At 70.2% G+C, this 57,006-nt stretch carries 53 protein-coding genes and 1 pseudogene (2 of these 54 only partly in view); 32 read left to right on the top strand and 22 right to left on the bottom strand.

Annotation, left to right across the window (positions count from 1 at the left end; all coding sequences use genetic code 11):
* From FHR82_RS43620 to FHR82_RS43590, 7 genes are all read left to right on the top strand, one after another.
* Window positions 1-1,296, top strand: the 3' portion of a protein-coding gene (locus FHR82_RS43620; RefSeq protein WP_184816584.1) for an ABC transporter substrate-binding protein. It extends 33 nt beyond the left edge of the window; 1,296 of the gene's 1,329 nt are visible here — the last part of the coding sequence; the start codon falls outside the window, past its left edge; its stop codon occupies window positions 1,294-1,296.
* Window position 1,297: 1 nt separating this feature from the next.
* The gene (locus FHR82_RS43615; protein WP_311771579.1) at window positions 1,298-2,281 is read left to right on the top strand and encodes a carbohydrate ABC transporter permease; all 984 of its coding nucleotides are present in this window, start codon (window positions 1,298-1,300) and stop codon (window positions 2,279-2,281) included.
* A complete protein-coding gene (locus FHR82_RS43610; protein ID WP_184816583.1) occupies window positions 2,278-3,135 on the top strand; it encodes a carbohydrate ABC transporter permease in 858 nt (285 codons plus the stop codon). The genes FHR82_RS43615 and FHR82_RS43610 overlap by 4 nt, the downstream gene beginning before the upstream one ends.
* A 7-nt stretch (window positions 3,136-3,142) precedes the next feature.
* Window positions 3,143-4,381 carry a 6-phospho-beta-glucosidase gene (locus FHR82_RS43605; RefSeq protein WP_184816582.1) on the top strand — a complete coding sequence of 413 codons (1,239 nt, stop codon included), beginning with the start codon at window positions 3,143-3,145 and terminating at the stop codon, window positions 4,379-4,381.
* Between the two features lie 82 nt (window positions 4,382-4,463).
* Window positions 4,464-5,438 (top strand): N-acetylglucosamine kinase, encoded by a 975-nt coding sequence (locus tag FHR82_RS43600; RefSeq protein WP_184816581.1) that lies wholly within the window; start codon window positions 4,464-4,466, stop codon window positions 5,436-5,438.
* Between the two features lie 23 nt (window positions 5,439-5,461).
* Window positions 5,462-6,490 (top strand): glycoside hydrolase family 5 protein, encoded by a 1,029-nt coding sequence (locus tag FHR82_RS43595; protein ID WP_311771578.1) that lies wholly within the window; start codon window positions 5,462-5,464, stop codon window positions 6,488-6,490.
* 39 nt (window positions 6,491-6,529) lie between these two features.
* Window positions 6,530-6,967 carry a nitroreductase family deazaflavin-dependent oxidoreductase gene (locus FHR82_RS43590; RefSeq protein WP_184816579.1) on the top strand — a complete coding sequence of 146 codons (438 nt, stop codon included), beginning with the start codon at window positions 6,530-6,532 and terminating at the stop codon, window positions 6,965-6,967.
* On the opposite strand, the gene FHR82_RS43585 is transcribed toward FHR82_RS43590, so the two are convergent.
* Together FHR82_RS43585 and FHR82_RS43580 are read right to left on the bottom strand one after the other, a co-directional pair.
* Window positions 6,951-9,425, bottom strand: coding sequence for a fibronectin type III domain-containing protein (locus FHR82_RS43585; protein ID WP_184816578.1), 2,475 nt, complete (start codon window positions 9,423-9,425; stop codon window positions 6,951-6,953). The two genes, FHR82_RS43590 and FHR82_RS43585, sit on opposite strands and share 17 nt — an antisense overlap.
* 309 nt (window positions 9,426-9,734) lie before the next feature.
* Entirely contained in the window at window positions 9,735-11,015 is a 1,281-nt protein-coding gene (locus FHR82_RS43580) for an MFS transporter (protein ID WP_184816577.1), read from the bottom strand.
* Between the two features lie 62 nt (window positions 11,016-11,077).
* Here FHR82_RS43580 and FHR82_RS43575 point away from each other — a divergent pair, with 62 nt between their 5' ends.
* Together FHR82_RS43575 and FHR82_RS43570 are read left to right on the top strand one after the other, a co-directional pair.
* Window positions 11,078-11,527, top strand: coding sequence for a MarR family winged helix-turn-helix transcriptional regulator (locus FHR82_RS43575; protein ID WP_184816576.1), 450 nt, complete (start codon window positions 11,078-11,080; stop codon window positions 11,525-11,527).
* A gap of 7 nt (window positions 11,528-11,534) precedes the next feature.
* Window positions 11,535-12,197: an O-methyltransferase gene (locus FHR82_RS43570; protein ID WP_184816575.1), complete on the top strand. Its 663-nt coding sequence runs from the start codon at window positions 11,535-11,537 to the stop codon at window positions 12,195-12,197.
* Window positions 12,198-12,270: 73 nt separating this feature from the next.
* Here FHR82_RS43570 and FHR82_RS43565 read toward each other — a convergent pair whose 3' ends face one another.
* Together FHR82_RS43565 and FHR82_RS43560 are read right to left on the bottom strand one after the other, a co-directional pair.
* On the bottom strand, window positions 12,271-12,906 hold the full coding sequence (locus tag FHR82_RS43565) for a ScbR family autoregulator-binding transcription factor (RefSeq protein WP_184816574.1): 636 nt from the start codon (window positions 12,904-12,906) through the stop codon (window positions 12,271-12,273).
* Between the two features lie 196 nt (window positions 12,907-13,102).
* Window positions 13,103-13,768, bottom strand: a complete 666-nt coding sequence (locus tag FHR82_RS43560) for a ScbR family autoregulator-binding transcription factor (RefSeq protein ID WP_184816573.1) — start codon at window positions 13,766-13,768, stop codon at window positions 13,103-13,105.
* A gap of 362 nt (window positions 13,769-14,130) precedes the next feature.
* On the opposite strand from FHR82_RS43560, the gene FHR82_RS43555 reads away from it, so the two are divergent.
* From FHR82_RS43555 to FHR82_RS43515, 10 genes and pseudogenes are all read left to right on the top strand, one after another.
* The gene (locus FHR82_RS43555) at window positions 14,131-14,619 is read left to right on the top strand and encodes a MaoC family dehydratase (protein ID WP_184816572.1); all 489 of its coding nucleotides are present in this window, start codon (window positions 14,131-14,133) and stop codon (window positions 14,617-14,619) included.
* A gap of 92 nt (window positions 14,620-14,711) precedes the next feature.
* Entirely contained in the window at window positions 14,712-14,870 is a 159-nt protein-coding gene (locus tag FHR82_RS43550; protein WP_184816571.1) for a hypothetical protein, read from the top strand.
* 155 nt (window positions 14,871-15,025) lie between these two features.
* A complete protein-coding gene (locus FHR82_RS43545; protein ID WP_184816570.1) occupies window positions 15,026-15,892 on the top strand; it encodes an SDR family oxidoreductase in 867 nt (288 codons plus the stop codon).
* Window positions 15,889-17,442 carry a succinic semialdehyde dehydrogenase gene (locus tag FHR82_RS43540; RefSeq protein WP_184816569.1) on the top strand — a complete coding sequence of 518 codons (1,554 nt, stop codon included), beginning with the start codon at window positions 15,889-15,891 and terminating at the stop codon, window positions 17,440-17,442. Before FHR82_RS43545 ends, FHR82_RS43540 begins: the two co-directional genes overlap by 4 nt.
* 604 nt (window positions 17,443-18,046) lie before the next feature.
* Entirely contained in the window at window positions 18,047-19,702 is a 1,656-nt protein-coding gene (locus FHR82_RS43535) for a M14 family metallopeptidase (protein WP_311771577.1), read from the top strand.
* Between the two features lie 16 nt (window positions 19,703-19,718).
* Window positions 19,719-20,501: pseudogene (locus tag FHR82_RS43530) on the top strand (S1 family peptidase); the annotation flags it as partial.
* A 48-nt stretch (window positions 20,502-20,549) separates the two neighbouring features.
* Complete coding sequence (locus FHR82_RS48220; RefSeq protein ID WP_376706500.1) at window positions 20,550-20,870, top strand: proprotein convertase P-domain-containing protein; 321 nt, start codon at window positions 20,550-20,552, stop codon at window positions 20,868-20,870.
* 138 nt (window positions 20,871-21,008) lie between these two features.
* Window positions 21,009-22,808: an AMP-dependent synthetase/ligase gene (locus FHR82_RS43525; RefSeq protein ID WP_184816567.1), complete on the top strand. Its 1,800-nt coding sequence runs from the start codon at window positions 21,009-21,011 to the stop codon at window positions 22,806-22,808.
* Between the two features lie 138 nt (window positions 22,809-22,946).
* Entirely contained in the window at window positions 22,947-24,587 is a 1,641-nt protein-coding gene (locus FHR82_RS43520) for a substrate-binding and VWA domain-containing protein (RefSeq protein ID WP_311771576.1), read from the top strand.
* A gap of 53 nt (window positions 24,588-24,640) precedes the next feature.
* On the top strand, window positions 24,641-25,348 hold the full coding sequence (locus FHR82_RS43515) for a 4'-phosphopantetheinyl transferase family protein (RefSeq protein ID WP_184816565.1): 708 nt from the start codon (window positions 24,641-24,643) through the stop codon (window positions 25,346-25,348).
* On the opposite strand, the gene FHR82_RS43510 is transcribed toward FHR82_RS43515, so the two are convergent.
* Window positions 25,331-26,458, bottom strand: a complete 1,128-nt coding sequence (locus FHR82_RS43510; RefSeq protein ID WP_311771575.1) for an isochorismate synthase — start codon at window positions 26,456-26,458, stop codon at window positions 25,331-25,333. The two genes, FHR82_RS43515 and FHR82_RS43510, sit on opposite strands and share 18 nt — an antisense overlap.
* Before the next feature lie 108 nt (window positions 26,459-26,566).
* Window positions 26,567-26,878: an integration host factor, actinobacterial type gene (gene mihF, locus FHR82_RS43505; protein WP_184816564.1), complete on the bottom strand. Its 312-nt coding sequence runs from the start codon at window positions 26,876-26,878 to the stop codon at window positions 26,567-26,569.
* A 268-nt stretch (window positions 26,879-27,146) separates the two neighbouring features.
* Between mihF and FHR82_RS43500 the strand changes: the two genes are divergently transcribed.
* The 7 genes from FHR82_RS43500 (at window position 27,147) to FHR82_RS43470 (ending at window position 33,484) form a co-directional block, all read left to right on the top strand.
* A complete protein-coding gene (locus tag FHR82_RS43500) occupies window positions 27,147-28,784 on the top strand; it encodes a long-chain fatty acid--CoA ligase (RefSeq protein WP_184816563.1) in 1,638 nt (545 codons plus the stop codon).
* Window positions 28,781-29,170 (top strand): PaaI family thioesterase, encoded by a 390-nt coding sequence (locus FHR82_RS43495; protein WP_184816562.1) that lies wholly within the window; start codon window positions 28,781-28,783, stop codon window positions 29,168-29,170. Before FHR82_RS43500 ends, FHR82_RS43495 begins: the two co-directional genes overlap by 4 nt.
* 63 nt (window positions 29,171-29,233) lie before the next feature.
* Window positions 29,234-29,785 (top strand): PadR family transcriptional regulator, encoded by a 552-nt coding sequence (locus FHR82_RS43490; protein WP_184816561.1) that lies wholly within the window; start codon window positions 29,234-29,236, stop codon window positions 29,783-29,785.
* Between the two features lie 245 nt (window positions 29,786-30,030).
* Window positions 30,031-31,257: a C39 family peptidase gene (locus FHR82_RS43485; RefSeq protein WP_184816560.1), complete on the top strand. Its 1,227-nt coding sequence runs from the start codon at window positions 30,031-30,033 to the stop codon at window positions 31,255-31,257.
* A gap of 12 nt (window positions 31,258-31,269) precedes the next feature.
* Window positions 31,270-32,337, top strand: a complete 1,068-nt coding sequence (locus tag FHR82_RS47870) for a gamma-glutamylcyclotransferase family protein (RefSeq protein WP_184816559.1) — start codon at window positions 31,270-31,272, stop codon at window positions 32,335-32,337.
* A gap of 4 nt (window positions 32,338-32,341) precedes the next feature.
* Complete coding sequence (locus FHR82_RS47865; protein ID WP_184816558.1) at window positions 32,342-32,986, top strand: DUF4232 domain-containing protein; 645 nt, start codon at window positions 32,342-32,344, stop codon at window positions 32,984-32,986.
* A gap of 54 nt (window positions 32,987-33,040) precedes the next feature.
* Complete coding sequence (locus FHR82_RS43470; RefSeq protein ID WP_184816557.1) at window positions 33,041-33,484, top strand: hypothetical protein; 444 nt, start codon at window positions 33,041-33,043, stop codon at window positions 33,482-33,484.
* Here FHR82_RS43470 and FHR82_RS43465 read toward each other — a convergent pair.
* The gene (locus FHR82_RS43465) at window positions 33,459-35,099 is read right to left on the bottom strand and encodes an FAD-binding oxidoreductase (protein WP_311771574.1); all 1,641 of its coding nucleotides are present in this window, start codon (window positions 35,097-35,099) and stop codon (window positions 33,459-33,461) included. The genes FHR82_RS43470 and FHR82_RS43465 overlap by 26 nt on opposite strands.
* Before the next feature lie 16 nt (window positions 35,100-35,115).
* Here FHR82_RS43465 and FHR82_RS43460 point away from each other — a divergent pair, with 16 nt between their 5' ends.
* Window positions 35,116-35,715 carry a TetR/AcrR family transcriptional regulator gene (locus FHR82_RS43460; RefSeq protein ID WP_184816555.1) on the top strand — a complete coding sequence of 200 codons (600 nt, stop codon included), beginning with the start codon at window positions 35,116-35,118 and terminating at the stop codon, window positions 35,713-35,715.
* Window positions 35,712-37,289 carry a glycerol-3-phosphate dehydrogenase/oxidase gene (locus FHR82_RS43455; protein ID WP_225944051.1) on the top strand — a complete coding sequence of 526 codons (1,578 nt, stop codon included), beginning with the start codon at window positions 35,712-35,714 and terminating at the stop codon, window positions 37,287-37,289. The genes FHR82_RS43460 and FHR82_RS43455 overlap by 4 nt, the downstream gene beginning before the upstream one ends.
* Window positions 37,290-37,296: 7 nt before the next feature.
* Here the strand turns inward: FHR82_RS43455 and FHR82_RS47860 are convergent, their stop codons facing one another.
* Genes FHR82_RS47860 through FHR82_RS43440 form a run of 3 tightly spaced genes read right to left on the bottom strand, consistent with a single transcriptional unit; the run spans window position 37,297 to window position 39,504 of the window.
* The gene (locus FHR82_RS47860) at window positions 37,297-38,721 is read right to left on the bottom strand and encodes a M15 family metallopeptidase (RefSeq protein WP_184816554.1); all 1,425 of its coding nucleotides are present in this window, start codon (window positions 38,719-38,721) and stop codon (window positions 37,297-37,299) included.
* A complete protein-coding gene (locus FHR82_RS43445) occupies window positions 38,718-39,038 on the bottom strand; it encodes a type VII secretion target (protein ID WP_225944050.1) in 321 nt (106 codons plus the stop codon). Before FHR82_RS43445 ends, FHR82_RS47860 begins: the two co-directional genes overlap by 4 nt.
* Window positions 39,039-39,066: 28 nt before the next feature.
* Complete coding sequence (locus FHR82_RS43440) at window positions 39,067-39,504, bottom strand: YbaB/EbfC family nucleoid-associated protein (protein ID WP_184816552.1); 438 nt, start codon at window positions 39,502-39,504, stop codon at window positions 39,067-39,069.
* Between the two features lie 187 nt (window positions 39,505-39,691).
* Here FHR82_RS43440 and FHR82_RS43435 point away from each other — a divergent pair, with 187 nt between their 5' ends.
* Together FHR82_RS43435 and FHR82_RS43430 are read left to right on the top strand one after the other, a co-directional pair.
* A complete protein-coding gene (locus FHR82_RS43435; protein WP_311771573.1) occupies window positions 39,692-40,549 on the top strand; it encodes an ABC transporter ATP-binding protein in 858 nt (285 codons plus the stop codon).
* The gene (locus FHR82_RS43430) at window positions 40,546-41,745 is read left to right on the top strand and encodes an ABC transporter permease (protein ID WP_184816551.1); all 1,200 of its coding nucleotides are present in this window, start codon (window positions 40,546-40,548) and stop codon (window positions 41,743-41,745) included. Before FHR82_RS43435 ends, FHR82_RS43430 begins: the two co-directional genes overlap by 4 nt.
* A gap of 54 nt (window positions 41,746-41,799) precedes the next feature.
* Here the strand turns inward: FHR82_RS43430 and FHR82_RS43425 are convergent, their stop codons facing one another.
* Window positions 41,800-43,113: a citrate synthase gene (locus FHR82_RS43425; protein ID WP_184816550.1), complete on the bottom strand. Its 1,314-nt coding sequence runs from the start codon at window positions 43,111-43,113 to the stop codon at window positions 41,800-41,802.
* A 91-nt stretch (window positions 43,114-43,204) separates the two neighbouring features.
* Window positions 43,205-44,155 (bottom strand): carbohydrate kinase family protein, encoded by a 951-nt coding sequence (locus tag FHR82_RS43420; protein WP_184816607.1) that lies wholly within the window; start codon window positions 44,153-44,155, stop codon window positions 43,205-43,207.
* 83 nt (window positions 44,156-44,238) lie between these two features.
* Between FHR82_RS43420 and FHR82_RS43415 the strand changes: the two genes are divergently transcribed.
* The gene (locus tag FHR82_RS43415) at window positions 44,239-45,384 is read left to right on the top strand and encodes an acyl-CoA dehydrogenase family protein (RefSeq protein WP_184816549.1); all 1,146 of its coding nucleotides are present in this window, start codon (window positions 44,239-44,241) and stop codon (window positions 45,382-45,384) included.
* A gap of 110 nt (window positions 45,385-45,494) precedes the next feature.
* Here the strand turns inward: FHR82_RS43415 and FHR82_RS43410 are convergent, their stop codons facing one another.
* From FHR82_RS43410 to FHR82_RS43385, 6 genes are all read right to left on the bottom strand, one after another.
* A complete protein-coding gene (locus FHR82_RS43410) occupies window positions 45,495-46,712 on the bottom strand; it encodes an amidohydrolase (RefSeq protein WP_184816548.1) in 1,218 nt (405 codons plus the stop codon).
* Window positions 46,713-46,723: 11 nt separating this feature from the next.
* Window positions 46,724-47,629, bottom strand: coding sequence for an aldose 1-epimerase family protein (locus tag FHR82_RS43405; RefSeq protein WP_184816547.1), 906 nt, complete (start codon window positions 47,627-47,629; stop codon window positions 46,724-46,726).
* A gap of 17 nt (window positions 47,630-47,646) precedes the next feature.
* Entirely contained in the window at window positions 47,647-49,059 is a 1,413-nt protein-coding gene (locus tag FHR82_RS43400; RefSeq protein WP_184816546.1) for an APC family permease, read from the bottom strand.
* A 62-nt stretch (window positions 49,060-49,121) separates the two neighbouring features.
* Window positions 49,122-50,375, bottom strand: coding sequence for an MFS transporter (locus FHR82_RS43395; protein WP_311771572.1), 1,254 nt, complete (start codon window positions 50,373-50,375; stop codon window positions 49,122-49,124).
* Window positions 50,376-50,507: 132 nt separating this feature from the next.
* Entirely contained in the window at window positions 50,508-51,182 is a 675-nt protein-coding gene (pdxH, locus tag FHR82_RS43390; protein WP_184816545.1) for a pyridoxamine 5'-phosphate oxidase, read from the bottom strand.
* Between the two features lie 150 nt (window positions 51,183-51,332).
* Window positions 51,333-51,974: a TetR/AcrR family transcriptional regulator gene (locus FHR82_RS43385; protein ID WP_184816544.1), complete on the bottom strand. Its 642-nt coding sequence runs from the start codon at window positions 51,972-51,974 to the stop codon at window positions 51,333-51,335.
* A 223-nt stretch (window positions 51,975-52,197) separates the two neighbouring features.
* On the opposite strand from FHR82_RS43385, the gene FHR82_RS43380 reads away from it, so the two are divergent.
* Window positions 52,198-52,797, top strand: coding sequence for a Uma2 family endonuclease (locus tag FHR82_RS43380; RefSeq protein ID WP_192772874.1), 600 nt, complete (start codon window positions 52,198-52,200; stop codon window positions 52,795-52,797).
* A gap of 474 nt (window positions 52,798-53,271) precedes the next feature.
* On the opposite strand, the gene FHR82_RS43375 is transcribed toward FHR82_RS43380, so the two are convergent.
* The 4 genes in view from FHR82_RS43375 to FHR82_RS43360 are tightly spaced (at most 31 nt apart) and all read right to left on the bottom strand, a layout consistent with a single transcriptional unit that may run on beyond the window.
* A complete protein-coding gene (locus tag FHR82_RS43375) occupies window positions 53,272-54,171 on the bottom strand; it encodes an urease accessory protein UreD (protein WP_184816542.1) in 900 nt (299 codons plus the stop codon).
* Entirely contained in the window at window positions 54,168-54,806 is a 639-nt protein-coding gene (gene ureG, locus FHR82_RS43370) for an urease accessory protein UreG (protein WP_184816605.1), read from the bottom strand. The genes FHR82_RS43375 and ureG overlap by 4 nt, the downstream gene beginning before the upstream one ends.
* A gap of 31 nt (window positions 54,807-54,837) precedes the next feature.
* A complete protein-coding gene (locus tag FHR82_RS43365) occupies window positions 54,838-55,482 on the bottom strand; it encodes an urease accessory protein UreF (protein WP_184816541.1) in 645 nt (214 codons plus the stop codon).
* Window positions 55,479-57,006 carry the 3' portion of an urease subunit alpha gene (locus FHR82_RS43360; protein ID WP_184816540.1) on the bottom strand. 182 nt of this gene lie beyond the right edge of the window, so the window shows 1,528 of its 1,710 coding nt (coding positions 183-1,710); its start codon lies beyond the right edge, outside the window; its stop codon occupies window positions 55,479-55,481. Before FHR82_RS43360 ends, FHR82_RS43365 begins: the two co-directional genes overlap by 4 nt.

Here is a 57,006-nt window from a genome sequence, read left to right as displayed (position 1 = left end):
CTGGCCGCGGCAGCGACCTTGTTCCTCGCCGCCTGCACCCCCGGCACCGAGGCGTCCGACGACGTCGCGCCCTCGGGACAGGAAGCCAAGGGTTCCATCGAGTTCTGGCACTTCTTCACCGACCGCGAGGCGAAGGCCATCGACGACGCGATCGCGCAGTTCTCCGACGCGCACCCGGACATCGACGTGCGGGTCACCGCGGGCCAGGACGACGCGAAGATGCTGCAGGCCATCTCGTCCGGCAAGGGCCCGGACGTCGGCCTGTCGTACTCCACCGACATCGTCGGCAAGTTCTGCTCGTCCGGCGCGTGGCGCGACCTGACGCCGTACATCGAGCGGGACGAGATCGACCTCGAGCAGTTCCCGGCGACGGTCCGGTCGTACACGAGCTACCACGACCGCCGCTGCGCCATGCCGTTCCTCGCGGACGTGTACGGCCTGTACTACAACAAGACGCTGCTCGCGCAGGCCGGGTACACCGAGCCGCCGAAGACCATGACCGAGCTGGCCGACATGGCGAAGAAGCTCACCAAGCGCGCACCCGACGGCACCATCGAGGTCGCCGGTTACGTACCACTGCTGAACTTCTACGAGCACACACCGCAGCACATCGTGCCCGGCTGGGACGCGAAGTGGCTGACCGCCGACGAGAAGTCCGCCATCGGCACGGACCCTCAGTGGCAGGCGATGCTGAAGTGGCACAAGGACCTCGTCGACTGGTACGGCTACGACAACCTGCAGAAGTTCACCGCCGGGCTCGGTGACGAGTGGAGCGCGGACAACGCGTTCCACAAGGGCAAGCTCGCGATGTCCGTCGACGGCGAGTACCGCGTCGCGTTCCTGACCGACCAGGCGCCGGACGTGGACTTCGGCACCGCTCCCCTTCCGGTGGCCGACGACCAGGCCGACCGGTACGGTGCCGGGTTCGTCACCGGCAACGTCGCGGGCATCTCGGCGAACTCGAAGAACCCCGAGGCCTCCTGGGCGCTGATCGAGTACCTCACCACCGAGACCGGCTCGATCGTCGGCCTGTCCAACGCGATCAAGAACGTGCCGACCACCTCCGACGCGCTGGCATCCCCGGACCTGCAGGTGGACGAGAAGTTCAAGGTGTTCCTCGACATCTTCGAGCACCCGGAGACCTCGACCACGCCACCGAACGCGTCCGGCCCGAAGTACGTCGAGATGGCGCAGGAGTACGTCGACGGCTACCTGTCCGGCGCGAACAAGGACCTGGCGAGTGGCTTGGCGGACCTCGACACGCGCATCGACCAGGCGCTCGACCTCGGGCGCTGACGTGACCGCCCTGCTGGAGCGGCCTGCCTCCGTGGCGGACAAGCCGCCGCGACGGCGACCCGCGCGCCGGTGGCGCCACCGGCTCACCGTGCTGAGCTTCATGGCGCCCGCGTTGCTCGGGATCGGGGTGTTCTTCCTCTACCCGCTGCTGGCCGCCGTGTACTTCTCGTTCACGCGGTTCGACCTGCTCACGGTCCCGCGGTGGGTGGGGCTGCGGAACTACACGTACCTGTTCACCCAGGACAGCGTGGCCGGGCAGGCGGCGCTGAACACGGTGTGGTTCGTGCTGATCCTCGTCCCGGCGCGGATGCTGGCCGCGCTGCTGACGTCGATGCTGCTGGTGTCGCTGAAGCGCGGCGGCGGGTTCTTCCGCACGATCTTCTACCTGCCCGCGCTCGCACCGCCGGTCGCGGCGACGATCGCGTTCGTGTTCCTGTTCAACCCGGCGACCGGGCCGGTGAACGAGGTGCTGAGCTGGTTCGGAGTGGACGGTCCACTGTGGTTCGACTCGCCGGACTGGTCGAAGCCGTCGCTGGTGCTGCTCGGCACGTGGGCCGTCGGCGACCTGATGGTGATCTTCCTGGCCGCGCTGCTGGATGTGCCGAAACCGTTGTACGAGGCGGCGGCCATCGACGGCGCGAACGCGTGGCAGCGGTTCTGGCACGTGACCTTCCCGTCGCTGTCGCCGGTGCTGGTGTTCGCGGCGGTCACGGGGGTGATCCAGACGTTGCAGTACTTCACGCAGGCGGCGGTCGCGGCGAGTGTCGCTTCCGGCACGGCCACGACCGGTGGCGGGATCTCGTCGACGTTCGGGTACCCGGAGAACTCGACGCTGACCTATCCCCTGCACCTGTACGTGTCCGGGTTCCGCTACTACGACATGGGTTACGCGAACGCGCTCGCGGTCGTGCTGTTCGTGGTGGCGTTCGGGGTCACGGTGGTGCTGCTGCGGCGGTTCCGCGCGTTCACGGGAGGTGCGCGATGACCGTGACGCTCCCTCGCCGGGGCACGATGGTGCGCGAGTCCTGGCTCGTCGTGGTGGCGCGCAACAGCGTCGCGATCGCGGCGGCAGCCATCTTCGTGGCGCCGTTCCTGTTCGTGGTCCTGATGTCGTTCATGACGAGCGACCAGGCACTGACGTCGAACCTGTGGCCGACGACGTGGCACCCGGGGAACTTCGTCGACATCTTCACGAAGATGCCGATGTTCGACTACCTCGTGAACACGATGACGTACGCGTTGCTGGCGACCGGGTTCATGCTGTTGTCGAGCATCCCGGCCGCCTACGCGCTCGCGAAGCTGAAGTGGCGCGGCAGCACGGCGGTGTTCGTCGTGGTGATCTGCATGATGATGCTGCCACCGCAGGTCGTGACCGTGCCGCTGTACCTGATGTGGTCGAACGCGGGCCTGACCGGGACGCTGTGGCCGCTGATCCTGCCGATGCTCGTCGGTGACGCGTTCTCGATCTTCCTGTTGCGGCAGTTCCTGATGACGATTCCGGGCACCGTGCTCGACGCGGCGCGGATCGACGGCTGCTCGGAGTGGCAGGTGCTGTTGCGCGTGGTGGTCCCGATGGCGAAGCCGGGCATCGCGGCGACCGCGATCTTCCAGTTCTTCTACGCGTGGAACGACTACTACGGGCCACTGCTGTACACGAGCGAGGACCAGGCGAACTGGACGTTGTCGATCGCGTTGTCGCAGTTCAAGACGCTGCACCACGTGGAGTGGAACCTCGTGATGGCCGCGACGCTGCTCGTGATGGCGCCGGTGGTCATCGTGTTCTTCTTCGCGCAGAAGGCATTCGTGCAGGGCGTGACGCTGACAGGGGTCAAGGGGTGAGCGGGGCATGAGGGTCGCTGTCGTCGGGGGCGGGTCGACCTACACACCGGAGCTGGTAGACGGGTTCGCCCGGCTGCCGTTCACCGTGGACGAGGTGGTGCTGATCGACCCGGCCGCCGCGCGCCTGGCGATCGTGGGTGAGTTCGGCCGCCGGATACTGGCACGTTACGGGAGTCCCACCCGTCTGGAGTGGACGTCCGATCTGGACGCCGGACTCGCCGGCGCGAACGTGGTGCTGCTGCAGTTGCGGGTCGGTGGGCAGCAAACCCGGGTCAGCGACGAGACGTTCCCCCTCGACCACGGGTGCGTCGGGCAGGAGACCACCGGCGCGGGCGGGCTCGCGAAGGCGTTGCGCACGGTGCCGGTGGTGCTCGACATCGCCCGCCGCGCGCCGTCGGACGCGTGGCTCGTGGCGTTCACCAACCCGGTCGGCATCGTCACCCGTGCACTGCTCGACGCCGGCCACCGCGCGGTCGGGCTGTGCAACGTCGCGATCGGGCTGCAGCGCCGCCTGGCCCGGTTGCTGTCCGTCGAACCGGACGAGGTGCTGCTCGACCACGTCGGCCTCAACCACCTGACCTGGGAGCGGTCGGCCACTGTGGACGGTGTCGACCGGCTGCCGGAGCTGATCGCGAAACACGGCGACTACCTGGCAGAACACCTCGACCTGCCCGGCGAGTACCTGCTGCTCACCGGCACACTGCCGTCGTACTACCTGCGGTACTTCTACTGCCACGACGCGGTCGTCGCCGAACAGCGCACGTCGCAGGCCCGCGGTGCCCGGGTCGCGGAGATCGAACGCGACCTGCTCACCATGTACCAGGACCCGGGGCTGGACACGAAACCCGAGCTGTTGTCCGAGCGCGGTGGCGCGTTCTACTCGGAGGCCGCGATCGGGCTGCTCGCGTCGCTGCACGGCACGCCGGGCACGCACGCGGTCAACGTCCGCAACCGCGGCACGCTGCCGAACCTGCCGGACGAGGCGGTGGTCGAGGTGTCGTGTCTCGTCGACGGCACGGGCGCGACCCCGCTGCCGACCGCACCGCTCACCCCCGACCTCGCCGGGCTCGTGTCCCACGTGTCGGGGTACGAGGAGCTGGCCGTCGAGGCGGCGCTGAAGGGCGGCGAGGAGCGGGTGTTCCGCGCGCTGCTCGCACACCCGCTCGTCGGCCAGGTCGACAAGGCCCGCGGGCTGACCGAGCGGCTACTGGCCGCCAACGCCGAGTTCCTGCCGTGGGTCCGATGAGCGGAGCCTGCGGAGCCTGCGGAGCGGATCAGGGAGCACAGGTCGACCACGAGCGGCTCCCCGGAGCCTGCGAAGGGGAGCCGTGAGTTTGTTACTTGCCATCGACGGCGGCAACTCCAAGACCCAGGTCCTGGTCTGCGACGACACCGGGGCCGTGCTCGGCCACGCCCTCGGCCCGGGCAGCAACCACCAGACCGCGGGCGGTCTCGGCATCGCCATGGACCGGCTGAACACACTGGTGGCACAGGCCCGCGACAACGCGGGGCTCTCGTCGGCGGACCGGATCGCGCTCGCCGCCGTCTACCTCGCGGGCGCCGACCTGCCGGTCGAGCTGACCATGCTCGCCGACGCCGTCACCGCGGCGGGCTGGGCCGACAAGTCCCTTGTGGACAACGACACGCTCGCGTTGCTGCGGGCCGGGACCCCGGACCCCGACGCGGTGGCGGTCGTGTGCGGCGCGGGCATCAACTGCGTTGGCCGCGCCGCCGACGGCCGCACGGTCCGGTTCCCCGCGCTCGGCACCATCACCGGCGACTGGGGCGGCGGCGACGACCTGGGCCCGATCGCGCTGTGGCACGCGTCCCGCGCCGAGGACGGCCGCGGCCCCGCCACCGCGCTCACCGGCGCGATCGCCGGGCACTTCGGGCTGCGGTCCGCCACGGCCGTCGCCGCCGCCGCGCACCTCGACCCCGGGATCGGCGCGCGGCTCGGTGAGCTGGCCCCGGTCCTGTTCGCGACGTCCCGCGCGGGCGACCCGGTCGCCCGGTCCATTGTGGTCAGACAAGGAGAGGAGGTGGCGCTGCTCGCGATCGCGGCACTGCGGCGCCTCGAGCTGGTCGCGTCCCCCGCGACCGTGGTGCTCGGCGGCGGCGTGCTCCGCGGCCGCGACCCACTGCTGCACGACACGATCCGCGACCGGCTGGCCGACGCCACGCCGCTGGCGGAGATCACCGTCGTCACCGACCCGCCCGTGGTCGGTGCGGCACTGCTCGGTCTCGACGCACTCGGCACGACGCCGGGTGCCGCGGGACGACTGCGCACATGGTCCACCGCTTGACCCCTGCCAAGAAGGAGATCCCTGTGTTGAGAAAACTGTCCGCGCTCCTGCTGCCACTGCTGGCGGCGGGTTTCGTGGTCCCGGCAGGCACGGCGCCCGCAGCGCCAGCCGAACCCGCACCCGCGGCCGCCGAGGCCACCGCGTCCTTCGCCGCCACCAACGGCCAGCTGAAGGTGTGCGGCGTGAAGCTGTGCAACAAGAACCGCCAGGCCGTGCAGCTGCGCGGCATGAGCACCCACGGCCTCCAGTGGTACCGCCAGTGCGTCAACGACGCCTCGCTCGACGCGCTCGCGGGCGACTGGGGCGCGTCGGTCATGCGCATCTCGATGTACGTCCAGGAGGGCGGCTACGAGACCGACCCGGCCGGGTACACGAACCTGGTGTCGTCGATCATCGACAAGGTGACCGCGCGCGGCATGTACGCGATCGTCGACTGGCACATGCTCAACCCGGGCGACCCGCACTACAACCTGTCGCGGGCCAAGACGTTCTTCTCCGAGATCGCGCGGCGGCACGGCACCAAGACCAACCTGCTGTACGAGATCGCGAACGAGCCGAGCGGCGTGTCGTGGTCGCGGATCAAGAGCTACGCCGAGCAGCTGATCCCGGTGATCCGCGCGATCGACCCGGAGACCCCGGTCCTCGTCGGCACCCGCGCGTGGTCGTCGCTGGGCGTCTCGGACGGCGCGAACGAGTCCGAAGTGGTCAACAACCCGGTGAACGCGTCGAACATCATGTACACGTTCCACTTCTACGCGGCCTCGCACGGCGACGAGTACCTGAACGCGCTGTCCCGCGCCGCCGACCGGGTCCCGATGTTCATCACCGAGTTCGGCACGCAGGAGTACACGGGTGACGGCCCGAACGACTTCGCGATGGCGCAGCGGTACCTGGACCTGGCCGCGCAGAAGGGGATCAGCTGGACGAACTGGAACTTCTCGGACGATTTCCGCAGCGGTGCCGTGTTCACCGAGGGCACGTGCCCGAGCGGCCCGTTCGCGGGCACGTCCCGCCTCAAGCCCGCGGGCATGTGGGTGCGTGACCGGATCTGACGGACTGCGGACGGGCCCGGATTCGTGTTGACTTGAGGCATGCCTCTGCACGGTGAATACGAACCGAGCCCGTCCGACCGGGCCCGCGACCAGGTCGAAGAGTACGAGAGTTCCGGCGGCACCCGCGGCACGACGCTGATGGGCAAGCCGGTGGTCGTCCTGACCACGAAGGGCGCCAAGTCGGGGAAGATCCGCAAGACGCCGCTCATGCGCGTGGAGAACGGCGGCGAGTACGCCGTCGTCGCCTCGCTGGGTGGTGCCCCGAAGCACCCGGTCTGGTACTACAACGTCAAGTCCAATCCCGAGGTCGAACTGCAGGACGGCCCGGAGAAGCAGGACATGGTCGCCCGCGAGGTGACCGGTGACGAGAAGGCCAGGTGGTGGGAGATCGCCGTGGCGGCGTTCCCCGACTACGCGAACTACCAGAAGAAGACGGAGCGCGAGATCCCCGTCTTCGTCCTCAGCCCGAAGAACTGAGGAGTTCGGGCACCGACACCGCGTAGACGCCGGTGGCCCCGCACTCCTCCTGCCACTGGCAGTCCTCCTCGGCGACGGCGGTGCTGCCGTCCGCACTCATCACCGGGCCTCGCAGGTAGGAGATCTCCCGGAGCTGCGGCAGCATCGCCTCCCGGCCGTCCACTGTGTCCAGTACGTACCCGGGGGCGGAGATGAACCAGTACCCGTCGCGGCGCTGGCGGAAGTAGCTCAGCACCCGGCCGTCGGTCGACGACGCGGTCGGGCTCACGGTCATGGTGTACTCGGGCGACCACTCCCCGACCGGCACCGGGGTGGAGCCGGGCGCGGTGCCGACCTTCTTGATCGTGTGCGTCCCGCAGTTGTCGCACCGGTAGAACAGCGTGGTGCCGTCGCCGCTCAGCACCAGAGCGCCGGTGTGGTCGGTCTCGACCAGCATGCGCAGTTCCTTGGTCACGGGGTCGAGCAGCGCCGCCCGCGCCGACGTGCCCGGCGCCGGGCTGTAGTCGAACACCACGGTCGCGCCGTCGTCGGAGACCACCGGCGCGGAGGCGAGGTGGCAGCCGGTGGCCGGGTCCGTGCACGACAGCAACGTCTCGGCCTGGCCTGCCTGCAGGTCGTACCGGTACAGCGTGCGCTGGAACGTCCAGTACAGCCAGCGGCCGTTCCCGCTCAGCGTGTGGCCGCCCGTGCCCCGCTCGGCCACCACCGTGCGCGTGGTCCCGGCGACGAGGTCGCGGACGTGGATGCCGCTCGTCGTGAGGAACACCAGCGTGCGGTTGTCCGGCGCCAGTGCCGACCAGCCGGAGGGCGCGGGCACGCCGTCGGCCCCGACGCTGGTGATCTCCACCGCGCCCGTCTGCCGGTCCTTGCGGACCTGGTACCTGCCCTGCGACTCGGCGGTGCGGTACGGGGCGGGCACCAGCACGCTGTTCGTCTGGGCCGAGAGCAGCACGTACCGCCCGTCGGCGGACACGTCGCCGAGCCACGACCTCGGGTCCGGGTCGGACTGGCCGGTCGCGGTGGTGTCGACCCGCGTCATCCAGGCCGGCGGGCCGATCTGCTTGGCGGCGGACGCCGGGCCGTCGCCCGCGAGGTTCGTGGCGGTGACGGTGAGCGTGTAGCGGCCGCCGCTCGTGAGCCCGTCGACGGTGGCGCTGTTCTGCCAGCCGGGCACGGTGACGCGGCGGGCGCCGGGCTGGAGCGTGACCGTGTAGCCGGTGAGCGGCAGGCCGCCGTTGTCCGGCGTGGTCCAGTTCAGGGAGACCCGCGTGCCGTCGTTGCGCACGGAGGAGATGGTCGGCGCGCCCGGCAGGGTGGGGTCGGGCCGGGTCGGCGTGTAGAAGTAGCCGACCGCGTCCACCAGCGCGTGCGACGAGCCGGCGTGGTTGTACACGTTCACGGCCGTGCCGCCGGCCACCGCGGTGTTGGGCACGGTGGCCCGAGCGGCGACGCTCAGGGTGGAGACCTGCGGCCGTGCCGTGCCGGAGCCCCACGCGGTGAGGTAGGTGCTGGCGGTCGGCTGCACGCCGGTGAGGGTGAACAGGGTGGCGATGGTCGGGAAGTTCGGCACGCCGCCCTCGGTGGCGAAGTAGGCCTGGCGGGTGGTGCGAGCGGCGATCGGGCCGTCGGTGCCCTCGCGCGTGTCGAGCACGCGCCGCGGGCTGGCGAGCGGCACGTAGCGGCCGGTGCCGCTCGGGGAGAACCAGCCGAGGACGTCGACCAGCACGTGGGTGTTGCCGCTGTTGTTGGTGATCCGGACCGCGCCGTCGGCATCGATCCGCGTGACGGTCGTGTTGGCGCGGTTGACGTTCGCGGCCAGGTTGACGGTGGAGGTGCCCGCCTGGCCGTCCGGGGTGACGCGCAGGAAGGTGCTGGCCGTGGGCTCGACACCGGTGACGTTCAGCAGCACGGCCGTGGCGTCGGCGGGCACGCCGCCCGCACCGCGCACGGCGAGGGTGCGGGTCGCGCCGGGGCCGATCGCCGTCGTGGCCCGCGTGTCGAGGATCCGGCTGGCCGTGGCGGTGGTGAACCCGGTCCCGTCCTTCGCGAAGTACCCGACGAGGTCGACGACGGCGTCGATCGTCCCGTTGCGGTTGAGGACCCGGATCCGCCGGTCCGCGCCGAGGGTCACGAACGCACCCGCCGCGGCCGTCTGACCCGCGGCGAGGTTGAGCGTCGATGTGCCGGCGTACTGGTCGGGGAACATGCTGAGGAAGGTCGACGTCGAGCCGCCGGTACCGGTGAGGTTGACGACGACCGCGGTCGCGTCGGCGGGCAACCCCGGCACGGCGAGCGCGACGGTCTCCCCGGCCGCGATCTTGCGCTGGTGCCCACCGACGGGGGTACGCGTGTCGAGGATCCGTTGTGGCGTGGCCAGTGGTGTGTAGGTCGCGCCGGGCGGTGCGTCCTGTGCGGCGGCGTTCCCCACCGGGAACAGGGTCAGGACGAGAACCAGCACGACAAACCAACGAACCGCACGCATGAACGCCCCCACGGAAGACCGGAACCCAGACCCGTACCCCGCGACGAGCAGGTGGGATCTTGCCACACCCTCGGTTACGTGACCACCGGCATTGCCACAACAACGGGTGTCACCCGGCCAACGCGCATCCGGCACTCGACGTGACGATGTCCTTGTCCCACAGGCCATCCCGGTTATCCACAGCCGCACGAGTTATCCACAGGCGCACCCGAAACCCCACCCGTTGTCGCCCCCAGCCGGTAAGCTGGCAAGGCGGGACGCCCCCGGGACAGGGTGGGGGTTTGGTTACTGTCCTGGGGACGCGCTGACCAGCGGTTTCGCAGTGCTTCGCAGCAATGTCGCGCCGCACAGCACCGTCAGTCCCAGTGCCACCGCGAAGCCCGTCCTCAGCGCCGACGCGTCACCCGCCAGTGACCACAGCGCCGCCCCCGTCGCCGACCCGGCCGCGATCCCCACCTGCCGCACCAGGTTCGACGTCGCCGCCGTCACGCCCAGCCACTCCCTCGGCGCGTTGCCCATCAGGAACACCTGCACCTGCCCGTTGAACAACCCGAACCCGGCCCCTGCCAGCGCCAGCCGCCACGCGAGGTCCTCGGGCGCCGCCGTCGCCACCACCAGCGACGCCAGCCCCGCCGCGATCACCCCGGCCCCGCACAGCGCGACCACCCTGGTCCCCACCCGGTCCGCGACCAACCCCGCCCCGTACGCCGTCACCAGCGCCGACACCGGGAACGCCAGCAGCACGAGCCCCGCCGTACTGGGATCACGCAGGAAGAACGGCACCAGGAACGTCACCAGGAACAGTCCCGTGTAGACGAACACGAGCGCGACGTGCGGCCCCAGCACACCCCTCGTCGACAGCAGCGCCCGCACCGGCGCCGACGCCGCGCCCCGCCACCACACCACCAGCAACACCGCGCCCACCAGTAACCACGGGCTCAGCAACAGTCCCAACAGGACACTCGCCGCGCCGCCGCCGAACGTCGCCGCCTCGGCCAGCCACCGCCGCGACGGCCACGCGAGGCGGTCGCCGACGGGCAGCGACCGCCTCGACAGCACCACGATCGCCACCAGCACCGGCACGGTCACGTAGAAGATCCAGGGCCACCCGAACGACTCGACCAGCCACCCGCCGAGCACCGGCCCGGTCATCCCGCCCGCCGTGCCGAACAGCATCGAGATCCCGAACGCCCGCGCCCGCCGCGCGGGCGCGACCGCGACCGTCGTCAGCATCGGCGCGAGCGCCAGCAGCACCACGGCGAACACTCCCTGCCCGACCCGCGCCGCGATCAACCAGCCAACCGAAGGCGACAGTCCACAGGCGACGGTGAATACCGCGAAACCCAGGCACGCCAACCGAAGCGCCCGACCCGGATCACTCGCGTCCACCCAGCGGCCCGCGCACAACGCGAGCCCGATGATCGGCATGAGGTAGCCGAGCACCACCCACTGCCCCACCGCCGCGTCGGCGATCGACGGCAGCGCCACGTTCACGATCGTCGCGTCGAGCTGCGCCACGAAGATCGCGAGGCTCGCCGCGACCACCAACCCCCACCGGTCCGCCACGGTAACCTTCCCCAGCCGGAACAACTTTGCTTTGCAAGCAAATCTATTAGGAAGACAAAGGTATGTCAACGGGCCTTGGCCTCACCGAGGCGGTGCGCGCCCTCCTGCTGCTCCTCCCGCGGGTGGTCGGCCGCGTCAAACGCTCCCCGATCCCGCCGGAGCTGGCGTCGTTCTCACTGGCTCCGCGCCACCTCTCGCTGTTCGCGTACCTGCAGTTCGACGGACCCATGCCGGTCAACGAGCTGGCCAGCCGCCTCGAGGTCGCGCCCGCGACGGTCAGCCTGATGATCAGCGAGCTGAGCAAGAAGGGCCTGCTCGTCCGGCGCGAGGACGAGACCGACCGGCGGCGGACGATCGTGAGCATCGCCGAGGACCGCACGGCGGCCGTCGAGGCGTGGCTGTCGGCGTCCGCCCAGGCGTGGCAGGTCGCGCTCGAGCCGCTCACCGACGAGCAGCGGCGCGTGTTCGTCGACACGCTCGGCGCGTTCGAGCGTGAGCTCAACCGCGAATAATGGCGGCATGACACAACGCGTGTGGACCGAAGTCGACGACTACATCTCCGGCCTGCTGATCGGCGCGGACGACGCACTGGACAACGCGCTGGCGGCGAGCGACAAAGCCGGGCTGCCGCAGATCGCGGTCTCGCCGACCCAGGGCAAGTTGCTGCACCTGATCGCCCGCGTCCACGGCGCGCGCAAGATCCTCGAGATCGGCACCCTCGCCGGCTACAGCACCATCTGGCTGGCCCGCGCGCTGCCGCGGGACGGCAAGCTGATCACGCTCGAGTACGAGCCGCTGCACGCGGAGGTCGCGACGGCGAACATCGCGGCCGCCGGTCTCGCCGACCGCGTCGAGGTGAAGGTCGGCGCCGCGCTCGACTCCCTGCCCGCGATCGCCGGCGAGGCCCCGTTCGACCTGTTCTTCATCGACGCCGACAAGGTCAACAACCCGCGGTACGTCGAATGGGCGCTCGACCACTCGCGGCCGGGCAGCGTGATCATCGTCGACAACGTGGTCCGCAGCGGTCAGGTGGTCGACGCGACCAGCACCGATCCGTCCGTCGTCGGCACTCGCCAGCTGGGTTCGCTGCTGGCGAAGGACCCCCGGGTGTCGGCGACGATGGTCCAGACGGTCGGCGACAAGGGCTACGACGGTTTCGCGCTCGCCGTGGTCGAGGGCTGAACCGCCTGCGAGCCGTGACCGGACACGGGGGCCGGGTGCGCGCCACCACGAAGCGTGGCACCCGGCCCCAGGATCAGGCGATGTCCTTGGCGCCGTAACCGGCCGTGCCCGCCGGGACGAAGCGGGCCACGCGTCTCGGGGGAACGAGACCCGGCAGGGCGATGCGCCACATCTCCGTCACCCGCTCGTGGATGTCCTCGCGGCCGGACAGCACCTGCGAGGAGATCTGGATCCCCGTGAACGACGCGATCACCCAGCGGGCGATGACGTACGGGTCGAGGTCGGCCTTGAGGTCGCCGCGTTCCTGGGCGGCCACCATGTAGTCGCGCACTGTCCGGATCCAGTCCGCGTAGGCGTCCGGCGCGGGGTCGGCGAAGGTGCCGGTCTCGATCACGAGGCGGATGCCGGCCCGGACGCGGACGCTGGAGCGCAACGAGTTCGCCATGTCGTGGCAGAGGTCGATGGCGGTCTGGATGCCGGTTGGCGGCTCGGTCGGCAGGGACTGGCCCACGATGGACTGTTCGCTCACCAGCGCGTGCGCCAAGTCCTCCTTCGAGGAGAAGTGGAAGTACAGCGCGCCCTTCGTGACCCCCGCCTTCGCGAGGATGTCGGACAGGCTGGCCCCGTTGAAGCCGAACTCGTCGAACACGGCCGCTGCCGCGTCGAGGATCGCGTTCCGGGTTCGTTCCGCGCGTTCCTGTCTTGCCACTCCAGCCTCCAGCCGCGAATGGCGTCACCGAAGCGGGACCCGCAGGGCCTCGGAGACGCGCGCGCCAACCGTCCAACGGCCCTCAGCCTAGCTCAGATCTCCCGCGAACGAAGTCGAAAACATACCGGGTGGTAGGTTTCGTTCCTCGCGACCAGGTTGTTCGAAGGATGGCACCATGCCCAGGCGCGCGCTCGGTTCAACCCCCTGGCGCACAAGAGCTGCACACGTCGCCTGATTTTCGTTCGGCGCCTTCGGCTCGCACGGCGGCCAGCGCTGACTCCGACGCGATCCCCGGCAGCAGCGTGCGCCACGTGCCGGTCACGGCATCGCCGAGGTCGCCGTCCCGGATTCCCGTCCACCACACCATTTCCAGCCCGGACGACACGGCGAGGACGAGTGTGGTCACCTCTTCGACGTCGATGTCCGCGCGAAGGTCGCCCGCACGCTCGGCCGCCAGTAGCAACGTCTCGATCGCCGCCAGCCATTCGCCGTAGAAATCCAGGAACGGCTTTCCCCGGTGGCCGCATTCACGAGCGGTGCGGAACGAAGCACGCACCAACGGCTCGGACGTCAACCACCAAGCCAACTCGTGCGTCACGTTCACCACCCCCTGCAAGGCAGGCACCGGCGACCCCACCACCCGATACACCGCGGCGCGCAACAACCCGCACGCCTCAGCCTGAATGGCCCCGGCCAGTTCGTCCTTCGACGAGAAATGAAAGTAGAACGCGCCCTTGGTCACCCCGGCGGACCGCGACACGTCCTCCAACGTCGCCCCCGAAAACCCGTTGCGGTCAAACAACTCCGCTGCGGACCGCACCAGGTGCAGCCGCGTGTTCTCGGACCTCGACTGCTTTGTCACGGCAGGCCCCGGACGACGAAGGAGGCGACGACCGTGTCCATGCCGACGAACATACCGGACGTCCGCGCTGTTTCTACCCCGCGAAACGGCACGTGCCGGCTGACCGCAATCGCCTCACCAGGCCCGGAGCGGCGATTCCGGTAATGCGGGTGACCCCACGCCCGCAAGGTACTCCGTCAAGTCACCGCCTCGGCTCTTCACCACGTTTTCCCTAGCATGGCTCGAGCGAACCTACCCCTCGCGCGGCCTATCGTTCGTGGGTACTGCGATGCGCACGGGATTCCGCACCGCGAGGTCGGCGTCGTGGCCTCCCACCGGGAGGTGGCGCGGCACCTCGGCGAGGTGAGTGAGGCGGCACGGTCATGAGGACGTTCTCCACACCGGGTGAACTGGTCGACGCGGCGGGGACGGAGCTGGGCACGTCGCCGTACCAAACCGTGCTCCAGCACGACGTCGACGTGTTCGCCGCGCTCACCGGTGACCTCCAGTGGATTCACATCGACCCCGAGCGCGCCCGGTCCGGGCCGTTCGGCGGGCCCGTCGCGCACGGGATGTACACGCTTTCCCTGATCCTGCCCCTCCTGGCCGACGTGTTCACCGTCGACGGGCCGGTCGTGGTGGTGCACAAGGGTTTCGACCGGGTGCGGTTCGCCGCGCCGGTGACGGTCGGCGCACGGGTGCGGGTGTCGGCCGAGCTGCGGTCGGCCGACGTGCGGGCCCGCGGGTTCACCGAGGCGGTGCTGGCCGTGGCCGTCGAGGTCGAGGGCGAGCGGTGGCCGGCGTGCACGGCCGACCTGCGGTTGCTGTACCAGGAGGAGGCGGAGGAGGAGTGGGTGCCGATCGCGTCCTGATCGCGCCCCGCAGGCACTGCTGGCAGGATTTTGTCGTACAACGTCCGGACTGCCACTGTTGGCAGCAACACGACGAGCGCAAACTTAGTGCCATGGAACTTCTGGTCATCGCCCTCATCGCCGCCCTCGTCACCTACGGCCTGAACCGCAACAACAAGCACAACCCGGAGCACCCGCACCTGCACGGCAGCACCGACGTCAAGAACATGGACACCGAGCGCGTCGCCACCGACCTGCTCGCCCGTGCCTGACCCCGCGCGCGTGACCGGCACACGCACCGCCGACGACAACCCCTGAGCCGCGATCCGGAGCCGGATCGCGGCTCCCGGCACGCCCTTGCGCAGCCCCAGGGGGACTGGGATGCTCGGGGAAACATTCCTGCTGGATTGTATGTCGGGAGTTTCAGATGGCGCGGCGTCCTCGTTCACTGGCCGGCAAGGTTGTCGTCATCACCGGCGGCGGGCGCGGGATCGGCGCGGCCACCGCATCCGCGCTGGTCAAAGCCGGGGCTTCGGTGGCCATCGGCGATCTCGACCTCGACGTCGCCAAGGGGACGGCCGACGAGATCGGCGGCGACGCCGTCGCCCTGCCACTCGACGTGACCGACCGCGGCGGGTTCACGCGGTTCCTCGACGACGTCGAGAAGCAGCTCGGGCCCATCGACGTGCTCATCAACAACGCGGGGATCATGCCGCTCGGCCCGTTCGAGGACGAGGACGACCGGACCACCGCGCACCAGCTCGCGATCAACCTGCACGCCGTCATCCACGGCACCCGCGAGGCGGCGCTGCGCATGCGGCCCCGGCGGACCGGGCACGTCGTCAACATCGCTTCCGCGGCGGGCAAGGCGGGCTTCCCCGGTGGCGCCACCTACTGCGCGACCAAGCACGGCGTCGTCGGCTACTCCGAGGCCGTCCGCGCCGAGCTGCGCGGTTCGGGTGTCGAGATCTCCGTCGTGATGCCCGCCATCGTGCGCACCGAGCTCGCCTCGGGCCTCACCGACGCGCGGTTCATCAAGACGGTCGAGACCTCGGACGTCGCCGAGGCGATCGTGAAGACGCTGCGGTACCCCAGGTTCGAGGTGTTCGTGCCGCGGTCGATCGACGCCACGTTCCGGTTCACGCGCCTGCTCCCCCGCGCGGCAGCCGAATGGGTGTCGCGCACACTCAAGGGTGACCAGATCCTGCTCGGAGCGTCACCGGAAGCGCGGCGCGCGTACGAGGCCCGCGCCGCCGCGAGCGCACCGACGACCGACCGGGAGATCGGCGAATGAGCAGGCCGCCCGCGCTGACCGACACGCTCCTCGACACCCTGCGCGCCCGCGTGTGTGCGTCCACTTCGGACACCTACACGTCGACGGAGGTCTTCACGGGCGGCGAGCTGGCCGTGCTGCCGCAGTCGGCGGTCACCGACGTGCACACCGCCTACGAGCGGGCGGCCCGCGCGCGGCAGGAGTGGGCGGCGCGGTCCGTCGAGGACCGGCTCCGCGTGTTCCACCGCTTCCACGCACTGCTGATCCGGGACCGCGAAATCGTCGCCGACCTGCTGCAGGCCGAGACCGGCAAGGCCAGGCGGGACGCGTTCGAGGAGCTGTGCGAGCCGGCGCTGGTGACGAGCTACTACCTGCGCACCGCGCGGAAGCTGTTGCGCCCCGTGAAGCGGGCCGGCCTCATGCCTGCCGCGATCAAGCTCACCGAGCTGCGGCAGCCGAAGGGTGTCGTCGGGATCATCTCGCCGTGGAACTACCCGTTCGCGCTCGCGCTCGGTGACCTCATCCCGGCGCTGATCGCGGGCAACGGGGTGGTGCTGAAGCCGGACAGCCAGACCGCGCTGAGCCCGCTGTTCGGTGCCGACCTGTTGTACCGGGCGGGTCTGCCGGAAGGTCTGCTGCAGGTGGTGCTGGGTGACGGTCCCACGATCGGTGGCGCGGTCGTGGACACCTGCGACTACATAGGGTTCACGGGTTCGACGCGCACGGGTGCGCTGATCGCGGCGCGCGCGGGTGAGCGGCTGATCGGGTGCTCGCTGGAGCTGGGCGGCAAGAACCCGATGATCGTGCTGGACGACGCGGACATCGAGGCGTCGGCGCGGTCGGCGGTGCGCGGGTGTTTCGCGAACGCGGGGCAGCTGTGCCTTTCGCTGGAACGGATCTACGTGCCGGACGCGATCTTCGACCGGTTCGCGGACGCGTTCGTGGCGGAGGTGGGGCGGCTGCGGCAGTCGGCCGGCTACTCGTATGGCGCGGACCTCGGGTCGCTGACGTCGCGGCGCGCGCTGAAGACGGTGTCGGAGCACGTGGACGACGCGCGGGCGAAGGGTGCGACGGTGCTCGCGGGCGGGCGGCCGCGGCCGGACCTGGGACCGTACTTCTACGAGCCGACGGTGCTGACGGATGTCACGCCGGACATGCTGTGCCACGCGTCGGAGACGTTCGGGCCGGTGGTGTCGCTGTACCCGTACGCGACGGAGGACGAGGCCGTGTCACTGGCGAACGACACGGATTACGGTTTGAACGCGAGTGTGTACGGGCGGGATCTGGTCCGGGCAGGGCGAGTGGCGGCACGGCTGCGCACGGGGACGGTGAACGTCAACGACGGGTACGCGTCGGCGTTCGGCTCGACGGACGCGCCGATGGGCGGGATGGGTGCTTCGGGGCTCGGGCGTCGGCACGGCGCGGAGGGTTTGCTGCGGTACACGGAGGTGCAGTCCGTTGCGGCGCAACGGGTTGACCTGTTGAACCCGCCTCGGTGGCTGCCGCACGGGGCTTATTCGCGGTTCATGGCGGCGTCGTTGCGGTTGATGAAGAAGACGCGGCTGCGGTAGCAGGTGTGGCCTCCGGCCCCCTCGAACCACGCTACCGGACGCCACCGACAATTCCGCCGCTCGCGGCGCGAGGTTGTGGACAACTGCCTGGCGGGCAGTTCCGTGGTGTGCGAACAATGCCGCCGCGGGCATTTCGTGGACGGTTGCCGGGCGGCGACGAACCACCTGGCGAACAGCGGTCGCGAAATCGTTGCCACACAACGCGAAGCCGCGAACAGCAGGCGATGATGGGCGCGGAACAGTTGGCGCGCCGCGCAAAGCCGCGCCTGGCCTCCGGCCCCCTCGAACCACGTTACCCGACGCCACCGACGATTCCGCCGCGTGCGGCGGGAACCTGTGGACAACCACGTCAGCTGTGGACAGCTCCGCCGGACTGTCGGTGCTCGCGCCTACGCTGGTGATCGGGGGCCGTGGCCGTCCCTGTCTGTGAACTGGGAAGGCCGCCCTCTTGTGAAGGCGGGTCTCGCGAGGGAACTATCAGTCAACGGGCGTATGCCGACCGTGAGGGCACCTCGACGGCGGGGTTCGGGCGGTGTGCGGCCGACAACTGAACATCAACCTCCAGCGCCGGCCACCGTGCCGGCGTCCCCTGCGGGAGGAACGCGTGAGACACACACGCCCGTCCATGGTGGTCGGGGCGCTTGCCGCCCTGACCCTTGTTCTGTCCACGACCGGAAGCGCGACGTCCGACCCCCAGGGCCGGGACTCCGCCGAGTACTTCATCGACGGCATCAGCACCGTCGCGGAACGCAACCAGATCGCCGCCACCGGCGCCGCCATCAACTCCTTCGAGCACGGGGCGTTGAACATCACCGCCACCGAAGAGGAGATCGCGGCGATCAAGGCGCTCGGGCTCAAACCCGAGAAGCAGGAGGGCCTCGCGCACACGCACGACCACGGCGACGTCACGCCGCTGGACTTCCCGCCCGCGGACTCGAACTACCACAACTACTCCGAGATGACGGCCGTCATCAACCAGGCCGTCGCGGACCACCCGAACATCCTCACCAAGACCGCCATCGGCAACTCCTACGAGGGCCGGCAGCAGGTCGCGCTGAAGATCTCGGACAACGCCGCCACCGACGAGAACGAGCCCGAGGTCCTCTTCACCGCGCACCAGCACGCGCGCGAGCACCTCACCGTCGAGATGGCGCTCTACATCCTCTCCGAGTTCACCGACAAGTACGGCACCGACAGCCGCGTCACCAACCTGGTCAACTCGCGGGAGATCTGGATCATCCCCGACCTCAACCCGGACGGCGGCGAGTGGGACATCCGTTCCGGCTCGTACGCGGGCTGGCGGAAGAACCGGCAGCCGAACTCCGGCAGCTCGAACGTCGGCACCGACCTGAACCGGAACTGGCCCTACCAGTGGGGCTGCTGTGGCGGGTCGTCCGGCAGCACGTCCAGTGAGACCTACCGCGGGCCGTCGGCCGGGTCGGCACCCGAGGTCCGCAACGTCATCAACTTCGTGAACAGCCGGGTCGTCGGCGGGGTCCAGCAGATCAAGACCAACATCGACTTCCACACGTTCAGCGAGCTGGTGCTCTGGCCGTACGGCTACACCTACAACAACACCGCCCCTGGCATGACCGCCCAGGACTACCAGGTGTTCTCCACGCTGGGCCGCCAGATGGCCTCGACCAACGGCTACACGCCGGAGCAGGCCTCGGACCTCTACATCACCGACGGCTCCATCGACGACTGGCTGTGGGGCGTCCACAAGATCTACGGGTACACGTTCGAGATGTACCCGTCGAGCGGCGGCATCAACGGCTTCTACCCGCCCGACGAGGTGATCAGCCGGGAGACCTCGCGCAACCGCAACGCGGTCCTGACGCTGCTCGACTACTCGGACTGCCCGCCGCGCATCATCGGCGCCACCTGCGACGGTTCCGAGCCGCCGCCGGCCGGGCCGACGTTCGAGAACGCCACCAACGTCACCATCCCGGACGCGGGCTCGGCGGTGACCAGCTCGATCGCGGTCACCGGCGTCACCGGCAACGCCCCGTCGGACCTGCAGGTGGCGGTCGACATCAAGCACACCTACCGCGGTGACCTGGTCATCGACCTGCTGGCGCCGGACGGCACCGCCTACCGGCTGAAGAACTCCTCGACCAGCGACTCCGCCGACAACGTGAACACCACCTACACGGTGAACGCGTCCAGCGAGGTCGCGAACGGCACGTGGCGGCTGCAGGTGCGCGACACCTACAGCGCCGACACCGGCTACATCGACCTGTGGCGTCTGACGTTCTGACCGGGAAAGGAAGCGGATGCGCTCCTGGAGAAGCAAGCTCGCTCTTGTGGTGGTGACCGCGGCCGCCGTGCTCGGCACGGCAGCCGGGCAGGCGGTGGCGGCACCACCACAGGATGACTTCCAGCCGAACGTCGTGGGCGGCACCCGTGCCGCCCAGGGCGAGTTCCCGTGGATGGTGCGCCTGTCGATGGGGTGCGGCGGGGCGATGTACACCCAGCAGTTGGTGCTGACCGCCGCGCACTGCGTGTCGGGTACCGGCCCCAACACCTCCATCACGGCCACGCTGGGTGTGGTCGACCTGCAGGACCCGGCACGGCTCACCCTGCGCTCGGACTACGTCTACCAGTCACCGGGCTACGAGAACCCGTCCGGTGACGACTGGGCGTTGATCCGGCTGGAGCGGGCGGTCGACGTCCCGACGCTCGCGGTCGCCACCAACGGCGACTTCGACAGCGGGACGTTCACCGTCGCGGGCTGGGGCGCGGCCACCGAGGGCGGCGCCCAGCAGCGGTACCTGCTGAAGGCCGACGTGCCGTTCATCGACGACACGCGGTGCGGCAGCGCGTACAGCGAGCTGGTGCCGGCGGAGGAGATCTGTTCCGGCGACTGGGACAACGGCGGCATCGACACCTGCCAGGGTGACTCGGGCGGCCCGATGTTCCGGCGCGACGACGCGGGCGAGTGGGTCCAGGTCGGGATCACGAGCTGGGGCTACGGCTGCGCACGCCCGGAGAACCCGGGCGTGTACACGCAGGCGAGCCACTTCGCGTCCGCCATCGCGGCGGCCGCGGCCGAGCTCGGCGAGGGCACCACGCCCGCGTGCGCGGCACAGGCGAACACGACGCGGGTGTCGATCCCGGACGCGGGCGCGGCCGTCACCAGCCCGGTGACGATCGCGGACTGCGCCGGCAACGCGTCGAACGCGACGCGGGTCGAGGTCCACATCACCCACCCGTACCGGGGTGACGTGGTGATCGACCTGGTCGCGCCGGACGGGACGAGCTACCGGCTGAAGGGCTCGAGCGGAGGCGACTCGGCGGACAACGTCGACACGACCTACACCGTCAACGCCTCGTCCGAGGCCGCGAACGGCACCTGGCAGCTGAGGGTGCAGGACAAGTTCCGGTCCGACACCGGCACGCTCGACAGCTGGAAGCTGTCCGTCTAGCCCGTTCGGTCAAGCGCTGAGGGCCGCCCCCGTGATCACCGGGGGTGGCCCTCAGCCGCGTGCGCGTGCAAGATACTCCAAGTTACTGTGAGGTAGCGTCGCTGGTGACGGCGGCGCACTCGTACCGAGGAGCAGACCATGCGCGAACTCGCTGTCCCCCAGCTCGCGGCCGTGCCCGACAGCGGTGGCCTGGCGGACGTCGTGTTCACCAACGCCGACGAGGCCCCCGACAGCGTCGTGTTCCGGCGCAAGGTCGGCGGCGCGTGGCGGGAGGTGACGGCCGCGCAGTTCCGCACCGAGGTCGTCGAGGTCGCGAAAGGCCTGATCGCGGAGGGTGTGCGGCCCGGCGACCGGATCGCGATCCTGTCGGCGAACTGCTACGAGTGGACGCTGTTCGACTTCGCCATCTGGGCCGCGGGCGCGGCCTCGGTGCCGATCTACGTCACCTCCTCCGCCGAGCAGATCGAGTGGATCATGTCCGACTCCGGCGCGGTCGGCGTCGTCGCCGAGAACGCCGAGCTGGCGCAGCGCGTCGACCAGGTCCGCGACAAGCTGGGCGCGCTCGAGCACGTGTGGCGCATCGACGACGAGGCCGTCGAGTCGCTCGTCGGGGCGGGCAGGGCGCTCGACGACTCGGCCGTCGAGGAGCGCCGCACGGCGGTCGAGGTCGACGACCTCGCCACCCTGATCTACACCTCCGGCACCACCGGCAGGCCCAAGGGCGTGACGCTCACGCACCGCAACCTGTTCGCGTCCTGCAACAACGCCGTCGAGTACCTCGCCGCGCTGTTCAAGGGCGACGGCACCGTGGACAGCCCGTCGACGCTGCTGTTCCTGCCGCTCGCGCACGTGTTCGGGCGGATGGTCGAGGTGGGCGCCGTGATCGCACGCGCGACGCTCGGCCACTGGGCGGACGTGAAGACGCTGACCGACAACCTGGCCGCGTTCAAGCCGACGTTCATCCTGTCCGTGCCGTACGTGCTGGAGAAGGTGTACAACGGCGCGCGGCAGAAGGCGCACGCGGGCGGCAAGGGCAAGATCTTCGACGCCGCCGCGGCCACCGCGATCGCGTGGAGCGAGGCGGACGGCAAGGCCGGGCTGGGTCTGAAGGTCAAGCACGCGGTGTTCGACAAGCTCGTGTACTCGAAGCTGCGGGCCGCGCTCGGCGGGCAGGTCAAGTACGCGATCTCCGGCGGCGCCGCGCTCGGGCTGCGGCTCACGCACTTCTTCCGCGGCGTCGGCATCACCGTGTACGAGGGCTACGGCCTCACCGAGTCGACCGCGGCGTCGTTCGTGAACTCGCCGTTCGGCGCGAAGCCGGGGACGGTCGGGCGGCCGCTGCCGGGCACGGCCGTGCGGATCACCGACGATCACGAGATCCAGCTGCGCGGCGATGGCGTGTTCACCAGGTACTGGCAGAACGAGACCGCGACGAGCGAGTCCATCGACGACGACGGCTGGTTCGCGACCGGTGACCTCGGCGAACTGGACGACGACGGCTTCCTGAAGATCACGGGACGCAAGAAGGAGATCCTGGTGACCAGCGGCGGCAAGAACGTCGCGCCGTCGGTGATCGAGGACCGGATCGCCGCGCACCCGCTCGTCGGTCAGGCACTGGTCGTCGGCGACGGCCAGAAGTACATCGCCGCGCTGATCACCATCGACCAGGACTACTTCGGCTACTGGAAGACCACGGCCGGTAAGGACGAGAAGGCGACGGTCGGCGACCTCGCCGAGGACAGCGACCTGAACGCGGAGATCCAGAAAGCCGTCGACGAGGGAAATCTCGCCGTGTCGAAAGCGGAGTCGGTGCGAAAGTTCCGGATTCTCGACACCGAGTTCAATCCGGAGAACGGCTACCTGACCCCGTCGCTGAAGCTCAAGCGAAACGTCATCATGAAGGACTTCTCGAACGAGGTCGACGCGCTCTACACCTGAGTTCTCGTGATCTCTTGAAGACTGGGGGGTTCTCGGTACAGTGCTCCCACCCGGCAGACCAGCGTGCCAGCTTGGAGGTCGACGGACATGGGGCGGCACTCCTCCGCGAAGTCTCGTGGATGGCGTGGCAGATCTCCCGTGATCGCACTGTGCGCACTGCTGGTGCTCGGCTTACTCGGGTGGTTCACGTTCGATTTCCTGTCCGACCGGTTGAGCACGACGAGTTGCGAAACCACTACGCGGCTCAACGTGACCGCGTCACCGGACATCGCACCGGTGATCGCGCGCACGGCCCGCGATCTGTCCACTGAGGACACCTGTTATTCGGTGCAGGTGTCCAACCGGGAGTCCGCCGCGACCGCCGAGTCGCTGGTGGTGTCGGACGGGACAGAGCAGCCGGACGTGTGGATCCCGGACTCGACGGTGTGGCTGCAGCGCGCCGAGGCCCGCGGCGCGTTCGCCTCGGCGGTCAGCGGCACGTCGATCGCGAGCTCGCCGGTCGTGCTGGGACTGACCGAGGACGTGGCGAAGCAGGTCGGCTGGCCCGGCAAGGCGCTGACGTGGGGTGACGCGCTGGGCGTTGGTGCACTGCAACTCGGCATGCCCGACCCGGCCCTCGAGCCGGTCGGCGTCTCCGTGCTGTACGGCGTGCACGCGCTGCTCAAGGCCGAGCCCGACCCGGCGGCGGCGATCACCACGCAGCTGCGGCGGCTGTCGCCGAACGCGCTGCCGTCGGTGAACGACCTGTTCGCCAGGCTGCCCGGCTCGGCGTCGGAAGAGACGCCGCTGGACGGGTTCTTCGTGTCGGAGGCGGCGGTGCTGCGCCAGAACGCGAAGCCGAACGCGGTGCCGATGGTGGCGGTGTACGCGCAGCCCGCGGTGCCCGCGCTGGACTACCCGTACGTCCTCCTGCCGGACCTGCCCGCGGAGAAACGGACCGCGGCCGAGAAGTTCCTGACCGTGCTCATGACACAGACGACCGCGGACGCGTTGTCGGACGCGGGTTTCCGCACGCCGGACGGCGAGATGCTGCGCAAGCGCGGCACCGAGGAACGCACGTCGTCGGCGAAGGCGACCCCCGCCGAGCTGCCCGCACCGGACGAAGTGGACCGGCTGCTGAACGAGTGGTCCGGCGTGAACCTCAGCGGTCGCGTGCAGGTGCTGCTGGACGTGTCTGGCTCGATGGCCGAACCGGTCCCCGGCACGGGCCGCAACCGGATGGCCGTGACGCTGCAGGCGGCGGAGCTGGGCATCGGCCTGATGAAGCCGACCACCAAGATCGGCGTCTGGCTGTTCTCGACCAACCTCGACGGCGACAAGGACTACAAGGAACTGCTGCCGGTGGCCCCGATCGCCGAGCAGGTCAGCTCGGGCGCGTTCGCGAAGCTGCGCCAGGTGCAGGCCCTGCAGAACGGCGCGACCGGCCTGTACGACAGCACGCTGGCGGCGTACCAGGCGTCGCGGCAGAACTTCGAACCCGGCCGGATCAACACGCTCATCGTGATGACCGACGGCCGCAACGAGGACGCGAACAGCATCAGCCGCGACCAGTTGCTGGCCGAGCTGGCGAAACTCCAGGACCTCGCGCGTCCCATCCGGATCGTCGGCATCGGCATCGGGCCGGACATCGACGTTGGTGAGCTGCAGGCCATCGCCGGCGCGACCGGTGGTCAGGCCTTCACCACCCCGGACCCGACCAAGATCGGTGACATCTTCTACGCGGCGCTGTCCCGCGTGCTGTGCCAGCCCCCGGCCTGCGAACCCGAACCGGGCGGCTGACGGGCTGGCCCGATACGAGCGGATGTCCAGGCCCCGTGCGGCATGATCGGGGCATGCGATGCGACGTGTGGTGGGCGCACCCGGCTGCCGAGACGGCGGCGCTCCTCGACCTCCTCGACGACATCGAGCGGACGCGGTACGGCAACTACCGCCGGGACGCCGACAAGCGGCGCTTCCTCACCGGCCGCGCGCTGATCCGCGGCGTGGCGGCCGCTGAGCTGGGCAAACAGCCGAGGGACATCACCATCGACAGCTCCTGCTTCGACTGCGGCAAGCCCCACGGCAAGCCGAAGGTCGAGGGCATCGAGGTGTCGATCTCGCACTCCGGGGACTGGGTCGCGCTCGCCGTCACCGACAACGCGCCGGTCGGGGTGGACGTCGAGGAGGTGCGGGACGCCGAGATCGACGGGCTTGCCGGGATCGCGTTCTCGCCAGCCGAGCTGGCCACCTTCGAGAGCGTTCCCCGTGCGGACCGCACGGGCGCCTTCTTCACCTACTGGTCCCGCAAGGAAGCCGTCGTCAAGGCCACCGGGAAGGGGATGACCGTGCCGATGAGCAAGCTGACGCTCACCGCGCACGACCAGCCGCCGCGGGTCGTCGCCTCCGACGCGGCCGAGGTCGACGTCGCGACCGTGCACATGGCGGACCTGACGCCGGGCGACGGGTACCGCGCCAGTGTCGCCGTGTTCGGCGGCGAGGCACCGGCCGTCACCGAACGCGACGCGGCCGACCTCATCGCGCGGCTAGCCGTCCAGGTGTAGGCCCATCGCGCGCAGCAGGGTCCGGAACTTCGCCGAGGTCTCCGTGACCTCCAGTTCCGGCACGGAGGCGGGCATGATGCCGGCGCCCGAGTACAGGGTCATGGTCGACGGGCCGGTGACCGGTTCGGTCAGCTCGCCGCAGCGGATGCCGACCACCCACTCGCCGTCGCCGTCGGCGTCGCACCAGCCGACGGCGCCCGCGTAGAACCCGCGGTCGAACGGCTCCAGTGCGGTGATCGTCGAGCGGGCCGCGGCGGCCGGGGTGCCACAGACGGCGGGGGTCGGGTGCAGTGCGCTCGCCAGCCGCAGTGACGTGATGCCCGGGTCGCGCAGCTCGCCCTCGATGCGGGTCGACAGGTGCCACACCGCGGTGGTCTTGACCAGCGACGGCTCGGCGGGCACGGCGAGGGTGCGGCAGAACGGGCGCAGCCCCTCGGCCACCGCCTCGACCACCACGCGGTGTTCGTCGCGGTCCTTCGCCGACGCCAGGAGCGACTCGCCGGCCGCGCGGTCTGCTTCGGGGTCCTGCTCGCGCGGGATCGACCCGGCGAGGGGGTTCGCGACGACGGTCATGCCGGTGCGGGACACCAGCATCTCCGGGGTCGCGCCAACGAGGGTGCGGCGGCCGGACGCGCACGGCAGGTCCACGGCGTACGTGAAGCCCGAGGCGTTGTCGGACACGAGGTTCGCGAGCAGCGTGCGCACGTCTACCGGGGCGGCCATGGTCAGCCGCAGCGATCGGGCCAGCACCACTTTGCGCAGCTCACCGGCGCGCAGGGAGTCGACGGCTGCGGCCACGGCCCGCGCGTAGCCGGCGCGGGAGGGCACCGGCTCGACGGACACGGCGGCGCCGACGGGCTCGCGGGGACTCGCGGGCAGCGGGCCCGACCAGCGGGCCGCCTCCGGCAGCACGATGTGGGGTGCCGCGTCGGTGTCGAACGGGAGCGCGCCCACCGCGACCGGGGTGTCGGAGTCGACCAGGAGCTTCGTGACCCGCTTGGCCAGCTCGTCCGGGTCGGGTTCGGTGACGATCTGTCGTTCGCCGGTCGCCAGCACCGCCCGGCGGGGGGACGTCAGCAGGAACGAGCCGGGGCGATAGTCCTCGATCACCCCACCATCATGCCCACCGAACCGGCCGCCAAACTCACTCGCGGGTAGGATTTTGAACACGTTCAGGGCCCGCGAGCAGTGCACCCGCGGGCCCTGAAGAGGCGTGTGTCAGTTCAGCGCGTCGATCAGCGCGGAGCGCTGGCGGTCGCCGAGGCCGGCGGCACGCCGGTCCGGGTCGATGCCGGTCTGCTCGAGCAGCGCGGCCACCTTGACGGCACCCAGGCCCGGCACCGCCTTCAGCAGCGCGGCGACCTTGGTCTTGCCGATGGTCTTGTCTTCCTTCGCCTTGCCAAGCACCGACGCGATGGTCCGCTCGCCGGACTTGATCGACGCCAACAGCTCGGAGCGCGCCTTGCGCGCCTCCGCCGCCTTGGCCAGCGCGTCTGCGCGCTGCTCTGGAGTCAACGTGGGCAGAGCCACCGTGGTGTTTCCTTCCTAATCCGACTGCTGGCGCGTCCCGCGCAGGCCGACGACCAGGTGAAACCTGGACCGCTCCCCCGCGGCGCCGCTGCCAGTAAACACATCTACGACCTGCAACATACGCGCGACACGCGAAGAGTTCGCGCCGAAACCGCAGGTAACCCACCTTCCGGGGGTCCGACACACAGCGTTACCCGTATTCACGAACGCTGTTCCGGCACTAATGTTCGGGCCAACGTACCCACCAGTACACGGGAGCTGAACAGCGATGTTGGGCACCATGCAGGACGGTCAACTGTCCATCGCGAACCTTCTTCGCCACGGCAGTCGCATCCACGGAGGCGCCGAGGTCGTCACCTGGACCGGGGCCGAGGCGCGCCGGAGCACGTTCGCCGAGGTCGGGCAGGAGGCGGCGCGGCTCGCGCACGCGCTGCGCGGTCTCGGCGTCACGTCCGACCAGCGCGTCGGCACCTTCATGTGGAACAACAACGAGCACCTCGTCGCCTACCTCGCGGTGCCCGCCATGGGTGCGGTCCTGCACACGCTCAACATCCGGCTGTTCCCCGAGCAGCTGACCTACGTCGCGAACCACGCCGAGGACCACGTGGTGCTGGTCGACGGCACGCTGGTGCCGCTGCTCGCGAAGGTCCTGCCGACGTTCGAGACGGTCAGGCACGTCGTGGTCGTCAACGGCGACCCGTCGTCGCTGCAGGCCCCCGAGGGGGTGACCGTGCACTCCTACGCCGAGCTGCTGGACGGGCAGCCCGACGAGTTCGAGTGGCCGGTCGTGGACGAGAACGCGGCCGCCGCGATGTGCTACACGTCCGGCACCACCGGCGACCCGAAGGGCGTCGTCTACACGCACCGGTCGATCTGGCTGCACTCGATGCAGGTCTGCATGACCGACTCGATGGCGTTGTCGCAGGCAGACCGGGCCCTGGTGATCGTCCCGCAGTTCCACGCGATGTCGTGGGGACTGCCCTACGCGGCGCTCATGGTGGGTGCGTCGCTGATCATGCCCGACCGGTTCCTGCAACCGGAGCCGCTGGCCGCGATGATCGCCGCGGAGAAGCCGACGATGGCCGGCGCGGTGCCGACGATCTGGCAGGGCCTGCTCGCGCTGCTGGACCAGAAACCGCAGGACCTGGCGCCGCTCGGGCGTGCTGTCGTCGGTGGTTCCGCGTGCCCGCCGTCGCTGATGGCGGCGTTCGACAAGCTCGGCGTCACGATCATCCACGCGTGGGGCATGACCGAGACCTCACCGCTCGGTTCGGTGTCCCGGCCGCCGGCCGGGCTGTCGCCGGAGGACGCGTGGGAGTACCGGATCCTGCAGGGCCGGTTCCCCGCGTCGGTGCGGGCGCGGCTGGTGGACGACGACGGCAACGAGTTGCCGTGGGACAACGAGGCCGTCGGTGAGCTGGAGTGCGCCGGCCCGTGGGTCGCGGCGGCGTACTACCGCGTCGAGCCTGGTCAGGAGGGCTCCGAGAAGTTCTCGCCGGACGGCTGGCTGCGCACCGGCGACGTCGGCGCGATCACCCCGGACGGCTTCCTGCGGTTGACCGACCGGTCGAAGGACATCATCAAGTCCGGTGGCGAGTGGATCTCGTCGGTGGACCTGGAGAACGCCGTGATGTCCCACCCGGCGGTCGCAGAGGCCGCGGTCATCGGCGTGCCGGACGAGAAGTGGTCCGAGCGGCCGCTGGTGGCGGTGGTGCTGCGCTCCGGGGAGAAGACCACGCCCGCCGAGCTGCAGTCGTTCCTGTCGGACAAGGTCGCGAAGTGGCAGCTGCCGGAGAACTGGACGTTCATCGACGAGGTGCCGAAGACGTCGGTCGGCAAGTTCGACAAGAAGCGCCTGCGGGCGGCGGCCGCGGACGGCTCGCTGGACATCGCACACCTGACATGACCACCATCGACCTGGGGAAACTCGTCCCGTTCGCGGCGCACCTCGGCATCGAGGTGCTCGCCGCGGACGCGGCCGAGGTACGCGGCAGGGTGGCGTGGTCCGAGCCGCTGTGCACCTCGGGCGGCGCCCTCAACGGCGGCGTGCTGATGGCGCTGGCGGACAACATCGGCGCCCTGTGCGCGTTCCTCAACCTGCCGTCCGGCGCGGAGGGCACGACGACGATCGAGTCGAAGACCAACTTCCTCCGTGCCGTGCGGTCGGGGTACGCGACCGCGATAGCCCGTCCGCTCCATGTCGGTCGGCGGATCATCGTAGTCGAATCCGACGTTGTGGATGACGAAAAACGGCTGGTGGCAAGGGTTACGCAGAGCCAAGCGGTGCTGTGATACCCCATACGGGGTAGGCCAAATGGTCGCCACCGACTGTCCGGGATGGGTATCGTCGGCCGCGTGCCGGAACCTCGTACACGGAAGTTGACCGCGACGTCGTACGTCGTGCTTGGCATGCTGAGCTACTCGCCTGCGACGAGCTACGACCTGAAGCAGTGGGTCGCCAACACGATCGGCAACTTCTGGGCCTTCGCACACTCCCAGCTGTACGACGAGCCGGCCCGCCTGGTGGCCGACGGGTACGTGGCGGAAGAGGTCGAGGAGGGCGGCCGCAGACGGCGCACCTACTCGATCCTGCCCCCGGGCCGCGAGGCACTGCGCGAATGGCTGTCGTCGCCGACGGTGGACCAGACCGAGGTGCGCGATCTCGGTCTGCTGAAGCTGTTCTTCCTGAACTTCGGCACGCGGAAGGACCTGCTGCAGCTGGCCAGGGACCGGCACGAGTCGCACCGCGAGCGCGCGGACGCGTACGAGGACCAGCGCACGGAGATCGTGGACTATGCGGACCGGTGGCAGGTCAAGACGATTGAGCTGGGGATCCGCTACGAGCGGTGCGTGGAGCAGTTCTGGTCGGACTTCCTGAAGGAACTGGAAGAGGAAGACCTGAGCTGACCCGGGCTCGACTCGACTGCACCCCGACACCTCACGAACCCACCGGCCACCGTCGTCGGAAAATCCGGCATAGCGGTCAAAGTCGACAAAACCGGCCCAACATGTGCCCATCCTGTGCACAACCCGCCCCGTCGGGCAATTGGCACCTGTTTACATGATCTAGGCTGCACAGGAAAATCATTCGCATGCGCGCACACTCGTCACGTCTTGGCACGGTTGCCGCCGGGCTTGGAGTCGCTCTCGTCATGTCGCTGTCCCCCGCGCCCGTGGCGGCCGCGCCGGCCACCGGTGCGCCGGTCGACTTCCGGCAGTGGCGGTCCATGTCCGACTTCCTCAGGGGCCAGTCCGAGGGGCTGCTCCCCACACCGGGCGGGCTGGTCATCGCCCGGCCGGTGGGTACCGTCGAGCACACCGAGCCCGATCTCGGCACGACCCGCACCTACGAGTTCGGCCGGTGGACGTCGCCGAAGTACCGGCAGGGCTTCGACGCCACCCAGCTCGTCGCCTCGTGGAACGCCAAGACCCCCAAGAACACCTGGCTCCAGGTCGAGATGCAGGGCACGACCAGCGCCGGCACCAAGAGCAGCTGGTACACGATGGCCCGCTGGGCGCTGGGTGACAGCGACGTCATCCGCACGACCGTGCCCGGCCAGGAGGACGCCGTCGGGTACGTCGACGTGGACACGTTCGTCGCCGAGCAGCCGATCTCGTCCTACCAGCTCCGCGTCACCCTCTACCGGGAACGGGGCACGCACAGCACGCCTCGGCTGGGCATGGTCGGGGCGATGACCTCGAACATCCCCGACCGGTTCACCGTCCCCGCCGGACCGTCGGCGGGCGCGTGGGGCACCGAGCTGCCGGTGCCGCGCTACTCGCAGAACACCCATGCCGGCGAGTACCCGGAGTACGGCGGTGGCGGCGAGGCGTGGTGCAGCCCGACCTCGACGGAGATGGTGATCGAGTACTGGGGCAAGAAGCCCAGCGACGAGGACCTGGACTGGGTCGACCCGAACCTCGCCGACCCGACGGTCCCGCACGCCGCCCGCTTCACCTACGACCACGACTACGACGGCACCGGCAACTGGCCGTTCAACACCGCCTACGCCGCCTCCTTCGGACTCAACGGGCACATCACCCGCCTGTCCTCGATCACCGACCTCGAGAAGTACATCAAGGCGGGCATCCCGGTGATCACCTCGCAGTCGTTCCTCGCGAGCGAGCTGGACGGCGCCGGCTACGGCACGGCGGGCCACATCATGGTTGTCGTCGGGTTCACCGAGAACGGCGACATCATCGCGAACGACCCCGCTTCCAGCAGCAACGAAGCCGTCCGGAATGTCTACAAGCGCGACCAGTTCGCGAACATCTGGCTGCGCACCAAGCGCCACAACGCGTCGGGCGGCATCTCCGGCGGTCCGGGTGGCGTGGCTTACATCATCGCGCCGCCGTGGAAGAAGCTGCCGCGCCTCTGACACGGTAGGGGCGTGAGCTTCGCCGACGAGGACTACCCGGCGGTGCCCTATCCGGGCCGCCGCCCACCGGTTTCCTACGTGCACGACGACGCCACCGGGTGGGAGCTGACCCCCGACCCGGTGGCGTCGTCGGGCTGGCGCGCCGACGGCCGGGACCTCGACGACTGGCTCGCGACACGGAACGCCGTACCGCTCCGCGAACGCGTGCCGGTGCTCTGTTACGGCTCGAACGCGTGCCCGTCGAAGATCACGTGGTTGCGGGACGCGCTGGGTCTCGACGGCCCGGCCGTGCTGTTCCGCGCGCGCTGCACGGATCTCGCCGCGGTCTGGGCGAGCGGGTTGCGCGTGGTCGACGACCAGCGGCCCGCGACGCTCGCCGCGCTGCCCGGCAACACCGAGGACCACGCGATCTGGTTCGCCACGCTCGACCAGGTCGCGGTGCTCGACCGGTGCGAGGGCCGAGGTGAGCGCTACCGTCTGGCCCGTGTGGACACCGGTGAGGTCCGGCTGACCAACGGGACGGTCGTCGATGGTCCACTCGCGTACGTCGCCGCCGCGCCGCGCCGCCTGCCGCTGCTGGCCGGCGGCGAACGCGGGAAACCCGTGCGCTGCCTGGACGTTCCGCAGTCCGGTGCCGCCGCCCTGGTCGGCACACCAGCGAGTACCGACGGGCTCACCGTGCGTGAGATCAACGGCCCGCCAGCGCCGGAAGACTTCCCCGGCCGCGTTTTCGTCTACGGCACGCTCCGCCCGGACGCGTCGGACTGGTGGCGGCTCGAGCCGCACGCGACCGGGAAACCGCATGCCACAGCACTTCCCGGCACCTTGTTCGACACCGGGCTCGGCTATCCCGCGCTACGACTGGGAGACGGGCCCGGCGTGTCCGGTTGGGCGGTGGACCTGGCACAACCCGCCAGCGCTCTGTCCATTTTGGACGAATACGAGGGTGACGAGTACTCGCGCGTGCGCGTTGCGTTACCAGGCGGGCGTTTGTGCTGGACGTACGTGTGGACCGGGCCAATCGCGGGATTGCGTATGCTAACGGCCCCGTGGGGTACCGCGGATCCGTCTCGGAGGTGAGGGCGTGGCCCGACATAGCCGACTCTGCGTGGTCGCCGCACTGGCGATCGTGGCGCTGAGCGGGTGCGGTGCCAGACCCGGCGCCGCCGGGGACACGTCACCCCGGTTGACCGCGACGACCACGACAACCTCGGCGACCTCGACGTCCCCGACGTCCCCGACGTCCCCGACGTCCGAGGCGCCACTCCCGTCGTCGGCGACCGGCGGCGAGTCGTCCCCGCCTGCCCAGGAGAACCGCTGCACGGCGGGAATGCTGGCCGGGACGGTCGAGCCGCAGAACGCGGCCGCGGGCAGCCGGTACGTGACCCTGGTGGTGCGCAACAAGAGTCAGCAGACGTGCACGCTGTGGGGTTACGGCAGCCTGGATCTGCTCGACGCGTCGAAGAACGTCCTGCCGACACAGGCGGAGCGCACGCTGGGACCAGTGCCGACGCTGGTGCGGCTGCGGCCGGGCGCCGCGGCGGGCAAGATCCTGCACTGGGGTGTCGTCGCGACCGGTGACGAGCCGGCGGACGGCCCGTGCCAGCCCGCCGCGTCGAGCATCAACGTGATCCCACCCGACGAGACCGCCCCGTTCGAGGTGGACTTCGAGTTCGGCCCGGTCTGCGACAGCGGCCGGATCGAGACCAGCGCGTACTTCCCCCGGTAACGATATTTGCCCGTTTCCCTGTTCACGCGCACGCCGAACAGGCAGGCTTGGACCATGAACACCGAGCCCGACCTCGCGTCACAGCAGACGGTGCGGCAACCGGTGCCCACCTATGCCGAGCCGATGACCGACGGACCGCCTGCCGACCCGCTCACGAAGATCATGATGACGCCGCGCACGTTCTTCACGGTCCTCGCGGTCGCGGCGCTGCTGCTGGGCCTGCTGCTCGCGTTGCTGCCCGTGCGGGTGGCGAACGCGGACGCGGCCGCTCCCGGCCACGTCTCGTGCGGCAACACGATCGGCGGCGTCGAGACCGGCCCACTGGCCACGCGGCTGGACGGGCCGGACGAGGACGTGCTCGCCACGTACGTCGGCACGTGTGAGAGCGCGATCGCGACGCGCCTCGCGTACTCGTGGCCGATGTTCTTCGCGGGCGCGCTCGCGATCGTGTGGTCGGGTGTGGTGCGCAGGCCTACCGGATCAGTTTCCCGGGATTGAGCACGCCGTCGGGGTCGAGCGTCTGCTTGACCCCGGCCAGCACGTCGATCCCGAGGTCGCCGATCTCCCTGCCCAGGTACGGCGCGTGGTCGACGCCGACCGCGTGGTGGTGCGAGATGGTCCCGAGTGCACTGTCCGAAATGGCCGCGCACGCGGCCGCTTTCACGCGCTGCCACTGACCTTCCGGGTCGTCGTGGTCGCGCGGCACGATCGTCGTGAAGTACAGCGACGCGCCGGTCTCGTAGGCGTGCGAGATGTGGCACGCGACGATCGGCGTGCGGCCGGGCGCGGACAGCGACCCGATCAGCGCGGCCCGCACCTCCGTGCGCAGCGTGGCCAAAGTGGACCAGTAGGTGGCGGTCTCGAGCGTCTCGACGCAGACTCCGTTGTCCATCAACGCGTCCCGCTGCCGGGGACCGCCGAACCGGCCGTGCCGCCACGACTCCCCCGCCGCGGTGCCGAGCGACACCGGCCGCAGCCTGCGCAGCACCCGCATCGTGGCACGGCGGCGCAGCGCGAGTTCCTCGGTCGAGGTGCACTCCCAGCCCAGGATCAGCAGGCAGGGCTCGAGAACTCCCCGTGCCCGCACGTACTTCCGCACGAGCGCGGTCTTCCAGCCACCTGACAACGCGAGCGCGACGTCGGTCTCGTGCGGGTCGGACAGGCGGGTGACGTCCGCGAGCACGCGTGCCTGCGCCAGCTCACGCACCGCGGTGGCACCAGCGTCCCAGCCGTCGAGCACGAAACCCTCGTAGCGGCGCACGGTCGGCAGCTCCCGCACCCGCACGGTCACCTCGGTGATCACGCCGAACGCGCCCTCGCTGCCGACGACCAGCTGACGCAGGTCAGGTCCGGCCGCCGACGCGGGCGCCACGCCGAGGCGCCACTCGCCGCGCGGGGTCGCGACACGCACGCCCTCGACCATGTCCTCGAACCGCCCGTAGCCGGACGACGCCTGACCGGACGAGCGGGTGGCGGCGAAGCCGCCGATGGTGGCGCGCTCGAAGGACTGCGGCACGTGGCCGAGCGTCAGCCCGTGCGCGGCGAGCAGCCGCTCCGCCTCGGGGGCCACCACCCCGGCCTGGAACACGGCGAGCCGCGACACCGGGTCCACCGACACGAGCCTGTCGAGCCGCACCAGGTCCAGCACCACGACCGCGGCCTTGTCACCGCGCAGCGCGGCGACCCCGCCGACGACCGACGTGCCGCCGCCGAACGGCACGAGCCCGATCCCGTTGGCCGCGCACACCTCGACGACCTGCTGCACCTCGGCCGGGTCCGCGGGCACGACGACCGCGTCCGGCACCGCGATCTCCCCGGTTCCCCTGTGCCGCAGGAGGTCCAAATAGGACAGTCCGCCGGAGCGGCCGAGCCGGTCGTCCCGGCCGGTCAGCACGTGCCGCTCCCCGACCACCTGGGTCAGCGCCTTGTACGCCTGCTCGGGCAGCGCGGACTCCGGCACGGTGAGGGTGGAGTCCGGGGCAACGGGCGTAGGACTCGCGTCAAGACCTGTCCGCGACGCTAGCCAGCGGGTGGCATGAGGGGGCAGGATGGCGTCCTGCCCGCCGTCCGGCGTCCACCCACGACGAACAAGGTGGTCACTGTTGTTGGTCACGGGTATAGTGTGACACATGACGTCCATCCGTCACACAACGTCACCCAACCGCGTCGCGGACGACCTGTTGCTCGACGCGGCCATGGAGTGCGTGCTCGCGGTCGGCGTACGCCGGACCACGCTGAGCGATGTCGCGAGAACAGCGGGCGTCAGCCGGATGACCCTGTACCGCCGGTTCCCCGACGTGCGCGGCATGCTGTCCTCGCTGATCACCCGTGAGTTCGGCAAGATCCTGGCGGCCGCGAACGAGGCCGCGCGCGAGGAGGCGACCGCCAGGGGGCAGCTCGTGGTCGCGTCAGTGCACACGATCCGCGCGCTGGCCGTGAACCCGCTGATGCACGCGGTGATCGAACGCGACGCCGAGCTGCTGCTGCCCTACATCATGGAACGCATCGGCACGAGCCAGCGCATGACCGAGGACTACCTGCGCGCGCAGCTCGCCGCCGGGCAGGCGGACGGGTCGATCCGCACGGCCGACCCGGCGATCCAGGCCCGCACGATCTTCCTGCTGCTCCAGCCGTACGCGTTCGCGATCCGCCCGTCGACCTCCGATATCGAGCTGGAGGACCTGCTGACCGAGCTGGGCAGGCTGCTCGACGTCGCACTGCGTCCATGAACAGCGCGTCCATGAACAGCACGCCCATGAACAGCGCGTCCAGGACCGTGAGCACCGCGCTCAACGCCGAACGGCGGGACGAGGACCTGGCCGCGCTCGCGGCGGGCGAGGTGGTCGACGTGCTCGTGGTCGGCGGCGGCGTCACCGGCGCGGGCATCGCGCTGGACGCGGCCGCGCGCGGGCTGTCGGTGGCACTGCTGGAGGCGCACGACCTGGCGTTCGGCACCTCGCGGTGGTCGAGCAAGCTGGTGCACGGTGGGCTGCGGTACCTCGCGAAGGGCGACGTGGCGCTCGCGCACGAGAGCGCGGTCGAGCGCGGCATCCTCATGACGTCGACCGCGCCACACCTGTCGCGGTCGTTGCCGCAGCTGATCCCCTTGCAGCGCACGGTTTCCCGGGGCAGCGCGGCATTCATGGCGGCCGGGCTGCGGGCGGGGGACGCGTTGCGGCGGGCCGCGCGCACGCCGTCGACACTGCTGCCGCCGCCGCGCAAGGTCTCGGCGCCGGAAGCACTCGCGCTGGCACCCGGGCTGCGCGGCGGTGACCTGCGCGGCGGGTTGCTGTCGTTCGACGGGCAGCTCACCGACGACGCGCGGCTCGTGGTCGCGCTGGCGCGGACCGCGGCGGGGCTGGGCGCGAAGATACTGACGCGCGCGCCGGTGACCGCGCTGACCGGCACGTCGGCCGAGGTGCGCGACGGGTCGCGGCTGATCGAGGTGCGGGCGCGGACGGTGGTCAACGCGACCGGCGTGTGGGCGGGCAAGCTGGTGCCGTCGGTGCGGTTGCGGCCGTCGCTCGGCACGCACCTGGTGGTGTCGGCGGCGGCGGCCGGACTCGGCGGTGCCGCGCTGACGGTACCGATCGCGGGGTCGCACTCGCGGTTCGCGCTGCTGCTGCCGCAGACGGATGGCCTGGTGTACCTGGGTTTGACGGACGAGCCGTTCGACGGCGACATCCCGGACGAGCCGGTGGCCCCGGAGTCCGATGTGGACTTTCTGCTGGACGTGGCGTCGTCGGTGCTGGCGCGGCCGCTGACGAAGGGCGACGTGCTCGGCAGCTACGCGGGACTGCGGCCGCTGCTCGACGCGCCGGGCCGCAGCGCCGACCTGTCCCGCAAGCACGCGGTGCTGACCTCACCGGAAGGCGTGCTGACGATCGTGGGCGGCAAGTTGACGACGTACCGCCGCATGGCTGAGCACGCGGTCGACGCGGCGGTTTCACACGGGGGCCTGACGGCGGGCCCGTCGACCACGCGACGACTTCCCCTGGTCGGCGCGGCTCCACGCACTCTGCTGTCCACAGTGGACGCTCCGGCGCGGCTGGTGGCCAAGTACGGCACCGAAGCCGAGGCGGTCGCCGCGCTCGACCCGGCACCGGTGGCCCCGGACCTGCCGATCACGGCGGGCGAGGTCGAATGGGCGGTGCGCATGGAAGGCGCCATGGACGCCGACGACGTCCTGCACCGGCGCACCCGCCTCGGCCTGGTTCCCGCCCACTCGGCGGCCGCGCGGGAACGGGTCGCGGAGCTCGTGAACGCGAACGGGCCGGCCCGTCGTGGGCCGGCCCGTTCGTGAGTGCCGGTTACTGCTGCTGCTGAGCCGCGCGGAGGCGGGCCGCCACCGCGGCGACCTCCGCCTGGCTGCCGACGATCTCGAAGTGCATCTCGTCGGCGCGGTTCTGGTAGTCGCCGCCCCAGCGGACGACCCCGTCGACCTCGCGCATGATCGTGCGGATCTCCGCGGCCTGCTCCGGGGTGAACGTGTCCCGCACGCTCAGCGGATGCCGCGTCGCGTTGAGGTCGATCGCCGTGCCACTCGCGTGGTTGGAGACCGCCTCGCCACCGCGGACGTTGCGTTCCGCGTAACCCCAGTCGTCGCGCTCGCCCGCTTCGGAGTCCAGCGAGACGTTCTCCACCCGCCGGTTGACCTCGCTGGCCACGTGGATGAGCACGTCACCCGCCGGCCCCTCGGCCACCCGCAGCCGGATGTTCGTGCCGGGGACGTCGCGCGTGACGAGCGGCGGGTTCACCGGCCACCCGTTCTGCGACACCGGCCCGTTCTGCGCGGCGAGCTGCACGTTGTCCGGCCGCACCTGCGGGATCGGCACGTGCTCCGGGATCGGCTGGAACTGGGCGCGCTGCACCTGCCCCGGGTCCTGGGCCTGGAAGTACTGGTTGTTCGGGTTGTACTGGGTCTGCGCCGCGCTCGGCGTGACCGCCTGCTGACCGCTCGCCTTGCCGCCGATCTGGTCCAGCAGCTGCTTGACCTGCTGGACGACCTGCATGATCTGCTGCACGGTCTTGATGATCTTCTGCAGCGTCTGGACGACCTTCTGGATCTCCTGGACCAGCTTGGCGCCCGTCTGCACGGCCTTCTGCGTCGACTGCGCGATGCCCATCGCGATCGAGGCACCGAACGACAGCCACGACTTCGACAGCGCCTCGATGCAGATCTGGATGATCTTCTGCACGGCCTCGCTGATGAGGTCCATCACGCTCTGCCTGGCCTGCGCGACGGCCTTGCCCGCCTGCTGGATGGCCCCCGACACCGCGCGGCTGGCCTGCGACAGCGCCTCGAGCCCGCCTGCCTGGTTGCCGCTCGCGGTGCGGTAGCCGTCGCCGGCGCCACCGGTCCACGACCGGGTCTGCGCGGTCGACGCGGACCGGTACTGGCCGGCCACCGACAGCAGGTTCGACGACGCGGAGCCCCACGACTGCGCGGAACCGGAGACCGCGCCCGAGTTGCCCTTGAGGATGTCGAACGGCTCCCGCAGGAACGACACGGCGCCGAGCACCCAGCCGAGACCGGCCGAGCTGATGGCGCCGAGCGGGTCGCCCGCGATGTCGAGCACGTTCATCGCCACGTTGGTGACGCCCATGGCGGAGCCGAGGACGTCGCCCTTCTCCATGGCGTCGGCCGTCGACTTGATGTTCGTGAACAGGCTCTGCACCTGGTTCGTGTTGCTCGCGCCGGTCGTGGTGCGCGGCTGCGTCAGCGTCTCACTCACGTGAAGTCCTTTCCGGCGCCCTGCTGCACGGTGAACACCTGCACGTGGTGGTCCTCGGTCGCCGCGTAGTCGTCCGCGACCTGCGTGAGGCCCGACTGCACCTGGTCGACCGTCTGGCTCGCGCCGTTCATGGCCTGCCGGACCTCGCCGGCCGCGCTCGTGATGGCCGAGGCGAAGAACTCCGCGATCTGGCCGAAGGCGCCGCCGGACACGTTGTCCTGCGCCGCGCCCGCGACCGAACGCACGCCTGAGGCGATCGAGCCGACCGTCTCCGCGTGTGTTCGCACCTCGCCTACGTCTACGTTGAAATCACCCATGGGATCCGCCGATCACTCTGTGGACTGCTTACTTGATCACTTCTGGCGGGCTGTCGAAGTACTCGTCGTCCGGCCTCGTGTCGCGGTGCGCGACCAGGTCCAACGGCTTGTCCTTGCCGTCGCCCGTGTAGCCCTCTGGCAGGTACTCCTTCACCGCCTCCAGTGCCGCGCCCTCGCCGACGAACTTGGTCATCACGTCCACGACCTGCTGACCGACGTCCCGCTGCGCCGCTCGGCTGGTCTCGAGAATCACCCTGGCGAGGTGCTCCGGCTCGAAGTCACGCGCACCAGGACGCAGAACCAGGTCGGAGAGCGCACCGTTGGCGGTCACCCTGACCGTCACCTCGCCGTCCTGCGAGGTGGCGGACCCGCCAACCGTGCGTAATGCCTTTTCCGCCTTGTCCGCGCTGGCCGCAGCCGCCTTCAACTTCTCGTCGTACTGCGCGAACCACTTGTCCGGGTCCATGCGTCGTTACTCCAATGGTCCTTCGTGGATCATCTGCATCCTCGCCAGAACCTACGCTTTTCGACTCCGCCGAAGGTTGTAGTTCCGCGAACAATTTTCAAAGGTAATCCCCCGGAGACGGCCCGTAATCTTCCGTGGTGGGCGGGCCTGGATACTGGTATCGGACACCAGTCGAGGGAGGCGCGGCGTGCTGGAGCTGGACCGGGTCGCCAAGCGCTTCGGGGCGGCGATGGCCTGCCAGGACGTCACGTTCACGGTTCGGCACGGCGAGGTCGTCGGATTGGCGGGCGCCGGGTCCACGACTGTGCTGCGGCTCGCCGCCGGACTGCTCCCGCCGGACGACGGCGAGGTGCTCCGCTCGGGCGAACGCGTCGGTTACCTGCCCGCCACCGGCGGCCTGTACCCGCGGATGCGGGTACTCGACCAGCTCGTGTTCCTCGCGCGGCTGCACGGCGCCGACGTCAACGAGGCGCTGCGGGCGGCCGAGATCTGGGCGGCGCGGTTCGGTCTGCGGGACCGGCGCGCGGACCGGGTGCGGCAGCTGAGCGCCGCCGAGCAGGCCCGGCTGCGGCTCGCGGCCGTGTTCACGCCCGGCCCGGACGTGCTGGTGCTCGACGAGCCGTTCACCGGCCTCGACGAGGCCACCGCGAACCTGCTCGTCGACGTGCTCCGCGAGCGGGCTGGCGCCGGGGCGAGCGTGCTCGTCACGTGTGACGACCTGGACGTGGTGGAGCGGCTGTGCGACCGCGCCTGCGTGCTCCACAATGGACGCGTGGTGGCGCAGGACGCGGTCGGCAGGCTCCTGGCCGCTGCCCGCCTGGAGCTGGTGGTCGACGCACCGCACGCGCCGGGTGGCTGGGCAGCGGCCCTGCCCGGCGTGACGGTGCTCGCGGTCCACGACGGCCTGGTCCGGCTCGCGCTCGACGCGGGCACCGACGACCAGGCGGTGCTCGCCGCGGCGCTGAGGACCGGGCCGGTGCGCGGGTTCACCCGGATCCGGCCGCGGCTCGCCGACCTGTTCGGTGACGTGGTGGCGGCCGGATGAGCACGGGCAGGACCGTGTCACTGGTGGCGCGCCGCGAACTCGCCGCGCGGGTGCGCACGAGGTCGTTCGTGCTGGGCACCGTGCTGTCGGCGCTGGTGCTCGCCGGGTTCGTGCTCACGCAGAGCACCGTGTTCGACGACCACCACGGGGACACCATCGGGCTGAACGGCCAGGCCATCGCCGTCGCCGGGCAGCTGGTCGACGAGGCGCGCCAGGTCGGCAGGGACGTGCGGACCGTGGAGGTCAACGACCTCGCCGACGGGCGCGCGCAGGTCGCCGACGGCAGGCTCGACGCCCTGGTGAGCGGCGCCCCGGCCGCGCTGGCCGTGCTGGTGGAGAACGGCCTGGACGACGAGCTGCGCGGTGTCCTCAATGGACTGGTGCGCCAGCAGGTGCTGCGTGGGCAGCTCGCGGCGGTGGAGGATTCGGCGGCTCTGGACGTCGACGGCGTGCTGCGCACGGTCGCCGAGGCGCACGTGACCGTGCAGGCGTTGTCGTCGCCGGATCCGGCTGATGGTGACCGGCTCGCCACGGCCCTGGTCGTGGTCGCGTTGCTGTACCTGGCTTTGCTGCTGTACGGGTCGCTGGTGGCGCAGGGGGTGGTGGCGGAGAAGTCCCTTGGGGTGCCGGAGTTCCTGCTTCCCGTGGTCCGGCCAGGTCAGCTGCTGAGCGGCAAGGTTGCCGGGCTGGGGCTGGCCGGGCTTCTCCAGCTCGTGGTGGTCGGGCTGGTGGGGCTCGTGGTCGGGGTGGTGACCGAGGTGCTCGCGTCGGCCGGGCCCGCGGTGGCGGCGCTCGCGTGGGGACTCGTGTGGTACGTGCTCGGTTTCCTGTTGTACGCCACGGTTTTCGCGGCGGTGGCGACGTTGGTGTCACGGCAGGAGGACGTGCAGTCGGTGCTGATGCCGGTGACCGTGACGCTGCTGGTGGCGTTCGTGCTCGGGTTCGCCGTGCTGTCGCGGGACTCTTCCGGTGCGCTGACGACCGTGCTGTCGCTGGTGCCGCCGCTGTCGCCGTTGCTCATGCCGGGCCGGCTCGCGCTCGCCGCCGTGCCGGTCTGGCAGACCGTGCTGGCGCTCGTGCTGACCGTGGCCGTGATCGCCGTGCTGGCGCGGGTCTGCGGGCGGATGTACCGGAATTCGTTGCTGCGCCCCGGCTCCCGCGTCACACTGCGGACCGCACTGCGCCGAGTGCCATGAAAGACGCTTTCGTGACGTTGAGTGTCCCGAAAGCGTCTTTCATGGCAATGCTGATCAGCGGCCGGACATCGCCACGTAGTCGCGTTCGGTGTGTCCGGTGTAGACCTGGCGCGGGCGGCCGATCTTCGTGGCCGGGTCGTTCATCATCTCGCGCCAGTGGGCGATCCAGCCCGGCAGGCGGCCCAGTGCGAACAGCACCGTGAAGAACTTCGTCGGGAAGCCCATCGCCCGGTAGATCAGCCCGGTGTAGAAGTCGACGTTCGGGTAGAGCTTGCGCTCGACGAAGTAGTCGTCCGCCAGCGCGTGCTCCTCGAGTTGCTTCGCGAGGTCCAGCAGGCTGTCGTCGCCGCCGAGGCGGGTCAGGATGTCGTCGGCCGTCTTCTTGATGATGGCGGCACGCGGGTCGTAGTTCTTGTAGACCCGGTGGCCGAAGCCCATCAGCTTGACGCCCTCCTCCTTGTTCTTGACGCGCTTGACGAAGTCACCGACATCGCCACCGTCGTCGCGGATGCGCTCCAGCATCTCCAGCACCGCGCTGTTGGCACCACCGTGGAGCGGGCCGAACAGGGCGTTGATGCCGGCCGAGATGCTCGCGAACAGGTTCGCCTCCGACGAGCCCACGAGCCTGACCGTCGAGGTCGAGCAGTTCTGCTCGTGGTCGGCGTGCAGGATGAACAGCAGGTCCAGCGCACGGGCGAGGTCGGGGTCGACCTCGTACGGCTCGGCGGGGAAGCCGAACGTCATGCGCAGGAAGTTCTCCACCAGCCCCAGCGAGTTGTCCGGGTACAGGAACGGCTGGCCGACGCTCTTCTTGTAGGCGTAGGCGGCGATGGTGGGCAGCTTGGCCAGGAGCCGGATCGTGGAGATCTCCACGTGGTCCTGGTCGAACGGCCACAGGCTGTCCTGGTAGAAGGTGGACAGCGCCGAGACCGCGGACGACAGCACCGGCATCGGGTGCGCGTCGCGCGGGAAGCCGTCGAAGAAGCGCTTCAGGTCCTCGTGCAGCAGCGTGTGGCGGCTGATCTTCGAGGTGAACTCGTCCAGCTGCGTCTGGTTCGGCAGCTCGCCGTAGATCAGGAGATAGCTGACCTCGATGAAGGTCGACTTCTCCGCCAGCTGTTCGATGGGGTAGCCGCGGTAACGCAGGATGCCCGCGTCACCGTCGATGAAGCAGATCTCCGACGAGCAGGCGGCGGTGTTCACGAAACCCGGGTCCAGGGTGACGAGTCCCGTCGTCCCCAGCAGCTTGCTGACGTTGATCCCGTCGGAACCCTCTGAGGCGCGTGCGACTGTCATCTCGTACTCGCCGCCCGGATAGCGCAGGGCGACGGGTCCCGCCGCGCCGTTGTCTTTCTGCCCGTCAGGCATGCGTATCCCTCTCAACAATTTCGTCTTGTGTTCTTAACGCTAGTGCGCCCAGCGCCGGTGGGTAAGGCCGAACGGTGTGGGACACCGCACTTTACGACTGAACAGCCAGCTCAGCAGCGTAAGGCGGTTCCGCTCCCGCCCGGGAAACCGTCACCGACGCCGCTCTCGCCGCGAACGTGAGCGCGGCGCGCCACGCGTCCGCGTCCACCGTTCGCAGTGTTTCCGGCGTGGTTATCCCGTTGTGACACAGCCACGACAACAACGCTCCGTGCACGGTGTCACCCGCCCCGATGGTGTCGGCCACCGCGGTGGGCACGGTCGGCACCTCGACCTCGACACCGCCGGCCGTGCGCACCACGATCCCGTCGCCGCCCCTGGTCAGGACCACTGCCGCCGGGCCGAGGGACAGCCACTCGGCCACCGCCTTGTCCGTGTCGCCGCCCTGGCTCCCGCCCGCGAGCCACGCCGCGTCCTCGATGGACAGTTTCAGCAACCCGATGTCCGGCAACCACGACGCGAAGCGGGCGCGGTAGGCAGTGGCGTCGGTCACCATGGCGGGGCGGATGTTCGGGTCGAGCACGGTGAGCCCGCCGGAGCCACTGTGGTCCCGCAGCAGCTGTTCGTAGCGACTCGCGCCCGGCTCGAGGAGCAGCGACAGTGTGCCCAAGGACACGATCTTGATCTCGGCGGGCAGCGGGCCGGGGTGTGCTACCTCACGGTCGGCCGTGCCCTCGACGTGGAAGGAGTAGCGCGCCGACCCGTCGGCCGCGATGCCCGCGACCGCGAGGGTGGTCGGCTCCGGTCCACGTTGGACCATCGAAGTGTCCACACCGGACAGTTCGAGTCGCCGGAGTAGCGCGTCCCCGAAGGAATCCGTCGACAGTCGCGACAGGAACCGGACGGGTGCACCGAGCCGCCCCACGGTGATCGCGACGTTGTACGGGCCGCCGCCGGGCAGCGGCAGGAGCGGTCCCAGCTCGCCGGGCACCGTCCCCGGCGCGGGCACCAGATCGACGAGGGCTTCGCCGCCGACAAGAATCATCGCTATTTTCCTCACTACCCGACAGTAGGACGTCATACTGTTTGATGGCCTTGAACCACGCATGGACCTGCGGAGGAGACGGCATGCCGGCCGAACGACTGCTCCCCAACCGGGACGCGGAAGACCTCATCAAGCTGACCAGGGAGATCGCCAGGGACGAACTGGCGCCCCTGGCGTCGTCGTACGAGGAGGAACACCGGTTCCCGCGCGAACAGTTCCGGCTCCTCGGGCGCAGCGGCCTGCTCGGGCTGCCGTACCCGGAGCAGTGGGGCGGCGGCGGGCTGTCGTACGAGGTGTACCTGCAGGTGCTCGAGGAGGTCGCGACCGCGTGGATGTCGGTCGGCGTCGGCCTGTCGGTGCACGTGATGTCGTGCTTCGCGCTGGCCGAGTACGGCACCGACCGGCAACGCGCCGAGCTGCTGCCCGCCATGCTGGGCGGCGAGCTGCTGGGCGCGTACGCGCTGTCGGAGCCCCAGGCCGGCTCGGACGCGGCGGCGCTGACGTGTCGCGCGGTGCTCACGGGTGACAAGTATGTGGTCAACGGCGTGAAGGCGTGGATAACACACGGCGGTCATGCCGACTTCTACACGACGATGGTCCGCACGTCCCCCGATGGTGGCCGCGGCGTCTCGTGCCTGCTGGTGCCCGGCGACACGCCGGGGCTGTCCGCCGCGCCGCCGGAGCGGAAGATGGGCCTGACCGGCTCACCGACCACGCAGCTGCTGTTCGAGGACGCGGCGGTGCCCACCGCGCGCCTGGTGGGCGCGGAGGGCGCGGGCCTGCGGATCGCGCTGTCGTCGCTGAACTCGGGCCGGCTCGGGATCGCGGCGTGCGCGGTCGGGCTGGCGCAGGCGGCGCTCGACGAGGCCGTCACCTACGCGAAGGGCCGGTCGCAGTTCGGCAGGCCGGTCATCGAGTTCCAGGGCCTCGAGTTCCTGCTCGCCGACATGGCGGCGGCCGTCGAGTCGGCACGCGCGACGTACCTGGAGGCGGCCCGGCGCCGCGACCGGGGGCTGCCGTTCACCCGGCAGGCCTCCGTGGCGAAGCTGATCGCGACCGACGCGGCGATGAAGGTGACCACGGACGCGGTCCAGGTCCTCGGCGGCGCGGGCTACACGCGCGACTTCCCGGTGGAGCGCTACATGCGGGAGGCGAAGGTCCCGCAGATCTTCGAGGGCACCAACCAGATCCAGCGCGTGGTCATCGCCCGCGAGCTGCGCAAGTCCTGACCCCGCCCGGTTGGCTGCGGTTGATGAAGGGGTCCTTCGTCAACCGCAGCGTGACGAAGGGGTCCTTCATCACGCTGCGGTCGGTGCTCGTCAGTGCTGGTCGGTGCTGGTCAGTGCTGGTCTTGGTAGAACGGGGACACCGTCACCCCGCGGTTGGCCGCTTCGTCGAAGTGGTACACGGACCGGCCGTTGACGAAGACCCGCACCGCGCGGCTCATCACGTCCAGCGGGTCCCCCGACCACAGCACGATGTCGGCGTCCAGCCCGGGCTTCAGCGCGCCGACCCGGTCGTCCAGGCTCATGATCCGCGCCGGGTTGACCGTGATCGACCGGAGCGCGGTCTCGGTGTCGAGGCCTTCCTTCACCGCGAACGTGGCCTGGTGCACGAGGAAGTCGATCGGCACCACGGGGTGGTCGGTCGTCAGCGCGATCTCCACGCCCGCCCGCGCGAGGATGCCCGGGTTGCGCATCGCGCGCTCGCGCACCTCGACCTTCGACCGGCCCACGATCAGCGGGCCGATGATGACCGGGATCTCCTTCTCGGCCAACAGGTCCGCGATCAGGTGGCCCTCGGTGCCGTGGTTGACGATCAGCTTGTAGCCGAACTCCTCGGACAGCCGGATGGCGGTCGCGATGTCGTCGGCGCGGTGGCTGTGCTGGCACCACGGCAGCTCGCCGTCGAGCACCTTGACCAGGATCTCCGACGTGTTGTCGCGATCGAACGGCGTGCTCTCCCGTGCCGCCCACTCGCGGGCGGCGCGGTAGTCCTGCGCCTTGGTGAACGCGTCGCGGATCACCGCCGCCACACCGAGCCGGGTCGACGGCAGCTTGTCCTTGTCGCCGTACACGCGCTTCGGGTTCTCCCCCAGCGCGCTCTTCACGCTCACCGGCTGGCGCACGAGCATGTCGTCCACCGTGCGGCCCCACGACTTCACGGCCACGGTCTGGCCGCCGATCGGGTTGCCGGACCCCGGCTTCACGACGACCGTGGTCACCCCGCCCGCCAGCGCGTCGCGGAAGCCCTCGTCGTCCGGGTTGATGCCGTCCAGCGCACGCAGCCGCGCGCCGTTCGGGTCGGTCATCTCGTTGACGTCCAGACCGGCCCAGCCGTCGCCCTCCTCGGCGACGCCGACGTGGCCGTGCGACTCGACGAAACCGGGCAGCACCCAGGTGCCGGACGCGTCGACGATCTCCGCGTCGTCCGGCACGTCCACATCGGCCTGGGCGCCGACCGCGACGATCACGCCGTCGTCGACCAGGACCGTGCCGCCGTCGATGGGCTCACCGTCGACGGGAACGACGTATCCACCTGTAATCGCGATGCTCACGGGCACTCAACCTACGCTTCCAGCGGACGGATGCCCCAGCGGCCCGTCCACGACTCGTCCGCCGACAACCACAGCAGGTCCACGCCCGAGTTGAGCGCGTCCGGCGGGCACGTCATGGGCTCGATCGCGACCGCACGCGCGCCCTTGCCAGGGAACTCGCCCGGCGTGAACACCTGCACCCATCCGAACGCGGGCTCCGCCCACACCTCGACACCGCCGCCCGGGTAGGTCACCGAGTGCCGCACCAGGCCGTCGTCGCCGGGCTTGCAGCCGCCGAACGCGGTGTCCAGCTCCACGTCCCGCAGCGCCCTGCCCGAGGAGAAGTCGTACTCCGTGCCCGCGACCTCGATGGGTTCACCGTTGGGGATCATCGTGTCGAGGTCCACCGGCAGGACCGTGCGCGCGGCGAGCGTGAGCACGCAGTCGTCGACGTCGGTGTTGCCGGGCCGCGGGTACGGGTGCGTGCCGACGCCGAACGGCATGTCCCGCTCGCCGCGGTTCTCCACCACGTGCGTGATCTCGAGGCCGCCGCCGGTCAGCGCGTAGGAAATGCTGGTGCGAAAGGGAAACGGCCAGCCCGGCGCCTCGTCGACCACCACCCGCAACGTCACGGCCGACTCGTCGTGCGCGGTCACGGTCCACTCCGCGCGGCGCACCAGGCCGTGGATCGCGTTGCCCCGCGCGGCTTCCGTCGCCTCGAGGTGGTGGGTTTCGCCGTCGCGGGTCCACGTCGCGGCCGCCACCCGGTTGGGCCACGGCACCAGCACGGCACCCACGCCCATCGGCGGCTCGTCGGCGGTGTCGTAGGTCTCGACGTACGGCACCCCGGCCACCTCGAACGCGCGCAGCCCCGCGCCCGCGGTCCTGACGACCGCCCGCGCGGGGCCGTGCGTGATCTCCAGCTGCTCTCCTGTCATGCCAGGAGAGCCTACGGTCAGTGCTTGAGGGACTGCGGGTCGAACTCCTTCACCGCGTCCTGCTCACCCCGCGAACGCAGTACCAGCCAGTTGATCCCCCACAACACGATGCCGAGCACGATCAGCCCGACGCCGATGTAGTAGTCGCGCGCGGTCTTGCCGGACAGGCCCGGCAGCACCAGGTAGAGGCACAGGACCGCGCCGACCACCGGCGCCCACGTCGGCGCCCTGAAATGGTTGTGCTCCACCTTCTCCTTGCGCAGCACCAGTACCGCGATGTTGACCACGGTGAACACGCACAGCAGCAGCAACGCGGTCGTACCGCCGAGCGCGCTGACGCCGTCCGTGCCCGCGAAGATCAGCAGCAGGACCGCGATGCCGCTGGTGACGAGGATCGACACCCACGGCGTGCGGCGGAACGGGTGCACGGTGCCGAACACGCGCGGCAGGATGCGCTCGTTCGCCATGCCGTACAGCAGGCGGCTGGCCATCAGCATGTTGATCAGCGCGGAGTTGATGACCGCGAACACGCCGATCCACTCGAAGATCCAGCGCGGGAAGCCGGGTGCGCCGACGTCGATCACCTTGAGCAGCGCACCGGACTCGGCGGCGGCCAGGTCGCTCGCGGCGACCAGCAGCGAGGACGTCACGGCCACCAGCACGTAGATCACCGCGGCGGTGGCGAGCCCGCCGAGCAGCGCCTTCGGGAAGATCCGGGGCGGGTCCTGGCACTCCTCGGCCATGTTGACCGAGTCCTCGAAGCCGACCATGGCGAAGAACGCGAGCGAGGTGGCCGCGGTGATCGCGAGCAGCCAGCTCTGGTCCGCGGTGTTGACCTCCAGCAGCCTGCCCGGCTCGCCGTCACCGCCGCCGACCGCGAACAGGCCGACGCAGATGATGATCGCGAGACCGGACAGCTCGATGATCGTGAGGACCACGTTGGCCTTGACCGAGTGCGCGACGCCGACGAAGTTGACGATCGCGAGCAGTACGATGAACGCGACCGCGACGAGGATCTTCGTCGTGTCGGTGACCTCGAAGTCGAACGCGGCAGGCAGGTAGGTCCCGCCGAACGCCATCGCGGCGGCCGACGCGGACGTGATGCCGGAGCACATCACCGCGAACGCGACGAGGAAGGTCACGAACGGTTTCTTGAAGGCCCGGTTCGTGTAGAGCGCGGCACCGGCGGCCTTCGGGTACTTGCCGACGAGTTCCAGGTAGGCGAACGCGGTCAGGAACGCCACCACGAACGCGAGCAGGAACGGGAGCCACAGCGCACCGCCGACTCTGCCTGCGACGGTACCGGTCAGGGCGTAGATGCCCGTGCCGAGGATGTCACCGATTACGAAGAAGTACAGGAGCTTCGAGCCCATGACCCTCTTGAGGGAGGACTGTTGCTCCTCGGGCGCGGCTGTGTTCTCGGTCACCATGGCGCTTGAGCATGCCCGAGTTTCACCGGCCTGACCAGATGGTGACGTTACTAGTTCACTAACTATCCGGTTGTGGCGCGATAACGCCAGAACGCGGGCAGGCACACCACGGCGAGCACCGTCAGCACGATGACCAGCACACCACCGCCCGTGGCCGCCGCCGCGGTGCCGACGCCTGCGGCACCCCAGCCGTGCAGGAGATCGGCGATGCGCGGCCCGCCCGCGACGACGACGGTGAAGACGCCCTGCATGCGGCCGCGCATCTCGTCGGTCACGGCGGTCTGCAGGATCGCGCTCCGGTACACCATGCTGACCATGTCGGCGGCTCCCGCGATGACCATGAAGGTGACCGCGAGCCACAGGTGGCCCGCCAGCCCGAACCCGATGATCGCGAGCCCCCACACGATGACCGAGGCGGTCACGCCGACGCCGTGCCGGGAGATGTTGGACAGCCAGCCGGAGAACAGGCCGAACAGCAGCGCGCCGATCGGGATGGACGCGTAGAGCAGGCCGAGCGCGATGCCGCCGCCGTGCGGGTCGCCGAAGGTGCGCTCCGCCATCTCCGGGAACAGCGCGCGCGGCATGCCCGCGACCATGGCGATGATGTCGAGCAGGAAGCTCGCGAGCAGGACGTTCTTGGCGGCGACGTACCGGAACCCGTCGGCGATGTCCTTGAGCCCTGCGCGGCGCCTGACCCCGTCGAGCGGCGCCATCTTCGGCAGCCCGGAGACGATCACGGTCGCGAGGACCAGCACGATCGCGTCGACCAGGTAGAGGATCGGCAGCCCGGTGAACGGCATCAGCGCACCGGCGAGCAGCGGCCCGAACACCATGCCGAACGAGCCGACGGTGGCGGTGAGCGCGGTCGCGGAGGCGATCAGGTCGGGCGGCACGAGCCGGGCGACGGAGGCGGTGCGGGTGGGCATGTTGATCGCGACGAACGCCTGCTGGACGGCCAGCAGCGACAGCACGATCCACACGTTGGCGCCGACGACGGCCTGCACCCAGAAGGCGACGGACGTGGCCGCGACCCCGACGTTGGTGACGAGGATGACCGTGCGCCGGTCGAACGCGTCCGCGATCGCCCCGCCCCACAGCCCGAAGATCAGCAAGGGCACGAGACCGAACGCCCCGGCGAGCCCGACGAAGCCGGAGGACCCGGTGAGGTCGTAGATCTGCTTGGGCACCGCGACGACCGTGAACTGCGACCCGACCGCGACGATCGCCGTGGAGCCCCAGAGGCGGCGGTACGCGGGTATGCGCAACGGCCTCGTGTCGATGGCGACCCTGGACCGTTTGGTTGTAGCTACCCCCACGACGTCAAAGCTTAGGCCCGCTAACGACTGGAGCGCGCGTGAGTTTCGCGACCCCTGAACAGCACGAAAGGCGCGTTCGGGACATCCGAACGCGCCTTTCGCGAGTGCTGTGTACTACGGACCGACGCGGTACTACGGACCGACGCGCTCGACGGTCCAGCCGTCGCGGTTCAGCCTGAAGCGGAGGCGGTCGTGCATGCGGTCGCGGCGGCCCTGCCAGAACTCCACGACCTCCGGCCGGATGCGCCAGCCGCCCCAGTGCGGGGGTACCGGTACCTCTTCGGCGTCGGCGAAGCGGCGCTCGACGTTCGCGAGTGCGTTCTCGAGCGTCCCCCGGTCACGGACGACGATCGACTGCGGCGACGCCCACGCACCGAGCTGCGAGCCGCGCGGCCGCGACGCCCAGTACGTCTTGGTCTCCGCCTGGCTTACCTTCTCCACGGTGCCGCGGACGGTGGCCTGGCGGTGCAGCGAGTACCAGGGGAACGTCGCCGACGCGAAGCGGGTCGCCATCAGGTCGTGGCTCTTGGTGGACGTGTAGTTGGTGAAGAACACCACGCCGCGCTCGTCGAGGCCCTTCATGAGCACGGTGCGTGACGACGGCATGCCCTCGGCGTTCGCCGTGGCCAGGACCATGGCGTTGGGCTCGGGCGCACCCGCCCGGATGGCGTCGTCCAGCCATGACTGGAGCTGCTGGTGCCAGGTGTCGGCCAGCTCCGCCTCACTCAGGGTGCCCTCTTCGTACGACACGCGCATCGTCGGCAGCGCGACGGCGATGTCGGGCGTGGCAATGTCGGCGTCCGCCATCCTTGTTCTCCTCGACGCGTAGGGGTCACCTCACGTTTCGAAGGTACGGGTTCGTGACCGGCGGCGAAACCGCGCGGCGGGTGACGACGCGCACTTGAATCGATGCGGATGCGCCCATCGGGCGCTCCGCTCCGGGCCGGCCGCGCGAAGCTACGCCGGCCGGGTGATCGCGGCGATGAAGATCTCCCTGACCTCGGTGGCCACGGCCGACGAGGGCAGCGGCGGCTCATGCGTCTGCCACTCGCGGACGAGCCCGGTCACGGCACCGACCAACGCGATCGCCGTGAGCCGGTAGTCACGCTCCGGCGCGAGCCCCGCCGACGCGGCGCGGTCACACTCAGCGGTGATGAAGTCGACATAGCGTGTGAACCAGTCCTGGTGCTGCCGTTCCATCGCCTGACTGATTCCCGGCGCTTCGACGTAGTTCAGTCGCGGAAAACGCGGATCAGATGTGACAGCCGAGACGAAAGCGTCAACCAATGTCGTGATTCGGGTGAGCGCGTCCGCGTCGGCGACCGATTCCAGGACGGGAAGCATGCGCTTCATGGCGACCGTGTTGATGTGCGCGTGCAGTTCCAGAAGCAACGCTTCCTTGCTCGCGAACTTCTCGTAGAAATTCCTGGTGGAAACGCCTGCCTTGGTGCACAGGTCAGCGATCTTCGTCTTGTGATAACCGCGGGAGGTGAACTCGTCGAGCGCTGCTTCGAGGAGCCGTTCCCGGCGCTCCGCGCGTCGCTGCTCGGTGTCCACCCCGCGGTACATCCGGCCGTGCGCTCCCGCGCCCTGAGCCATCGAACCTCTCCTCGACCCTTGTCCAAACAGGTCCACGATTCTGAAATCGGTAATTACCAGTATGCCCGTTTCTCCCGGAGTGGTTCTCCGGGGACGACCCGTTTTACACCCATCCGGTTCAACGGTCACGAGGGGTGCCGGTGACACCATCCGGCGACGTCGGTAAATGCGTACTGTGCGGATTCCCGTGCACGACGTTCGGTAACGGCCGTGAGCAGCGACGATGACGTATGCTGAGCTCATGAGCGTGCAGCCGTGGCCCGACCACCTACTCACCCTGGAGGAGTGGGACGCGTTACCAGAGGACCTCTCACGTCATTACGAACTGGCTGAAGGAGTTCTCGTCGTGGCCCCGCGGCCCGCACCCCACCACCAGAGGGCCGCAGGGAACCTCATGGTTGACCTCAACCGGCAGCTCCCCTCGACCCTCGCCGCCACGCAGGACGTCGAGGTCCTCATAGAGTCGACATTTCCCACGACCGTGCGAGCCCCCGACGTTGTCGTGACGAGTGAGAGCTTGTTCGTCCGCAATCCGTCGCGCATCGACGCGGCGGAGGTACTGCTCGCGGTCGAGATCGTCTCGCCAGGAACACGCAGGATCGACCGGGTGCTCAAGGCAGTCGAGTACGCGGCGGCCGGCATCCCTTACTACTGGGTCATCGACCTGACCGAGCCCGCAAGCATCACCACCCGCACGCTCGCCGGGACCGAGTACGAGGTGACCGAGAAGGCGACCGGGCCGGTCACGCTGACCGAACCTGCGACGATCGCCGTCGACGTCAGCAGGCTCATCCAGCGGGACTACGCCTCGCGCACACTCTGAGGGACCGGTCCCGGCGGGACCTGATCTGCTCGGCCCGTGACCGCGCAACGCCTGCTCATCCTGCATTCGGGCGACCTCGGCACCGACGACGTCCGGCAGCTGGTCGACCTCGTCGTGCGGGAGTCCGGGCGGGACCTGGCCGGCGTGCGGATCACCACCTACCCCGCGCCGGACCCGAACGAGCTGCTCGCGCACGCGCTCGTCCTCGAGCACGCCGACGAGCTGGCGCCCGAGCCGCTCTCCCGTCTCAGCACCTACACGGTCGAGGCGGCGAAGGGCCGGTGCGTGGTCGTCGCCGTGTGGGCCGACGAGGTCCGCCCCTGGGTGTGGCGGACCGCGCCGGAGCACCTCGCGCGGGTCGAGGCCACCGGGTTCGGGGTGGTGCGGCGGCCGGGGTGGGCCCGGCTGGCGACCTCCGGCGCGCTCTCGTTCCTCGGTTGCGCCCGGGACGGGGACGCGCGGCGGTTCCCGGAGCTACAGGTGGTCGTCAGCGTGTTCCCCTCGGCCCGGCCGCGCCGGGTGCGCAGGCTCATGCCCGGCGGCTACTCGCGCTGGGTCGACACGGTGTTCGCCCGCGCCGGGGTCCGCATGGACGACGGCGACGCCGCGCACTGGCTCGTGTGCGGGCGCGTCCTGCACCTCGCCTACTTCAGCCCCGACCCGGACACCGCGCCGCTGGTGCCGTGGGACCTGCTGTCGCGTGCCGAGAAGCGCGGCGGCGGCGAGCTGACGTGACGCGGTCACCGCGTCGTCGGCCAGCGACGTGGTCAGGGTGCCGCCCGCGGCGAGCCGCGTCCTGGACCACCACGTGCCGCTCGCCGTGTCCCGGTCGTCGCTCGTCGACAGCTCGGTGGCCAGGACGCGGTTGCCCAGCAGGACTTCCCGGGTGACGACGAGCGTCTGGCGCAGCACCGGGTGGCCGTCGCGGGTCACGTGCGTCGTCGTGGTCAGCTCACCCGGTAGTTCACCGTCGCGGCCGAGCACGACGGTCTCCCGCGTGTGCAGGTGCGCGTCCCCGGCGAGGCTGACCACGAGGACCGACTCGTGCCGGGCCCGCCGGGTGATCACCGTGGGCTCCGGCAGGTACTCGACGCGCGCACCCTCGGACAGTTCCAGGTGGACAGCCATGCGGCTGGGCAGGCCGCGCGGGCCGGGCAGCGCCACCGCGGCGGCGACACCGCTCAACGTGAGACAGGCGTGCGCGCCGACGCGGACGGTCAGCGTCAGGTCGTCGCCGCCGAGCGGGCTCGCCGCCGAGTTGACCAGGTGCACGACCGGGCGGCCGCGGACCGGGATCAGCGTGAGCGGGGGCGCGGAGCGGAGCGTGCGGACCACGCCGCCACGCTCGACCTCCAGCCGCGCTCGCGCCCTCACACCAGCATCTTCCGCACCCAGTCCGCGACCTCCGGCGCGTCCGGAGTGTCCACAAGGGACTGTTCGATCACCGGCAGCCCACCGCGGACGCGGTGCGCGTCGCCGGACATGACGGTCAGGTCGGCGCCCACCAGCGGGGCGAGGTCGGTCTTGTTGATGACGAGCAGGTCGGCGGTCGTGACCCCTGGGCCGCCCTTGCGCGGCACCTTGTCCCCGCCCGCGACGTCGACGACGAAGATCTGCCGGTCGACGAGCCCTCGGCTGAACACGGCGGTGAGGTTGTCGCCGCCGCTCTCGATGATGACGAGCGTCAGGTCCGGGAACCGCTCGGTGAGGTTGTCGACGGCGTCGAGGTTCGCGGTGATGTCGTCGCGGATCGCCGTGTGCGGGCAGCAGCCGGTCTGGACGGCCTCGATGCGCGCCGGGTCCAGGACACCCGCCGTGCGCAGGAAGTCCGCGTCCTCGGTGGTGTAGATGTCGTTGGTGACGACGGCCAGCTCCAGCTCCGGTCCGAGCGCCCGGCACAACGCGGCGACGAGCGCGGTCTTGCCACTGCCGACCGGGCCGCCGATGCCGATGCGCAGCGGACGGTCGCCGCCGGGCGTCAGGTGCGGGTGCGGGTCGGGTTCTGGCATCGTGGGGTCGAAGCTGACGGGGTGTTCGTGGTCAGCTGACAAAGAGACGCACCTCTTCTCGGTGGTGGCGGTCGTGTTCCTCCGCCAGGACGTCCAGGCCCGGGGACCCGGGCGCGGGCAGATCAGCCGGGTGGCGGTCGGCGGCGGCTTCCCGCGCCACCGAGGTGATGTCGGACGCGAGGCCGGCGACGATCGCGTTGACCCGCAGGGGATCCAGGCCGAGGAGCCGCACGCTCGCACTCGCCGGCCCGGACACGGCGAGATAGGCGGCGGTGAGCGCCGCGTCCACCGGCACCCCGACGAGTGCGCCGAGGATGACGGGGTGGTGGGGCCGTGGCGTGGCCGCCAGCAACGCGTCGACCAGCGGGGACATCAACCTCGCCGCTCTCGACGTCGCTCTGCCCTGCGCGCGCGATGCCTTCCGCTGCGCCTCCGACGGGGTGCGCGCGTCGAGTTCCGCGTCCAGCAGCAGCCAGTCCGGGTCCGGTCGCGCCGCCGCGGCAGCGAACACCGCCGCCAGCGCACCCGCGGTCCGCAACCGGTTGCGCAGGAACGCGGGCAGGTCCGCCTCCGTGCGCACCAGCCCCCGCGACGCGGCCTCCTCCAGGCCGCCGGAGTGCACGTGCCCGCCGCCGGGGAAGCGGGAGTCGGCCAGCAGCAGGGCGGTGACGTTCATACGAGGAAATACCGTTGCGCCATCGGCAGTTCCTCGACCGGTGCCTGCTCGATCAGCTCGCCGTCGACGTGCACCGCGAAGGTGTCCGGGTCGACCGTCACCTCCGGCAGGGCCGAGTTGCCGATCATGTCCGCCTTGGTGATCGCGCGCGGGTTGGACAGCGCGGCCAGCGGGGTCGCCGTGCCGAGGTCCAGCCCGACCGCCGACGGCGCCACGAAGTGCAGGCTCGACGCCGCCGCCACCCTCGGCGCCGCGCCGTACATCGGGCGCGCCAGCACCGGCTGCGGCGTCGGGATGGACGCGTTCGCGTCGCCCATCGCCGCCAGCGCGATGAAGCCGCCCTTCAGCACCAGCGACGGTCTGACCCCGAAGAACTTCGGCTCCCACAACACCAGGTCCGCGAGCTTGCCGACCTCCACCGAGCCGATCTCGTGCGCCATGCCGTGCGCGATGGCCGGGTTGATCGTGTATTTGGCGACATAGCGACGTGCGCGCATGTTGTCGGCGGCGCCGTCGCCGGGCAGCGCGCCGCGACGGCGTTTCATCACGTGCGCGGTCTGCCACGTCCGGATGACCACCTCCCCGATGCGGCCCATCGCCTGGGAGTCCGAGCCGATCATCGAGATCGCACCGAGGTCGTGCAGCACGTCCTCCGCGGCGATGGTGGACGGCCGGATGCGGCTCTCCGCGAACGCGAGGTCCTCCGGCACCGACGGGTTCAGGTGGTGGCACACCATCAGCATGTCGAGGTGCTCGTCGATGGTGTTCACCGTGTGCGGACGGGTCGGGTTGGTCGACGACGGCAGGATGTTCGGCAGCCCCACCACGGTGATGATGTCCGGCGCGTGCCCGCCGCCTGCCCCCTCGGTGTGGTATGCGTTGATGGACCGGCCCGCGATCGCGTCCACAGTGGACTCGACGAAGCCGGACTCGTTCAGGGTGTCGGTGTGGATGGCGACCTGCACACCGGTCTCGTCCGCGATCCGCAGGCACGCGTCGATCGCGGCGGGCGTGGTGCCCCAGTCCTCGTGCAGCTTGAACCCGCCGGCGCCCGCGGCGACCTGTTCGCGCAGGCCGTCGAGCGAGACCGTGTTCCCCTTGCCCAGCAACAGGACGTTGACCGGCTGGCCGTCCATGGCGGCCAGCATGCGGGCGAGGTTCCAGGCGCCGGGCGTGACGGTCGTGGCCTTGCTGCCCTCCGCGGGCCCGGTGCCGCCGCCGACCAACGTGGTCAGCCCGGCCGCGAGCGCGGTCTCCGTCAACTGTGGACAGATGAAGTGGACGTGGCAGTCGACACCGCCCGCGGTCAGGATCTTCCCGTTGCCGCCGATGACCTCGGTGGACGGGCCGATCACGAGCGCCGGGTCGACGCCGTCCATGGTGTCGGGGTTGCCCGCCTTGCCGATGCCGGTGATCCGGCCGTCCCGCACACCGACGTCGGCTTTGACCACGCCCCAGTGGTCGAGGATCACGACGCCGGTGATCACCAGGTCGGGCGCGCCGTCGGCACGCGTGGCGACCGAC

The sequence above is a fragment of the Actinophytocola algeriensis genome (genome assembly GCF_014203735.1).
Classification (GTDB): domain Bacteria; phylum Actinomycetota; class Actinomycetes; order Mycobacteriales; family Pseudonocardiaceae; genus Actinophytocola; species Actinophytocola algeriensis.
The sequence above is the reverse complement of the archived record's forward strand: the minus strand, read 5'-3'. Positions and strand labels throughout refer to the sequence as shown.

What these genes read in the sequence shown, in the direction of transcription:
- FHR82_RS43610 (WP_184816583.1), top strand. Translation starts at nt 2,278, where the DNA reads ATGACCGTGACGCTCCCTCGCCGGGGCACGATGGTGCGCGAGTCCTGG.
- FHR82_RS43605 (WP_184816582.1), top strand. Translation starts at nt 3,143, where the DNA reads ATGAGGGTCGCTGTCGTCGGGGGCGGGTCGACCTACACACCGGAGCTG.
- FHR82_RS43590 (WP_184816579.1), top strand. Translation starts at nt 6,530, where the DNA reads ATGCCTCTGCACGGTGAATACGAACCGAGCCCGTCCGACCGGGCCCGC.
- FHR82_RS43575 (WP_184816576.1), top strand. Translation starts at nt 11,078, where the DNA reads ATGTCAACGGGCCTTGGCCTCACCGAGGCGGTGCGCGCCCTCCTGCTG.
- FHR82_RS43570 (WP_184816575.1), top strand. Translation starts at nt 11,535, where the DNA reads ATGACACAACGCGTGTGGACCGAAGTCGACGACTACATCTCCGGCCTG.
- FHR82_RS43555 (WP_184816572.1), top strand. Translation starts at nt 14,131, where the DNA reads ATGAGGACGTTCTCCACACCGGGTGAACTGGTCGACGCGGCGGGGACG.
- FHR82_RS43550 (WP_184816571.1), top strand. Translation starts at nt 14,712, where the DNA reads ATGGAACTTCTGGTCATCGCCCTCATCGCCGCCCTCGTCACCTACGGC.
- FHR82_RS43545 (WP_184816570.1), top strand. Translation starts at nt 15,026, where the DNA reads ATGGCGCGGCGTCCTCGTTCACTGGCCGGCAAGGTTGTCGTCATCACC.
- FHR82_RS43540 (WP_184816569.1), top strand. Translation starts at nt 15,889, where the DNA reads ATGAGCAGGCCGCCCGCGCTGACCGACACGCTCCTCGACACCCTGCGC.
- FHR82_RS43525 (WP_184816567.1), top strand. Translation starts at nt 21,009, where the DNA reads ATGCGCGAACTCGCTGTCCCCCAGCTCGCGGCCGTGCCCGACAGCGGT.
- FHR82_RS43515 (WP_184816565.1), top strand. Translation starts at nt 24,641, where the DNA reads ATGCGATGCGACGTGTGGTGGGCGCACCCGGCTGCCGAGACGGCGGCG.
- FHR82_RS43500 (WP_184816563.1), top strand. Translation starts at nt 27,147, where the DNA reads ATGTTGGGCACCATGCAGGACGGTCAACTGTCCATCGCGAACCTTCTT.
- FHR82_RS43495 (WP_184816562.1), top strand. Translation starts at nt 28,781, where the DNA reads ATGACCACCATCGACCTGGGGAAACTCGTCCCGTTCGCGGCGCACCTC.
- FHR82_RS43485 (WP_184816560.1), top strand. Translation starts at nt 30,031, where the DNA reads ATGTCGCTGTCCCCCGCGCCCGTGGCGGCCGCGCCGGCCACCGGTGCG.
- FHR82_RS43470 (WP_184816557.1), top strand. Translation starts at nt 33,041, where the DNA reads ATGAACACCGAGCCCGACCTCGCGTCACAGCAGACGGTGCGGCAACCG.
- FHR82_RS43460 (WP_184816555.1), top strand. Translation starts at nt 35,116, where the DNA reads ATGACGTCCATCCGTCACACAACGTCACCCAACCGCGTCGCGGACGAC.
- FHR82_RS43455 (WP_225944051.1), top strand. Translation starts at nt 35,712, where the DNA reads ATGAACAGCGCGTCCATGAACAGCACGCCCATGAACAGCGCGTCCAGG.
- FHR82_RS43445 (WP_225944050.1), bottom strand. Translation starts at nt 39,038, where the DNA reads ATGGGTGATTTCAACGTAGACGTAGGCGAGGTGCGAACACACGCGGAG.
- FHR82_RS43440 (WP_184816552.1), bottom strand. Translation starts at nt 39,504, where the DNA reads ATGGACCCGGACAAGTGGTTCGCGCAGTACGACGAGAAGTTGAAGGCG.
- FHR82_RS43430 (WP_184816551.1), top strand. Translation starts at nt 40,546, where the DNA reads ATGAGCACGGGCAGGACCGTGTCACTGGTGGCGCGCCGCGAACTCGCC.
- FHR82_RS43425 (WP_184816550.1), bottom strand. Translation starts at nt 43,113, where the DNA reads ATGCCTGACGGGCAGAAAGACAACGGCGCGGCGGGACCCGTCGCCCTG.
- FHR82_RS43420 (WP_184816607.1), bottom strand. Translation starts at nt 44,155, where the DNA reads ATGATTCTTGTCGGCGGCGAAGCCCTCGTCGATCTGGTGCCCGCGCCG.
- FHR82_RS43415 (WP_184816549.1), top strand. Translation starts at nt 44,239, where the DNA reads ATGCCGGCCGAACGACTGCTCCCCAACCGGGACGCGGAAGACCTCATC.
- FHR82_RS43405 (WP_184816547.1), bottom strand. Translation starts at nt 47,629, where the DNA reads ATGACAGGAGAGCAGCTGGAGATCACGCACGGCCCCGCGCGGGCGGTC.
- FHR82_RS43400 (WP_184816546.1), bottom strand. Translation starts at nt 49,059, where the DNA reads ATGGTGACCGAGAACACAGCCGCGCCCGAGGAGCAACAGTCCTCCCTC.
- pdxH (WP_184816545.1), bottom strand. Translation starts at nt 51,182, where the DNA reads ATGGCGGACGCCGACATTGCCACGCCCGACATCGCCGTCGCGCTGCCG.
- FHR82_RS43385 (WP_184816544.1), bottom strand. Translation starts at nt 51,974, where the DNA reads ATGGCTCAGGGCGCGGGAGCGCACGGCCGGATGTACCGCGGGGTGGAC.
- FHR82_RS43380 (WP_192772874.1), top strand. Translation starts at nt 52,198, where the DNA reads ATGACGTATGCTGAGCTCATGAGCGTGCAGCCGTGGCCCGACCACCTA.
- ureG (WP_184816605.1), bottom strand. Translation starts at nt 54,806, where the DNA reads ATGCCAGAACCCGACCCGCACCCGCACCTGACGCCCGGCGGCGACCGT.
- FHR82_RS43365 (WP_184816541.1), bottom strand. Translation starts at nt 55,482, where the DNA reads ATGAACGTCACCGCCCTGCTGCTGGCCGACTCCCGCTTCCCCGGCGGC.